This is a genomic window from [Chlorobium] sp. 445 (assembly GCA_002763895.1).
GTDB lineage: Bacteria > Bacteroidota > Chlorobiia > Chlorobiales > Thermochlorobacteraceae > Thermochlorobacter.
In genome coordinates, this window is record NSLH01000001.1 from 1 (window position 1) to 57,671 (window position 57,671).

Below are 57,671 nucleotides of genomic sequence, written 5' to 3' on the forward strand. Positions count from 1 at the left end.
AGCAAATTTGCTTCAATGCCATAAAGTTCAAATCGCTGCTTAGCCAGTGCAATGCTCTCTTCAGTAAGGTCAATGCCAGTTACATGTGCACCATGGCGCGCAAATTGCAAGAGATCAGTGCCCAGTCCGCAGCCAACTTCTAAGAGTGTTTTACCTCTAAATGCCTTGAATTTACACAGCGCTTCCATAAATGGCTGCGTTTCATAGCGGTAGCGCTCAACTTCATCGTAGAAGGCTTTGCTGCCCGGCTCAGCATCGGTGAATTTCGTGCCGCATGGATGAGCATTCCAGTAATCGTGTACGCCCGATTTGAGAACTTCTGCGGATGATGTTGATGTTAGGTTATCCATCAAAATTGTGTTTTTCTGCATCGCTGATTGGCTTCACACTTTTTTTGCACGTTGCAGCGATTCCAGTTCTAAGTACGTTTTCAGCACAATGAATGCGCTGGCAATGATTTCTACTAACAGTTTCCAGATATCGACAAAGATAAAGCGCAAAAGTGAATAATTTTCACGCTTGCCTGACTCGTCAAGAATGGCTGCCCGACTCTTGCCTGAAAGAAATAAAAACAGTTTTAGCATGAGCCGATAGCGTTGCAAGTGCAAGACCTTTGTGCCAAAGAAAATCCGTCCTTTTGTCTGCAGAAAACGCTTGCGTACCATCAAAGGTTGCGTGAGTTCTCTTTCAGAGAAGGGCTGCACAATGGTGTCTTCTGGTAAAGCGTGAGCCGTGAGAATCGTTTTAGCATCACCAGAGAGCAAAAAAAGCGTTGTGTGCATGAATTACTTGTGTTGAAGTTTGAGACGACGCTGTCGGAGTACCTCATACAGCATAATACCCGTTGCAACACTGGCGTTGAGCGATTCAGTTTTGCCGACGATGGGCAGACGCACCACATCATCGCAACTTTCACCTACCAAGCGGCGCATACCCTTAGCTTCTGAGCCAATCACAATAGCCACATTCAGGGTGTAATCAAACTCGGTGTAATCTTTTGTTGCCCGCACATCTGTGCCAACGACCCACACATTGTGTTCTTTAAGCATGCGAATCGTTTGTGCAAGGTTTGTTACGCGTGCAATAGGCGCATGTGAAACCGCACCTGCAGAAGTTTTGTGCACCGTAGAGTTAATTGGTGCTGTGTTGTCCTTGGGCAAAATAATCAAATCAACACCGACGGCTTCCGCGGTGCGAATGATAGCGCCTAAGTTTTGCGGGTCTTCAATCGAGTCTAAAATGAGAAAAAGAAAAGGTGTTTCACGAGGTGTATTGAGAACATCTTCCAAATTTAAGAGTTGAATGTCGCTTGTAATGGCGACAACACCTTGATGCTTATTGGTATGCGCAAGGTCTGAGAGTTTCTGGTTGCTGGCTTTGCCGATAGAGATGCGGTTGCGCTTTGCAGTAAGCAAAATCTCGAGCAGCTTTTTATCACGCGCATTGATTTGAAAATAGACCTTAGCCACGCGGTCAGGCTGCGATTTTAAAAGTTCAGCTACAGCATGGCGACCGTACACCACGCCCGACTTATCGGCTGAAAACGCTGCTGCCTGAGAAGCCTGCTCATCTTGCATAAGCAATTGCTGCGATTAGTTTTCAGTTGGCGTCGAGAGCTTGAGTGTAACAGGGCGCGCTGTAGGCAAGTGCCCATCTTTGAGGAAGGGATTCGGGATAGCCACCATACTGAACTCTCGATGCTCATTGATGATCATCATCATATTGAGCGGAAAAATTTGCCACGATGTATCACGATAATCAAGAGGCTCGGAGGCAACGACAATCGCATCTGGAAACATTGGACTGCTCCGTGTATAGTAAAGTGTTGCGGATTTCTCTATTGTAGTGTATCGCGTAACGACGGTTGTCTTGCCATCTGTAAGTGCCATATTCAAGATAAGGTCGGAGCCATGTTTTTCGGCTAGGGTATTAAGTCGAGCAATGGTCTCGAGCATGGCTTCTGCCATCATGAGAGAAGGCTGTTCATCACGAATGGAAAGATAGAGATGAAAAATGTGCTCTGAATCGGTTGTGCCTAAGAGGTGTGAGTAGTAAGGGTCAGAGATTTGCTGGCGAATGGCGCGCATCATGGCTTTTTTGAAATCGCTAATGACCCCGTTATGCATAAAAATTTGATTTTTCCACTGAAAAGGATGCGAATTAGCTTGATGCACCAGCAGTCCCGGCGACGCAGCACGCACATGAACAAAAATGTTATCCGAGATAATCTTGTCAGAAATGCGTGCGATGTTGATGTCGTGCCAGAAGGGCTTTTCTGATGTAATCACCGCAGGTTCGGGATGCACTTCAAGGTTATACCAAGCCAAACCGTAGCCATCGACATTGATAGGTGTAATAATCATTTCCCGCGGTTGACGCGATTGCTCAACGAAATTGTGCGGCGGCTCAAAAATGAGCTTTTTCAGCGTAATAGGCTTACCACGATAAATTGCAAATCTGCACATCGCTTTGAGAATTTGATTCAAGGTTGAGTCTAGCTTTACAGATTAAAAGCATAAAAATACTTGAATTTGCGTGGAAAGTCCAAGCTGTTTTCATGGGCTTTGCTATGGCTGGAATCTTGTAGCATGGTGTGTGCGCTGCTGAAATTCAGAGCCGCGGGTTTAATCTTAAGAATGAGCCAGCGACTGTGCAAACGCTAATGCCTTCTCAACTTTCTCTTCGGAATCTGCTTCGCAATAAAGACGCACAATGGGCTCTGTGCCGCTGGGACGAATAAGTAGCCAGCCACCTTCAAAGAAATACTTATATCCATCAAGATTTTCAAATTTTACCACAGGCATGCCCGCAATGTGGCTAAACGTGCCAGCCGATGCTTGACGCATGAGCGTAGCTTTTTCAGCATCACTGAGCTTTGCATCAATGCGGTCATACGTAAAATAGCCATATTCTTGATAGAGTTCATCAACGAGTGCAGAGAGTTTTTTTTGGCGCAAAACCATAACTTCTGCCATGAGCAAGCCGATGTAAGTGCCATCGCGTTCAGGCAAGTGTGCTGTAACACCAATGCCACCCGACTCTTCGCCGCCGATGAGAATATCGCGTGTGGTCATCAGCTTGCCCACATGCTTGAAGCCAATAGGCAAGTTGTGCACCAAAAGTCCATGCTTTGCACAAATTTTATTGATGACTTCCGTGAGCGCATAGGTGCGCGCAACTTCACCGCGCATGCCTTTTTGCTCAACAAGATATTTGAGCAGAATGGAAAAATTTTGTGTGAATCTACATAGCGACCATGCTCATCGAGCATACCGATTCTATCAGCGTCGCCATCGGTGATGATGGCAATATCGCACCCCGATTGCTTGTAGAACGCCATAAAATCTTGAAGGTAGTTTGGTATCGGCTCAGGATTGATGCCGTCAAAAGTTGGGTTTATAGTGCAGTGATACGCTACGACATGGCTCTGTGACAAGAGTGCAGAGACTAAACCTTGACCAGCACCATACATCGCATTGTGTGCAATACGGAGCCCTGACTGCGCAATAGCTTGCAGGTTGAGTTCAGAAGCAAGATAGTTGCGGTAGTAGCCTGTAATGTCGGCAAGTTCAATGAGCGTACTGTTCGGCTGCCCACACGGAATGGTGGTGGCATGTTGCAAATGCGCTTCAATGACGGCAATAGTTTCAGGGTGTGCAGAACCGCCGTATTCAGCTTTTACTTTGAAGCCGTTGTACGCTGGCGGATTGTGCGAGGCAGTGATGACGATGCCCCCTGCAAGGTGCTTATCGCGCACAAAGAGCGAGACTGCTGGCGTGGGTGTAAAAGAATGAGCAAGAAAGACTTTTAGCTGCTGTGCTGAGAAAGTTTCAGCGACATATCGTGCAAATTGCTCCGATAAAAATCGTGTGTCATAGCCCACACACACACCGTTTGCGGCATTAGGATGACTTTTGAAGTAACGTGCTGCAGCTAGCGCCGCAGATTTCAAATTTGCAAAAGTGAAATCTTTGGCGATAATGCCGCGCCAGCCGTCGGTACCGAACTTAATAGGCATAAATTTTTTGTGATGGGATCGATGTTGATTGATGCGCTTCTGAGTAGCAAATCTACAAAACCCGTTTTGAATTGTACGACACAACATTATCATCAATCACCAACTTTAAACCTCAAAAAATCATGCTAATACAAGGCTTTGCAATTATTTTTCTTTTGCTGCTCTTCAGCGAGAGTGTGGTGCGTGTCCTGTCACTGCCGCTGCCCGGTAGTGTAATTGGTTTGCTCCTGCTGCTGCTTTGCTTACAGGTGGGTGTCATCAAACTGGATTGGATAAAATCGGCGTCAGATATTTTGCTCAAAAATCTCTCACTGTTTTTTGTGCCCCCGGGCGTTGGACTCATGCTCTATGTGGATGCGCTTCAATATCACGCTGTGGCGATGCTGGTGGCGTGGGTGCTCAGCACATTTGCTGTAATGGCAACAGTGGCGCTGGTGCAAGAGCGATTAGAAAACAATCGTTCCACACCTTGAACAGAAGGAGAAAGCTATGCAAGAACTCAGTTCGCTCTTTACATCAAGGATTTTCTTTATTGCGCTGACACTGTTGGTGTTTGTCGTGGCACAGTGGCTCTACGGTCGCACAAAGTTTTTGCTCTTCAACCCAGTGCTCATCTCCATTGCAGTGCTGATTGCATGGCTAAGTCTCTCAGGGGTAAGTTACGAGACCTACATGCGCGGCGGGGAATTCATTTCGTTTTTCTTAGCACCTGCAGTAGTGGCACTGGCTGTACCACTCTATGAGCGACTTTCCGACATCAAAGCACAAGGCAAAAGTATCCTGTTAGCCATTTTAGCTGGTAGTGCAGTGGGCATCTTGACAGCAGCGGGGCTTGCAGCGGGGCTTGGAGCAAGTCAAACTTTGGTGGTTACAATTGCCCCAAAATCAGCAACTGCGCCCATCGCTCTTGCGATTACAGAAAAACTGGGCGGATTTTCGGCGTTAGCGGCAGCGTTCTCTGTGGCAACGGGGGTACTTGGCGGTGCGATTGGCTTGCCATTTCTGAAATTGTTGCGTATTCAGAGCAGGCGCGCAATCGGCTTAGCCATGGGCGCAGCGGCGCACGGGATTGGTACAGCGCGCGCAATGGAAGAGGGTGATATCGAGGGTGCATTCGCTGGTCTTGCACTTTCTCTGTGCGGTATTTTTACAGCGCTGCTGACACCGCTTTTTATCAAAATTTTTCTTGCCTTATCTAAATGAAAACAGCTAAATGAAAACAGCGTGCAAGAAGTTGCAATCCTGCGCACTGCAAAGCTCTGACATGTACTCAACGCTAATGTTTTGGGCACGGATGCAGCGCTAACAAGTTCAGCTTAGAACAGCATGTCTTTCAGAGTTTGGCGAATGATACTCATCCCTTCACTCATCTCTTCCATAGAAAGATTCAATGGTGGGCGGAATCGTACGCTGCGTTCTCCACAGCCCAGCATAAGCAAACCATTTTGCTGCACACGCTTGATAAAAGCATCTCGCTCCGATTTAGTGCGCAAGTCAAAAGCACACATGAGCCCTTTCCCGCGTGGGTTTGTTACAATGCCTATGAAATCTTCTGCAAGCAATTGAATTTCACCTAAGAGTGCTGTACCAACGAGGCGAACATTCTCAAGCAGCCGTTCTTCTTCAATGATTTCAAGATACTTTTTGCATCGGAGCATATCGACCAAATTGCCGCCCCAAGTGGAATTGATGCGGCTCGGTACGCGAAAGACATTGTCTTCAATATCATCAATGCGAGAGCTTGCCATAAAACCGCATACCTGCGTTTTCTTGCCAAAGGCAATCATATCGGGCAAGCATAAATCTTCATGTACAGTGCACCCGCCTTCATTACGAAAGTTGCAGGTGATATTTTCGGGCAATTTGCAGGGCTCAGCGACAGGGTTCGCAAGCACTTGCTCGGCAGCCCACATTGTGCCTGTGAGACCAAGACCTGTTTGCACCTCATCAAAAATGAGCATGGCGTCGTTTTCAAGCGAAAGCACACGCAAGGCTTGGAAGAATTCGCGTCGGAAATGATTGTCGCCACCTTCACCTTGAATAGGCTCAATGATGACAGCCGCTATATCATCTTTGTGATCAAGGAAGGCTTGTTTCATCTGCTCAATCGCATCACGCTCCTTGCGTTCAAGTTCAGCAAGACGCTCATCCGTGAGCGGGAATGTTACTTTCGGATTTGCAATGCAGGTCCAAGCAAATTTTGGAAAGAGCTCGGTTTTCACAGGGTCGGTATTGGTAAGCGAAAGCGTATAGCCACTCCGACCATGGAATGCCTCTTTGAAGTAAATAACATGATGACCGCGTTCCGACTTATAGCCCTTGCGAAAATTCTTTTTGACTTTCCAGTCAAAAGCCGCTTTGAGAGCATTCTCGACAGCAAGAGCGCCACCTGCAATCCAGAACACATGCTTCATGCTGGCGGGCATCGCCAGTTGTCTGAAGGTCTCGACAAACTCCGCCATCTCGACAGAATAAATGTCAGAATTAGATGGATTGACAATGGCAGCGTAAAGAAGTTTGTTTAGGAAGGCTTTATCGTTCCAAATCTTGGGATGATTTGCCCCAACAGGTGCAGACGCGACAAAGGTGAAAAAATCCAACAGATAGCGTTTGCTGCGCGCATCATACAAGCGTGAGCCCTGGCTTTGTTCTAAGTCTAGGACGACATCAAGACCATCAATAATCATAGTTTGCGCTAGTGTGTGATGCACGGTTTCAGGCGAAACACTTACACGCGAGAGAACCTGCATAGACATGATTTTGCCTCCTCTGAGTTGGGTTAAAACGCGAGTAAAGAAAGAAAAGAGTTTTAGGGCAATAAAACAAACCCAGTTGGTGCGTAAATCAAAGCAAATAAGAAGGCGTGGCGTATGAAAAAATTAGCGTAAGAGGGAGATGCTCTTTGCTAATTCTGGACACGACTTTAGGAAAAAACAGAGGTGGGGGATGCTGCATGCGATGATGCGGACAGTCTTAGCACTCTGAATTTCCATTTGCTTTATGGCGTGCTCACACCATTTGAGCCATTTGCGGTGAACTTGCGTGACGCCAAGAATTCATACAGGTGATAGCGTGTTTTGGCATCATGCTCGGCTTCAGCAAAAAGCCGTGCAGCTTCTTCTGGATGTGTTTTTCCAGAACTTTGAAGCGATTCTCCAACTGCAAAAATTCTTTGACTGAAATTTTCGGCGCTTTGCTGTCGAGTTTGAGCGGATTTTCGCCTTTAGCGATGAGTTCAGGATTGTAGCGATAAAGCAGCCACTCACCAGAATCAACCATCGCACGCTGATGTGTGAGTGCCTCTGACATCTCAATGCCATGTGCAATGCAATGCGAGTAAGCGATGATGAGAGAGACGCCATCAAACGCTTCAGCTTCCAAAAAGGCGCGTAGCGTTTGTTCATCTCTTGCTCCCATGGCGACGCTGGCAACATAGACGTTTTCGTACGTCATGGCAATCAGTCCCAAATCTTTCTTGCGAGAGGGCTTCCCGCCTGAGGCAAATTTTGCGACGGCACCGCGCGGTGTAGCTTTCGAGGCTTGTCCGCCCGTGTTAGAATACACTTCTGTGTCTAAAACAAGGATATTGACATTCCTGCCACTTGCCAGCACATGATCTAAACCGCCATAGCCGATGTCATACGCCCAACCATCGCCGCCGACAATCCACACGGATTTTTTCACCAGCATATCTGCAACGGAGAGTAAGGCACGGGCTTCGGGCAGGTTTAGCTCACGCAACTTTGTTTTGAGATGAGCGATGCGCTCGCGTTGGTCGTAAATATCCGCTTCGGTTTTCTGCGACGCATTCAGAATTTGACTGACAAGATCATCACCGAGATGCGAAGCCAGTTGTTTAAGCAGTTCAGCGGCATACTCACGCTGCTTATCAATAGAGATGCGGAAGCCAAGCCCAAATTCTGCATTATCTTCAAAGAGTGAATTCGCCCAAGCTGTGCCATAGCCGTCTTTGTTGTGCGACCAAGGTGTGGTCGGCAAATTGCCACCAAAGATAGACGAGCAGCCTGTGGCATTAGCAACCAGCGCACGATCACCGAAGAGTTGCGTGAGCAATTTCAAGTAAGGTGTCTCGCCGCAGCCAGCGCATGCACCAGAAAACTCAAAGAGCGGTTCTTGAAGTTGTTGCTGCTTGATTGCAGTTACATTGATTCTGCGCCGATCATACTCTGGAATTGAGAGGAAAAACTCCCAGTTTGCTTTTTCTTGCTCACGTAGCGGCTCTTGCGGTTTCATGTCAAGCGCTTTGTGTGTCGGGTCGGTCTTGCTGCGAGCAGGGCAAATTTCGGCGCAGAGTGTGCACCCAGTGCAATCTTCAGGTGCAACTTGAATCGTGTAGTTCAACCCTTGCCATGAGCGGTCTTTGCCTTGTGTTGACTTAAAAGTTGGTGGCGCGTTTTCTAAAATTTCTGGCGCATAGGCTTTAATGCGAATAGCCGCATGCGGGCAAATCATTGCGCACTTGCCGCATTGAATGCATAGGTCAAAATCCCACACCGGAATCTCTTGAGCAAGATTGCGCTTTTCATAGCGCGCTGAACCGACAGGATAGGTTCCGTCAGCCGGTAACTGGCTAACCGGCAACGAATCACCTTCGCCTAAAATGATTTTTCCGAGCACCTCAGCAACAAACCTTGGGGCATCAGGCGTAACGGGCGGACGCATCTCAATCGTGCTGGTTGCTTTTTCAGGTAATGGAATTTCATACAGATGCGCCAGTGTATCGTCGATAGCAGCGATATTTTTCTCGACCACTTCAGCGCCTTTCTTACGGTAGCTCGTGCGTACCGCCGCTTTGATTTGTTCAATGGCTTCCTCTTTTGGCAAGACCCCTGAAATCGCAAAGAAGCAGGTTTGCATCACGGTGTTGATACGTCCAGCCATACCATTTTCACGCGCGACCTTGTAGGCATCAATCACATAGAATCTGACTTCTTTTTCAATCAATTCTTCTTGCACCTTACGCGGCAATTTGTCCCATACCTTATCTTTGGGATAAGGTGCGTTGAGCAAGAATACACCGCCTTTAACCAGCAGTTTCAGCATGTCGTACCGCTCCAAAAATGTCCATTGATGACAGGCAAGAAAATTGGCGCGGCTAATAAGGTAAGACGAACGAATCGGCTTTTCACCGAAACGTAGATGCGAGACGGTCATAGACCCAGATTTCTTTGAATCATAGACGAAATAGCCTTGTGCGTAGTGCGACGTATTTTCGCCGATAATTTTAATGGTATTCTTGTTTGCACTCACGGTGCCATCTGAACCAAGCCCGTAGAAGACGGCGCGCACAACTGAATCAGGTTCGATAGAGAAGTTTTCATCGTAGCTGAGGCTCGTGTGCGTCACATCATCGTTAATGCCAACCGTGAAATGATTTTTAGGATGCTCGCTTTTCAGATTTTCAAACACCGCTTTTACCATAGCAGGTGTAAATTCCTTAGAAGAAAGACCGTAGCGCCCGCCAACGACTCTTGGCATGGCGCGCAGCCAGTTCTCGGCTTGATTCAACCCTTCATAGAGGGCGCTAACCACATCGAGATAGAGCGGCTCGCCAGAGGCGCCAGCTTCTTTGGTGCGGTCAAGCACAGCAATAGATTGAACGGTGGTGGGCAGTGCCGCAATAAAATCTTTCACGCTAAATGGACGATAAAGATGTACCGCTATCATGCCATACTTTTCACCACGCGCATTGAGATAATCAATCGTCTCTTGCACGGTCTCCACACTTGAGCCCATTGTAACAATAACTTGTTCGGCATCGGGTGCGCCGTAGTATTCAAAGAGTTTGTATTGGCGACCGGTAAGCGCGGCGAATTTATCCATAGCACGCTGCACGATGCTTGGGCAAGCTAAGTAAAACGGATTTGCGCTTTCTCGTGCTTGGAAATAGACATCAGGGTTTTGCGCAGTGCCACGAATGACAGGATGTTCAGGGGCAAGCCGGCGTGCACGATGTGCAGCAATAAGTTCATCATCTATCATGGCGCGCATCTCTTGCTCACTGAGCACCTGAATTTTTTCAACCTCATGCGAAGTGCGAAAGCCATCAAAGAAATGCAGAATAGGCACGCGCGATTCGAGTGTAGCGGCTTGAGCAATAAGCGCAAAATCATGTGCTTCTTGCACGGAGGCGGAACAGAGCATCGCAAACCCTGTGGCTCGTGCAGCCATAACATCGGAGTGATCGCCAAAGATAGAAAGGGCTTGCGTTGCAAGTGAGCGAGCCGCCACATGCAGCACAAATGGCGTCAGTTCACCTGCAATTTTATACATATTCGGAATCATGAGCAGCAGCCCTTGCGACGCCGTGAAGGTTGTTGAAAGTGCCCCTGTTTGCAGGGCACCATGAATGGTACCAGCTGCACCGCCTTCCGATTGCATTTCTACAACCGTCGGCACACTCCCCCAGATATTTTTGATGTGATGGCTTGCCCATTCATCTGAAAATTCACCCATCGGAGAAGCAGGTGTGATCGGATAAATTGCAATCACTTCATTTGTACGGTAAGCTACATACGCCACGGCTTCATTGCCATCCATGGTCTTGAAATGTGCTTGTGTAACTTGTTTGTCGAGAATTGGCTTGCTCGAGGATTCAATAAGTGCGGGCATAACTACACTCCTTACTACTTTACTTGACAAAAATTCTTTGTGCAGACTGCGCTGCATGCTTGAAGTCAAGGTATCAAAAGTCATTAGGGTTTGGGGAGAGTTTGTGTTGACCAAAAAGTCGATATGGTCGATTTTCTGTGTAAGTGAAGTATAAAACTTTGCAATAAAAAAGCCCGATACACTCATCGGGCTTTACAGAATAAGGGAGACTCAACAGGGCATTAGTTTGCAGCAGGCATTGGCTGCCCTTGCGTGTTAGACGATGCAGAGGGACGCAAGAACCACAGCAAGGCAACAATGATGGCCTGTGGCGTATGCACCAGCGCAAAGTTGGACCAGCTGATAATTTGCTGCGCGTTGAGCACCTCTACAGTTGAGGTGATGGCGCCAACGACTTGCTCCACGACGACAATCCACAGCATCTTTTCATACTTGACAACGTCGGTCGCAATGATGGCGTAAGCAACCGCCAGCACATATAGCAGCATTCCATATTGATGGAACACAATTGCCGACTGTGCGCTGTTGGCGTAGTCTTGCCAGCCATAGAGCGCAGCGCCCCAATTGAGAAAGATGGTTGAGCCCAGCGCGTTGAGAAATTCCCACGCCGCTAGCAACCACATCATCCCTGAAAGCACTTTGATTTTGGTGTCTCGATTCATACTACTTTATCCTCCATAAGTTTAGAATGTTGATGAAAACAAAAGAACAAGAAAAAACTCTCCTCTAATGCTCAAACACTGCGCTGAACGGGCGTCTCGTTTGCGACAATCGGTTTGCCCAACCAGCGATGCAGCTGCAGGGACTCAAACCAGTTCTTTAGACGCGATATACGTGCCACAAGCAACAAAGGGCAGAAGCAGACGCATGCACCGCGTTTGCCCAATATCATCACCGATGCGCCAACCGTGAGAAAAAACGCGGCTTGTAAAATGTGTGCGTTAAGATTCGTGTAATCAATGCCGAATGGCGCAATCAAGGACTGCATCGTCTCAGGACGTAGTAGCCAAGAGACAGGAGCCCAGAGCACGGCAACAATCAAGACAAAAGGGCGCCAAAAATTCGGATTAGCTTTCCAGCGTCGCTTCGCTAAGGGCTCTGCCCAATCTTGAGCTGCACCTAACCAGCACACCCAACTGCAGACAATTGGCCCATTCGTGATAGTAATGACGATTACCGCTAACCAGAACACACCACCAATCACCGTCCACACAAGGCTTGGCAGACGGCTATCAATCAGTATCAAGTTGAACGCCACAAATACAAATTGCACGGCACGACGCTGTCGACGCAAGGCTCTGGCTTCGGCTTCCGACACAACACTTCGTCTCATCTGTGGCACTCCATGGCTTCTTCGCCTATCGTATCAGTTTCATCTTGCACATGCGTTGAGTTCGGACGCAGCACATAAAACAAGCCGAATGTGAAGACTTGCACAGAGAAAACCGTGAGAAATTGCGGCAGTAAAATGGCGCCAAAGCCGAGCTCGACGCCGGCACTGAAAGCATTGATAACCTGCTGGGCTAAAATGAAGTCAATGATTTTGTAGTACGAGAGCGGATGATGCGCCGCCAGTGCTGTGATAAGTCCGATACTGAACAACATCAGACCTTGCTGATTGCGAACAACATGATTAGCTTGCATGGCTTGCAGCAAATTTTGTTCAGTTACACTATCGCTGCTAATGTTAGCAACACCGATTTCCCAGAGCACCGTAGAGCCAAATCCCCAGAGTATCCAAAGTCCGCCAGCTATAATGCATAGAAATTGCAGCGCACGCCAGCGCACAATTGGGGAAAGTGATAAGCCAAGCAGAGTTTGCGTACGCCACGGCTGTAACGCTTCGTGCCTACTAAGCAAAGGCAAGGAAGCAGGTGCAAGACGCCACAGCATGAGAGCTAATCCAACATTCAGGATGAGTGAAGGCAAGAACTGCCACAAAGAGAGTGCATCAAGCGTGTAAGCATAAATCCCTAATGCTGCCATGAGCAGGCGAGCCAGCGCAAGTACATGGATAAATGGCGCATAGCGAGCAGGCTCACTAATCAAAAATGCGGCAACAAGCGCCAACTGAACCACAAAAAACCATACTGACGAATGATAGAATGTGCATAAAGAAAACTGTCGCTGCCATCGATCAGTGTTGGAATAGGTGGCACAAAGTATGGCGCTGCTGCATAGTTGAAAAAGAAAACAGAGATGACAAACTCCGCAAAGTGCATCACAGCAGAAAGAAGCAGCACAACTTTGATGGGACGATGCAGTTCAAAGGAAATTGGAAAGACTTTTTGCAGGCGAGTAACTGCAGCTTTCGGCAATGTGGACAAGGCAATACTACTCATACAACTTCAAATGTTGAAAGGTTGAGTACTACTTACTACTACTTACTATTACTTTTCTTTGCTCTCTGCGGTGTTGCAGCGTGTCTTTTGCCTTGCTATGTGCCAAACATAAAACGCGTAGTGTAAAATTCCAAGTGTGCTGAAAAAAGTTGCGAAGAGATCAATCTACAGCAGAGCAAGCCGGAAGCGCAGCAGCACGGAGTTTTTAGCTGCGAAAAGCACGAGCAGTTACACCAAGTGTTTGCAGGAGCGATACTGCTTTTTGGACAATGTCAGCAGATGGCATCTGCGCTAAGCATTTGGGTTCGCCAAACTTGCACGTGGTCGAGATACACGGTGCGCAGTCCAAGCCTTGCACGCGAAAGCCAAAGGAGTTTTCACGATGGTAGGGCGATGTATTGCGCTCATCACCTGCGCCATAGAGCACCAGTGTAGGCGTGCCGACTGCATTGGCTAAATGTGCCGTGCCTGAATCTGTTGAAATAACTACATGCACCGCTGCCAGAACACCTGCAAGCATCTTGACGGTGGTTTTCCCTGCTAAGTTTATCACGCGCTTCGGCTCAGAGAGCATTGTGGTAAAAGTTTCAGCATACTGGCGCTCTTTTGGGGAACCTGTTAGCACGAGCATCGCATCTGGCACACAGCGAAGCAAGCCTTCTGCAATCTCTACACCCTTGCGCAGCGGCACAACTTTCGAGGGACTTTCTGAATTGAGATTTAAGACAATTTTCGAGCGCGATGCAAACGCAGTAAGCAAAGTATCAGGTGGCGGCGTTAATTGTACTGAAAGGGCGGTGGTAGGCTCTGTAAGAAAGGCTGAGAGCAACAAGGCATATTCTTCGCTACGATGCAGATGCTTGGGTTTGTGCAGGGCATCAGTGAGCAGCAGGTTGCGCCAGTCACCACGGAATCCAATGCGGCGTTTGGCTCTAGCAAAAAAGCCCATTGCTGCTGATGAAAAAGAATCGGGCAGCGAAAAATAAAGGTCAACTTCAGCAAAGCGTGAGGCAAAGCGATAAAGCCCAGCAAGACCACGGTAGGTTTTCTTAGAAAACGGATGAACACGTGAAAGCTGCGGCACGAGCTCCAAAAGGTCGGCAATCTCAGCTTTGGCAATCACCTCGATGGTGGCATCTGGAAAGGCATGGCGCAGTTTGTAGAAAAATCCAAGACTCATAACAAGATCGCCAAGCCAGTTCGGGGCGCGCACCAGTATGTTTTTGGCACTTGCTGCAAGTTTGTAAAAAGTAACAGCTAAATTCAACTAAAATAATCAGCGACAGCGTATTTTTTGTCTTTTACAACTTTACTGATTTCTATCAACAGACATGCCGATTGTTATCTTCGTTGCGCCGCTATGCAATGCCAGTACATTAGCGACACTGGATGCATTTACGAAGTTCCCGGATATTTCACTGGGGTTAATTAGTGCCTTTGCACAAGAGCAATTGCCAGTCCACATTCGCGCACACCTTGCAGCGCACTGGAAAACACACTCACTTGTTGATACAGATGAACTACTCTATGCAGCTGAAAAAATGCGTCTTTACTTCGGCAAGATTGACACCATTTTTTCCTCAAATGAACAAGCTCAGGAGCCACTGGCATGGATTCGCGAAAAGCTTGGTATTGCGGGCGTAGGCACACAGGTAGCACGCAATTTCCGCGATAAAGCCGAGATGAAGCGGTGCTTTCATGCCCATCAGATTCCTTGTGCACGATTTCGGCAGTTGCACTCAAGGCGTGAGGCATACGATTTTGCAGAGCAAGTAGGCTTCCCGCTCATTCTCAAGCCACTACGCGGTGCGGGCTCAGCCTCTACATTCCGCATAGAAACCTACGCTGAACTTGATGCAGCACTTGCACAACTCAACCCAAGTAAGCAAAATGAGGCCATTGCTGAAGAGTTCATCACAGGCCAAGAACACTCACTTGAAACGGTGATGCACCATGGCAAAGCCATCTGGCAATCTGTTTCGCGCTATTTGCCTAATGCCTTAGATGTGATGCAAAACCCATGGATTCAATGGCGCATTGTGGTGCCACGTGATGCCGAAAGCGAAAAGTATCACGACATTTGCCAAAGTGGTGCAGCAGCGCTGGCTTGCTTAGGACTCGGCACTGGAATTTCGCACTTGGAATGGTTTAGGCGCAGCAATGGCAGTGTGGCAATTTCTGAAGTCGGAGTGCGTCCGCCCGGTGCACAGATTCTGACACTTCACTCTCGGGCGTTTGACTGCAACCTCTATGAAGAGTGGGTGCGCCTGATGGTCTATGATCAATTCTCGGTGCCGACACAGCGATACGCCAGCGGCGTTGCTTTTCTACGTGGTCAGGGGTATGGCGTAGTAAAAACTGTCATTGGCTTAGACGACGTCATGCGTGAGTATGGAACGCTCATCACCGATATGCAAGTGCCACAGTTCAACGCAGTGCCCACTGGCACTTACGAAGGTGAAGGCTTTATCATCGTGCGTCATGAGCGCACAGATGCCGTTGAACAAGCCTTGCACTACATCATCAATACCGTACGCGTTATTCTGGGGTAAGTCTGTGCAGCAAGGCAAAACGAGATTTTCTTTTTCGCACGGCTTGGGGTTTATGTCTCACTCCAACCTTCTTTGCCGATAAGCGGCACAAAAGCAAAGTCATACAGATGCGTTTCGTAAATGGTATTGCCTTGACGGTGAAAGAGGCTCATTTTTTGTTTAGTTGCACTCCCGATAGGAATAATTAAGCGCCCATCATCAGCAAGTTGCTCCAAAAGCGAAGACGGTACATCAGGTGAGCCAGCTGTTACGAGAATAGCATCAAACGGAGCAGCTGAGGGCCAGCCCAAAGTTCCATCACCTAAGCGTGTCATTACCTTGAGACTTAAGGCTTCAAAAATGCGTTTGGCTCTCTCGTAGAGTTCAGAAATACGCTCAATGGTATAGACGCGATAACCAAGTTCATAGAGAATTGCAGCTTGATAACCTGACCCTGTGCCGATTTCCAAGACTTTCTTACCTGCAGGATAATGCTGCGCGATAAGTTGCGTCATGTATGCCACAGTGAAAGGCTGGGAGATGGTTTGACCTTGTCCAATCGGCAGTGGGGTATCGTCGTAGGCGCTATCCCAGAGTGCAGAATCCAAGAACAGATGGCGCTTGACTGCACGAAATGCATTGAGCACGCGCTCGTTTGTAATCCCTGCTTGTCGCAGCGATTCAACCATCGCTGCGCGCTTCTGGCGATACTTAAAATCTTGGTCGCTTTGCCACATAGTTCTTTCGTTCAATGAATCTACGCATTTTTTTAGCAATCAAAATGATTTGTAACTTGTGTTGCAAACTTCATGCTCAAATCTATGAGTCAGCCTACAAACGTCTCCCAAGCGACTTTGCAAAATGACAAGCATGAAATCTTTGGTTGGGCAATGTATGATTGGGCAAACAGTGCCTTCAGCGCTACTGTGGTTACCGTATTTCTTGGACCGTATCTAACTAACCTTGTCAAAGATGTGGCAGATGCAGATGGAATGATTTATTTCTTGGCAATTCCCATTAAATATGATTCTTTCTTTGCGTATTGTACGGCGGTGTCGGTCATCTTACAGGTGCTGTTTCTACCGCTCTTAGGTGCAATCGCTGATTATTCGTACTTGCGCAAATTTTTCTTGCAATTTTTCTGTACTCTCGGCGCGCTGGCAACAATACTGTTTTTCTTTCTTTCATCAGGATTGCACTGGTTGGGCGCAGGGCTTTACATTATTGCAAATCTGGCTTTTGGAGCAAGCATTGTGTTCTATAATGCCTATTTGCCCGACATTGCAAGTCCCGAAGAGCGCGATAGAGTCTCTTCATTTGGTTGGGGTTTAGGTTACTTAGGCGGTGGCGTGTTGCTCATGCTCAACCTTGCGCTCTTTACATTCCGAGAAGCACTGAACATTTCAACAGATTTAGCAGTGCGTCTTTGCTTAGCTTCAGCGGGCATCTGGTGGTTAGTCTTTGCGCAAATTACCTTTGCACGCTTGCGTGCCCGACGCGCACGACGCATGCTGCCTGACGGTGAAACATACCTCAGCGTGAGCCTCAAACAACTGCGCAAGACCCTGCGTGATATTCGCTCATTGCCTGAAACACTCAAATTCTTGCTGGCTTATCTTTTCTACAACGATGGTGTTCAAACTGTAATTGCCTTAGCCTCCGTCTTCGGTGCAGAAGAACTTAAATTGGAGTCCTCGACCTTGATTCAAGTCATCTTAATGGTCCAGTTCTTAGCCTTCATCGGCGCCATCGCTTTCGGACGCTTTGCAGGATGGATAGGTGCAAAAGCAAGTATCGTGATTACACTGGTAATATGGAGCAGCACAACAATTTACGCCTATGGCTTTTTGCAAACAGAAGTGCAGTTCTGGCTAATGGCTGCTGTGGTAGCTATCGTCTTGGGCGGCTCACAAGCCCTGAGTCGAAGTCTCTTCTCTCAGATGATTCCGTCTGGCAAAGAAGCAGAATTTTTTCATTCTACGAAATTTCGGAGCGGGGCACATCATGGATTGGATTTTTGGTGTTTGGCTTAGCCAATCAAATTTTTGGCGGCTTGCGCTTCGGGATCCTTTCTCTCATTGTGCTCTTTCTCATCGGCTTAGCTATGCTGCTGCGTGTAGATGTAAAACGCGCAATGCAAGAAGCTAACTTAGCTGCATCAGAGTAATACAACCCTGTAAGGCTAGTGCACCAATGCTGAGTCATCTATAATGAAGAGTTAGAAAAAACTTACTGCACAGACTTGACCATGCGCGCCTATGCTACGCCTGACTCTGTGTACATCTCGCGCACTTGAAAAAGTACATATAACCAGAGCAGACTAATTAGCGCACCTAGGATGCTGATACTGATAATGCTAACTATGATAGAGAGAAGTTCTGCATAATATAGCCATACCCATCCGTCGCGTCTTCTAGCAAAGATCCCAGGCAGGGCAAGCGCCATTATAACGACTTGAGCGATGGTGAGTAAGAGACTAAGTAAGATGGTGATACCTAGTGAAAGCGAGAAAATCACGAATACTCCAAGTCCAAGCAGCCCAATCAAAGCAAGTCCGCTGAAAACTAGACTGACAATTACAAAAATCGGCATGAATTTTATGAAAAATTCTTTGGCATTGGCAGGTAATGCGGGGAGTTGAGCCGCAACAGATTCAACTTGTTCTTCTAGGAGGGCCTTGTGCATATGATTCCTTTCAGTCGACCGTCTTTCGGGCGACGCTGTGCGGTTTTGCAATTTTTAAAACAATTAAAGTAATGCATTTTATGCTAAATTTCCAAAACAGAAATTTGTACAGACAATTGTAGCGTGAGCAAAGTATTTTGCAAAGCAAAAACAAAACATTAAGTTTATATTTCATTCTTGAGACAGAGCGAAATCGGGCTTTTAGCTCAGTTGGTTAGAGCGACTGGTTTACACCCAGTAGGTCGGGGGTTCGAATCCCTCAGAGCCCACACAGTATCTTTCTTAGGTGTTGCCGAGCAATCCGATCCTCCCCACTAAAGAAGTCTTTGCTATAAATGGTCAAGCAAGTTTGGGCGCGTGTGCCTGCTTTCTTTGGTTCATTGCTCTTTGCCATATCTCTGTGGCTTTTTGTAGCGCTGTCGAAACAGTATGTTGCCACATTTAGCTTGCCTGTAAGTATCAAAATGGAAGGTGCGCTTCAGGCTGTAAGTTCGGGCTTGCCTAAGCAAGTAAATGTAAAGGTCTCAGGTGAAGGCTGGAAAATTCTTGCGTTTTATCTTACGCGCGCAGAGTGGACAATTGATCTAGCAAATGAATTGCAAAAATCTATGTTAGTAATTGAGACAACGCCGAGTGCAGCACAGTATATCAAGCCGCTGCCCGAAGCACTGACCGTATTAGAAGTGCAGCCCGCGCAACTGATGGTGAGCTTAGAGAAAAAAGTGATGAAAACAGTGCCGTTGCGTCTCGCTCAAACAATTGTACCAGCAAGTGGCTTTGTAATTACTGACTACACTTTGAAACCAGACAGCGTGATAGTCTCAGGTGCTGCCAGTCTAGTAGAGCCAATTGAGTTTTGGGAAGTCATTCCGCAGAGTACGGACTTGAAAGGGACTTTCACAACGCGGGCAATGCTAGCCGATAATCTATCGCCTTATCTTTCTGTCACCCCAAGTAGCGTGATGCTAAGCGGCACGGCTGACAGACTGGCTCAAATTGAACTGGTTGATGTCCCGATACAACTGGTCGGTGCGCCCGCAGTACAAACCGTTACATTGATTCCGAATAAACTCAAACTCACAATTGGTGGTGCCGTCAGCGACTTGGAAGCGCTACGACCAGAAGACATCATGGTGCAGGTCAATTACAACGACATTGTTGCAGATACGACTGGTGCACTTCAAGCGACAGTAACACTGCCGAAGCGTTTGCGACTGCTTCGGCAGTATCCTGAGCAACTGCAATACATCTTGCGACGGTAGCAGGAGCTACTTAATCAAGTCGCGCTCGACATCACTGGACGAGAGTTTGGGTAACTTGAGGTCCTCGTAAAGATGAGGTAATTTTTGGGCGGAATCGCTGATATCTTTGCGTAATTCTTTGCCTGACTTAGGTGCAAAGAGCAGTCCAATTGCGACCCCCGCAGCGAACGAGGCGACGCCGATGATAAAACTTTGTGTGCGTGTCATAGTCTAACTCCTTTCACAATTAGCGGTTTACGAGAGCCGTTACTTTTTTCAACGGCGAATCTCAAAGTTTGGTTGCAAGAGCGCTTGTACAGGACGAGGTTCCACTTTCAAGCTGCTAACCTGTGCAGCCCAAGGACCGATGCGTGCTTTTTCCAACAGCGCTTCAACCATCGCACTCTCACCTTGCAATTCCATCTCGACTCTACCATCTGGCAGATTACGCACATAGCCAGAAAGACCAAATTGTTCAGCGTGATGCTGAATAAACCAGCGATACCCGACGCCTTGTACTCTGCCTGAGGCAATTGCATAAATGCGTGTTTGCATTGTTATGTGTGCGTTGATGTTCTTAGCTAATGCTCAATTTTCATGCGCGCGCTTGGCTTTGAGTTTCTCAACAGCAGCTTCCAACGCGGCACGTTCCTCAACTGCCATCGTGTTGGTTGAAGACTCCACAACAACAGCAACCGTTTCGTCGGCAGCAGCAATTTGCGAAAGGTCTTTGTTGGTGTTCATATCGTCTAAATTGGGACGCTTGCCGAGAATATCTTCGATATCTTTGTAAGTGAGCACTTCGCGTTTCAAAAGCTCTTGTGCCATTCTCTCCAACTTATCGCGGTTATCCATAAGCAGTTTGCGTGTCGCCTCGTGCGCTTCATCGACAATGCGTTTGACTTCGGCATCAATCAAATGCGCGATTTCAGAGCCATAGCGTTTCTCAATGCCAATACCTTGTAAGAACGCATTACTGGTGTCGGCAAAAGAGAGATAGCCTAACTTTTCGCTCATGCCATAAACGGCGACCATGCTGTAGGCAATATCTGTTACGCGCTCTAAGTCGTTTTGAGCGCCTGTAGAGATTTCACCGAAGACAATTTCCTCTGACACACGTCCGCCAAGCAGACCACAGATGCGTGCAAAGAGTTCTTGCTTTGTCATCAGATAACGGTCTTCAAGCGGTGTGTTGAGCGTGTAGCCCAGCGCGCTGACACCACGTGGGACAATAGTAACTTTTTGCGGCGGATCGTTGCCCGGTAAGAGCCAACTGACAATCGCATGACCTGATTCATGATACGCCACAATTTTCTTCTCTTTCGGATTGATGACTTTGTTTTTCTTTTCTAAACCAGCAATCACACGCTCAATGGCATCCTGAAAATCAATCATTTCTACAGCTTCTTTACCACGACGCGAGGCCAGTAGCGCGGCTTCATTGCAGACATTGGCAATCTCAGCGCCAGCAAAACCAGGCGTCTGTGAAGCTAGTGTCCGAATATCCACATCTTTTCCGAGAGGAATATTTTTCGTATGCACTTTGAAGATATCGATCCGACCGTTAAGGTCAGGCTTATCTATGACGATTTGTCGGTCAAAGCGTCCAGGACGCAGCAAGGCAGGGTCGAGCACATCGGGACGGTTTGTGGCTGCCATGATAATGACCCCTTTATCGGTGGCAAAGCCATCCATTTCAACGAGCAGTTGGTTAAGTGTGTTTTCGCGCTCATCGTTTACACCCATCATCATGCCCTTGCCACGAGAGCGACCGACGGCATCGATTTCATCAATGAAGATGATACATGGCGCTTTTTCTTTTGCGGTGCGGAAAAGGTCGCGCACGCGTGCGGCACCTACACCAACGAACATCTCCACAAAATCCGAGCCAGAGAGCGAAAAGAACGGCACACCAGCTTCACCAGCAACGGCTTTTGCCATCAGTGTTTTGCCAGCACCGGGCGGACCGACGAGCAAGACGCCTTTGGGTAACTTGCCACCAAGTTTCGTAAACTTCTTTGGATCTTTCAGAAAATCAACGATTTCCATCACTTCTTCTTTAGCCTCTTCCAAGCCCGCCACATCTTTGAAGGTAATGCGGTTACCGTCGGTTGGCTCTTCGTAGAGTGCAGCTTTGTTCTTGCCGATATTCATCACTTGCGAATTGGGATTCATGCGGCGGAAGACAAACATCCAGATGCCCAGCAAGATCACAAAGGGGAAAATCCACTGCAGAATGTCTGTGAACCAATTGCCATCTTGCACAAACTGATACTTAACGCCTTTGTCCTCTAACTCTTTGACAAACTCGCTATTTGCAAGTATCATCGGTGCAATCGTATAGAAGTCTTTGGTTGCAGGGCGTGCGCGCATAAGAGAATTAGCAGGGCTATTGAACACCAATTCCTCTTTGGTATGCACCCAGATGCGCGATGGTGAAATCTTAACAGACTCTACGTTGCCGCGTTCCAATTCTTTGCGAAACTGACTATATGGCAATTCTGTCGTGGTATTCGACCAGAAAAAAGTAACCTGAATGCCAATCAAGATGAGAATAGCCATGACGTACCAGATTGCTGTCGGAAATTTTGGTTTTTCCTTACCGCGAGCTTTGTCGTTGTTATCGTCAAAATCAAAGAAGTTGTTTGCCATAAATTTTTCCTCTCTTTCTCACTTCTGTTTGTAGCGTTAAGTGCCGCTCTGTTTTTAGAATACAAAACTTTGAATTGAAACTAAACTTGAGTGAGCCGTCAGTGTCTGCTCTTAATGTGCATTAATTCGTAAGTGATATACAATTAGTTACCAATTAGTTGCCTTTCTTTTTCGTCTTTGCGTATCATACGCAATCTGGGCATTGAAAATGGAACAGGTTGGAACCTGCAGCGCAATTTGCCTCTATATCTTATATTGCCAAACTATTTGCTGTTTTGCAAACGCCGAGAGGCTCAATGCTCAGACAATTACAAGCTCTAACCATTTTCGCGCTTTTACTGTTCTCTTTTTTGGGTGAGGTATCTCTTGCGCAGAGTAATCACCACTCGAGTTTAAGGTTGCATGCCAGCGCTGATGTGCTTCAAGTCTGTTATGCGCCACGCGACACCGTGCCCAGCGAGCCGCTACTCCCACAAGGCAAGCCTTTGATTGATACATTAACAGGCGATGTGCGCTTACCGTCAAGTGATTCAACTGCTGCAGTGCCACCAAGTCTGCCAGCTAAAGCGCTGTCGCCGCAGGATTCACTCAAGCTGTTTTACAAATTCTACGAGACCCCTTCGCTTTTCTCAACACCATACTTCGTGCGTGATTCGGCGCGTGATATGCTGTATCACCGCTTCGTTGAAGATTTTTTTTCTGAACAAGCCCATTTTTATTTGCGTGACAAAAGTGAGTTCGGACAAATCAATGAATTGCTTTATGGTGGCTTGGGCATGCGTCATCAACACGTGCTGCTTGATGAGATGCTGCTTAACGATCCTGTCTCTCGCATTGCACCGTTCAATTTTCTTTCAAGCGAAGCCTTCTCACGACTCTCATTTTTTACAGGCTATAGATCGCTTGCGGAATCTTCTGCCCCACAGGTATTAGAATCGCATACGCAGCGTCTGACGGCACTCAAAGGCTATGTCAAAGCACGATACTTTCAATTTGCAGGCATAACGACCAAGTTTGACGCGACATTTTCTATCAATCTTTCCGACCGACTCAATTTTTACGCAGGCTATAAATACGAAGGTACAGATGGCAATTATTCCAATCTTAATGCATTTGGCATAGAACGCTTCGGTTCAAACAGTCTGGGCAATTACATTCGCGCGCGCTTGCGCTACCAATTCTCTGCACGCACCTTTGCGATGTTAGCACTCGAGAACCACACTGTCAATATGCTGCCGTTCGGTGGTATTGATCTCTCGCAAAGCCTTGGATTTATCGATCGCTTAGATTCGCGTAACGCAGTCATTGTCAATCAATTCACGCGCCGTGGTTTGTTTCTTAATCTCATCAAGGGTGAGTTTCAAACGGCGCTACCCTTTATGCAAGATTCTCTCAATCTCTTCAAGATTTGGGCGTATGTAGGACGCTTTGAGCGACAGTTTGTGAAAACCAAGCCGGATAGCGTGCAACAGCTCCCAGCCTTTTCCGACCTTGAAAATTCAACACGCTTTGCGCTTGGCGCTAAGCAATCGCTCCAGCTTTGGATTCTGTCTTTGCAAGGTAAAGCAAGTGTTTTGCTCGATAGGCTCAACACACAGAATACACTGCAAAATGCAGCGGGCGATACACTCTTTCTGCCAACAACAGCAACGCTCGAGCTCAATGCAGGTGGCAAAATTCGTATTGAGAATTTGCTCTTTGGTCAAGATTTGGAAATTGGAGGCGCACTAAGCTCGCAAACCTTCTCTGTTTCGAACACGAACAGCAATGACTTTATTGGTACAGCACTGAACAGCGGGTTCGGTGGCGAGATTGCCTTTCCTTTGCCGCTACCTAACTCCAGCATCGGCGGCTTTCTCAATGTCTCCTTTACAACACGCTTCCCGACATTGCAAGAAGTCTTCTCGCGCGACGACAAGCTACGCGGTTCTCTGCAGTGGCAAAGTGAACTGGTGCGGCAGTTTGAAGCCGGTAGCACACTCTTGCTCGATAGTCTGCTCAGTGTGCGTGTCTCGTTTCTGAATAATCAGGTCTTTTCGCCGCTCGTAGCTGTGCAAACACTGCAACGCATTGATACAGCGACGCTGGCTTACCGCGCACGATTTCGCTCACTGACCGACCTGACTTTGACCTATACAGGAGTAGGCATCAGTCTCAAAACTAAACTGTGGAAAATCGAGGGATATCTGGATGCAACAGCAGTACTCAACTACACGATTGTGCAAGCGCCAGATAATGACTACGAAGCTGCATTTATCTTTGAGCCCGTGCCCGATGAACGTGATGCAACGACGAGCCGCATTTTCTATGTGCCACGCCTGTATGGCAGTTTCGGTATTTTTTTTCACGACAAGCTCTTTCGCGGCGCACTGGATCTCAAAATTGGGTTTGCAGGTTTTGCCTTTTCGGATTTCTCAGCATCGCTGCGCAACAGTGAGCGTCAGACGCTATTTTATTTCAACTTATACGAGCGCTCTGGTACTGAACTTGTCGATAACAACTTGCAATTTGGTGTGCAGGGTGCCTTAGGGCGTGTAGACTTTCAGGTTTGGGCAAAAATTGGGAGCGCAACAGCATTTTTGATGTGGGAGAATTTGCCCGGAGTGTCTATAATTCGTGCACCAATTTTCCCATTGCAACAGCGCGGGATTCGCTTCGGCATCAGTTGGGAGATTTTGAATTAGCGCACCTAAAGCGATTCAGTGAGTTCATCTTTGGGCTCACGTGTCATAAGCTCATAGACGAGTTGAGTTGGATCCTTTTTGAGAAAGAGCATTTCATAGACAGCGGTTGTGATAGGCATCTCGACGCCAAGTTTTTGCGAGAGTTCATAGACAGCTTTCGTTGTAGGCACGCCTTCTGCAATCATGACCATTTCAGATTGAATTTGCTCTAAGGTTTTGCCTTTGCCGATTTGTTCACCGACATAGCGATTGCGACTATGTTTGCTTGAGCAGGTAACCACCAAATCGCCAATGCCAGCAAGACCGGAAAATGTCAGTGGTTTTGCGCCGAGACGCATCCCGAGCCGTGTAACTTCAGCCAGTCCGCGTGTAATAATCGCTGCTTTAGCGTTGTCGCCGTAGCCAATGCCATCAGCGATACCTGCGGCGATTGCCATGATGTTTTTGACTGAGCCAGCGATTTCTACGCCGACCAAATCGGAGTTGGCATAAACACGAAACATGGTAGTGCGGAATACGTCTTGCACTTTGCGTGCGGTGTCTTTACTGATGCTTGCGGCAACAACCGTGGTCGGCTGATGTCGGCTAACTTCTTCAGCGTGGCTTGGTCCATAGAGCGCTGCAATCTGCTCGAGAGGCACTTGCGGTAAGGTGCTCTGTGTTACTTCCGACATGCGCATGCCAGTGCCCAGCTCGATACCTTTGGAGACATTAACGAAAGTGACGTGGTTGAAAGGATAAGACTTCAGATGCGTAAGCGTCTCGCGCACCACTTGAGAGGGTGTGGCGACAACGATCATATCGGCGTCAGTGGCACGATGAATATCCGATGAAATCTCAATGGTATCAGGGATGCGCACACCTGCCAGGTAGCGTTTGTTTTCGTGTGTGGCGTTGAGCTCGTCAGCAAATTCCTTGCGATGTGCCCAAAGAAAAACCTGATGACCTTTTTCTGCAAGCAAAATCGCTAAAGTGGAGCCCCAACTACCTGCCCCAAGAACTGCAATGGAGATGCTCATAGCAAGAATGATGTTTTGTATTTTTGTAAATGCATTCTTATGAGCTAGAAACCGATGCTCCAAGTTATGCGTTACAGCATGCTACCGATCACTCTCTAGCTGACAGATGCTTTCTTGATTGAAGCAACCATGTTCAAAATTTTAACGAAATATGCTCTCATTACTCAAAACATCACCGTCGATTCATCTCAAGATCGAAGAAGTTTTAGCCAATATACCGAAAGAGACCGTAGATGACGGCGGAAAATGGCTGCATGATGTAATTCAAGCGCTGCGCCCCCAGCGTCAGGAAACGACATCAGAAGTAATCAAGCGCCTGGAAGTTTTGAAATATATGCTGCGCACCTCGCCTGAGACACTCCTCCAGACGCGAAATTATTTGCGCCGATTACTTGAGAAGCACAACTATGTGAGACTCTTTACCGAAGTTGGAGTTGCTGTACATGCAAGTTTTACCTCAGAAGTCTTCAAGCGAATTGGTGAAAAGCTTTTGCCGCCACTGCCCGACCCGAATGAAATGTTAGATCTCTTGGAAGAGTGTTTCCCGAACCGCGATGATTATCAGTGGATGAAAGTAATTCCTAGTTCGCTTTTGGTAGAGTTGTGGCAGTTGCTGGATGCTGATGGTGCAATCACATCCTCTGGTACGCTGTCTTCTGCAATCGCAGAATCGGTCTTGATACTCTCGCACCGTATTGTAGCAATGGGGCTGGAGCCCGAAGTGCTTGCGCGTGTGGCTGCGCTAGACGCAGGGCGTTCCCCGTTTATCTTTTTGGGACAAGAGGTGGGCAATTACATTGAACTATATCAAAAGTTTTTGATCTCGCCTACCAAAATTGAGGAGAAACAACTCACCGCGCAATATGAGCGCGCGTTGAGCTCAATTGTGGCATGTCATGAGCTGCTGGAAACCATGAGAGAAAATCAAGCGGCGAAAGGTGTGAGCATTCAGCAGGTCTATCTACTGTATCGAATCCGGCGTGCCATGAATCGCATGAGAAAACTCTTGCGTCTGATTTCTCCTTTTGAGCACACCAATCGTGCTATGCTAGCTGCAAATTTTTTCAAGGATCTGATTCGCGACATCAACCTTCAGCGCGACTTAGGTGAACACTTCCGAGAGAACACAAGTTTGCTGGCTTACAAAGTGGCTGAACATACGAGTCGGACAGGTGAGCATTACATTACAACGACGCGCAAGGAGTACAAAGAGTTTATCTTAGCGGCAATGGGCGGCGGGTTTGTCATCGCCTTCACGAACTGGGTTAAGTTTCTTATCGCCTACCTTGGCGCTGCACCATTGCTAAGTGGCTTGTTATACAGCATCAACTATGCAGGCAGTTTTATCACGATGCAAGTCTTTCACTTTTCTCTGGCAACTAAGCAGCCAGCGATGACCGCCTCGGCACTGGCGCGCTCGCTTGACTCTAAAGATACTGACACACTGAACCTTGAGACTGCAGCGGATCTGATTACCAAAATCTCACGCAGTCAGTTTGCTTCCTTCTTAGGCAATTTGATTGTGGTCATCCCATTAGCCTTTGCGCTCTCATGGCTCTGGTATTGGATTTCAGGTTCACATATTGCTAATGAAGAAAAAGCCTTGAGCACACTTGCTGCATTTCATCCGTTCAAATCCCTGACAGTGGTGTATGCGATGCTGACCGGCGCCATTCTCTATGCAGGTGGCTTTGTATCAGGCTATTTCGACAACTTTGTGGCGTATTCAAATTTAGGCTTGCGTGTGCAGCAACATCGTTTTTGGCGACGGTGGTTGCCAGCATCGTGGCTGACGCGCATCGGCGACTATCTTGAGCATAATTTAGGTGGATTGATGGGCAATCTCTTTTTAGGCTTTGCCTTAGGATTTGTACCGATTCTTGGGGTCATCACAGGCTTGCCATTGGATGTTCGTCATGTTACGATTGCTGCTGGCGGTTCAGCAATGGCAGCCGCACAACTGTGGGATCAATTGACTGCTTGGGATTTTGCGATGATTTCACTCAGTGTATTTCTTGTTGGTACAATGAACTTTCTGTTCAGTTTTGGGCTCTCACTCTCATTGGCGCTAAGTTCACGGCGAGCAAATTTCAAAGAGGGACGGGCACTTGCAGGTACAGTCTGGAAGCGATTCAAAGCCGCACCACTGCAGTTCTTTTTCCCGCCAAAACATACAGCGTGATAGACGCAGCAGGCAGTTGGTCAAAGACAGATTCATCAAGGCAAAGGGCGGCGCTGCCGATGTGCCTAAGCCATCATCAGTCGCCGCAACGCATAGCGCTTAAGCTATTTTTGCTTCGAGAAAAAGTTGACACGATTTTCTGTACCGAGCCGCAATCTCTGGATATTTGCACGATGCGTATAGACAATGCCAAGGGCAATCAGACTACCAATGACGATTAAGGTGATATCCAAACTATCGTGAATGAAGTGCGGTGACCCAAAAAGATTGACTTCGTAGTCAATGCCGTCAGCACCAACCAGATGCTTGCGCAAGGCAACAATGATAGGAAAGCAGATTGCAGCCAGCATAGAGGCTAACGAGACATAGCGCGAGACAAACATAATCACAAGAAAAAGCCCGACAGTGATAGCCATAGTTACAGGTGCAATGCCAAACATAATGCCCGCAGCGGTGCTGACACCTTTGCCACCCTTGAAATCCGCAAATACCGTGTAAATGTGTCCAATCACTGCAGCAGTGCCTGCCAAAAGTTGCAGCACGACTTTATTCATTTCAGGCAACTTATCGAGTTGGTTGTAAGTAAAAAAGCCAACTACCCACAGCACTACAACAATGCCTTTGAACATATCGACAAGCGTAACAAACAGACCTGCTTTCCAGCCCAAAACTCGAAACGCATTCGTGCCTCCTGCATTACCACTGCCATACTCACGAATGTCAATCCCTTTCAGCCACTTGCTCAAAATGATGCTCGTCGGAATGGATCCGATGAGATAGCTCACGATGAGAATTGTAGCGATAGATAGCATCGTTTTTTTGGCGAATTTTTGTTGATAAAACGCTACTAAAACGCTTAATTGCTCCTAAATCGTTGCAACGTCCGTAGATATCGAAAATTATTTCAAAAAATGGCTTTAGGCAAACTTATGCTAATCTTCTGATACCCTCGTAGGGGTGGGGCTTAGCAAGAATTGCTAATTTGATGTATCTTTTTTGTTTGCGTTGCAAAAAACCAACGAAACTTTACAAATATGGCTTGGGACTCCATTTTGTTCATTAGTGCCACTTTGGTGGTGATGCTTGTGCTTGCTCGCCTCGTTAATCAGTTCATCTTTAAGGCAAATATGACAGAGGTAATTAAGAAGGATGACAAAACGGCTATTGGAATTGCTTTATCGGGATTTTTATTTGGTGTGGTGCAAATCACGAGCGAAGTATTGTCGGGTGAGGGACATCAGAGTTTGCTAGTAGATGCAGGTCTTGTAGCACTCTGGGGCATAAGCGGAATTATACTGCTTACACTGCTCTCGCTTTTTGGCTTTAAGCTCTTTCACGGTGTGGATTATGTGCAAGAAGTGCAGAAAGGCAATGTCGCTGTAGGAATCGTGGCAGCTGCGCGTTTTATTGCAACTTCATCAGTAATTGCCGCTGCGGTGTCAGGCGAAAATACAGGGCAGAATGAAGTTGCTCTCTCCGAAGGCGGCGCAGCGCTGGCCTCACTCGTCTTCTTTCTTATCGGACAACTCACGCTGATTATTGTAACATGGCTCTTTCGATTTCTCACAGCGTACGATGACGCAAAAGAACTGGCAAGCGGCAACATTGCGGCAGCACTAAGTTACTCTGGCTTGATGATTGGCATAGGGATTGCCGTTCAGAAAGGTATCAAAGGTGAATTTATTGGCTATGTGCCAGGCTTACTGGCTTATGCAAAATCAATGATAGTAGTGGTAGCATTCTATCCGATTCGTCAATTTTTAGTGCAAGGCTTGCTGGTGGGCGGCAGTTTTGCACTCTACGGCGGCACACTCGATGAGGAAATTGGTCGAGACCGCAATATCGCCGCGGGGGCAATTGAAGCAGCAGCCTACATTGCTACTGCAATGCTCATTACGCGCTTGATTTGAAGAGAAGATTTCATGATGCTTTATCACAAAGATGATGACGACATCTAAGTTCGATGCCACACAGCTGCCTGCTACGCTTGTGCGTGGCACACCCGCTTATGGCAAGGCTTACCAAGCCTTTGCTGAAGTGCTCTATCGTACCAACATCCTAAGCGACCCATGGCTCTATGGCGAAGAGCGTTTTTTGCTTGAGCCAATTTTAATCTCAGAAACTCAACAACAGGCGCTTTATACTGCCGCAGAAGCAATCGGTAAAGTCTATGATGAACTAGCAGAACTGGTCTGGCGACAGCCCGACTATCTTGACACATTCTTTGGTCTGACGCCATACCAAAAATTAATGTGGCTCACATCTGGCGGGCGTTGGCACTTTATTGCGCGGCTTGATGTCTTTGAGGAACACGGTGGCGGCATCAAAATTTGCGAAATGAATAGCGACACGCCCAGCGGTGAAGCAGAAGCAGTCTTGCTCAACGACCTGTTGCACAAGCGCGTCCCGCATGCCCGTAACCCAAATGCTAATTTTGAAGACACCTTCATCACTGCCTTGCTGGCGGCGTATCATGCCGATGTCAGAGAGCCGAAAGAAAAACCTACAATCGGAATCATCTATCCAACAGATTTGCCTGAAGATCTCTCAATGATTTTGCTCTACAAAAGTTGGTTTGAACGGCGCGGCTTTACGGTGGTCTTGGGTTCGCCATTGAATTTACGCAAAACAAAGAACGCCCTGTGTCTTTTCTCTCAACCGATTGATATTGCGATACGCCACTACAAAACCGACTGGTGGGGCGAACGAGAACCAGTGTGGTTAGATGAAGAAGACTATCCCGATCCTTATCCGATGCATCGCGAACTTTTGGCGATGCTTGAAGCAGAAGAAGAAGGACGAGTATCCGTGCTCAATCCTTTCGGGGCGGTGCTGACACAGAACAAACTCACAATGGCATTTCTGTGGAAATATCGTGCGGCGTTTTCGCCTGAATCACAAGCTGCAATTCAAGCGTACATTCCTGAAACACATCGGCTGGTGGATATGGATATCGAGACCTTGCTGTGCGAACAAGAGAAATGGGTACTGAAATCTGACTACGGCTGCGAAGGCGCAGAAGTGATCATTGGAAAATTCACAACGCCAACTTCGTGGAAACTTTCCTTAGAGCAAGCCATAAAAGAGCGTTGGGTGGCGCAGCGTTTTTTTGAAGCAGAGTGTTTGAAAAGAGGTGGAATTGCAAATTTTGGTGTCTATCTTATTGGCGGTAAAGCCTGCGGATTTTATACACGCGTCTCTCATACGGCAACGGACTACACAACACCTTGCGCTGCTGTATTTATTGATTCAAGCATAAACTAGACGGAGTAAAGTGATGCAAAACGAACAGCATCCAGAGTTTGGCGCAGAGTGGTGGAGAGAAATGCTCTCACGGCGCGACGCCAACAAACGGCTTGTCAAACTGACCGCACTGTCAGCAATTCTATCTGCCAGTGGAATTTTTCAAGGATGCGACATCGATGATGAGCAAGAGGTGAGTATGGATACGACCGAATTGCAGCGCCAAGAAGGCTGGAATGTCGGCGCCCCAGATAAGCCCCTGGTGTTGAACGGCAAAACATCGCAAGACAGCCTGAACTCGCTGGGTTGGTCTGCCTACTTAGACCCTGAGACGCTGCTCAAAGCGTATGAGCCCTCACGTGCGGACTTAAAACCATTTGTAGTAACCACCTTAGTGCAATCGCTTTCGCAGCCGTCTCTGAGAGGTCAGATGTCGCCCATTTTCACACCGGCGATGCAAGTTGCGTATTCGCGGGGCTTAGGTATGAAAGAACTGCTCAAGCAGAGCAAAGACCCTGAGAACGTGGCGTTGGTAGTCGATATCGCAGGGGCAGAGGCTGTGGCGTTTGGAGCGGCACTGGCTGATGTTACACATCTTGTCATTTGCTTTGATAACTGGCCCCATCCGCTGGGGGTGGTGCCGTCACAAGAGACGCTAGGTGCAATGCTTTATTTTGCTGAAGAAGTCTCGCACAAAGCTAAAAACGCGTCCCGAAAAAGCTCCAGCAGTTTTTTTACTCGATAGCAATCGACTGGCGCCGTACAACGAAGCAACCGATGCCGAAACGAAGTTCGATAACCGCTATATGGCGAAAATCCCGTCTGCCGAGAACTTTGAAAAACTTGGCTTCAAGAGCGTGCTGTACTGCTCACCTGATGAAAGTCGTGAACAAGAATTAGATGACCTCAACGATGATTTTGCAAGTTACAGAGAAAAAGGCTTGGCGGTCTCTATGATCAAACTCTCGGACTTTAAGCCACTAACAAGTGATGTGAGCAGCCTCAATGGGGCAGAGTTGCCCAAAGCTGCTGTCGATTCAAGTTCATTAGCTGCAAATACTGCTCCGACAGAGCAGCGAGCGTCGATCTATCAGACTTATTACTACGGTGGATTCCCTGGATTTGCACCGTGGTTTTTCTTCTACTATCCGATGTTTTTGCCATCGCCCATTTTTTATCCGCGCTACAACTATGACTACTATCGCCGTCTGGCGGCACCGGGCACGATTTCGCGCCCAAATTATACGCCAGTTCGTCGTCCAACAATATTCTCAGGACGCACGACAGGCGCTGTTACAGGTGTCGGTCGCGTAAAGCCAACAGGGTTCGGTCGAGTCTCAACGCGCATCTCCTCTACAACAGGGCGCATTACAGGCATTCGTGCAGGGCGATTCGGCTCGTTTGGACGAAGTCGCAGCGGATTTTCTTCATAACTCAAAACTGTGTTACTGACTAATGACACGACGAGGATTTCTCTCCAGATTACTTGGTAAAAGACGACCGAAAGAAATGGCATTTTTTGCCGTTCAAGTGGCATTTAACTACTACGGCAAAGAAACACTCCGTGAAGAACTGCATCGTCTGATTGCTGAGAGTGTGGATGATGAAACGCCCGAACAAAAACGCCGCTTCTTCAAACGCCTAACATCAAAGTTGCAAGAAGCTATACCCTATTTTGAGTATGGCTTCTGGGATTTCATTACCGATGCCAGTGCTGCTGAGCGCGAGTTTAATCATTGGATCAACGACATTGAAGCCAATATCGCAACCGAAGAAGAAGAAGTTGGCGAAAGTGTCGATGAGATCATGCGCCTTAGCAGTTCAAAATACTACGTGGTCATCTCTCTGATTTTTCTTTTGGAAGCCTCACCCATGCTCGATGAACTTGCGGAACTAATTGATGAAATACCTGAAGAGGCCTACGCTGACCGTGAAACTTTTGCCAAGCTCATCGCTGCCATCAACTACTTTGATTTCGAATACTGCTTCGGTGATGCCGTCTATATTATGCCTGGCAACGAAAAAGATGGTATTTCCTATGAAGACCTTGCAGGCGAAGGCTGGGAATATCTACGCCTAATTAGCTAAGAACCATGCTGGGATTCAGCGCCCTTTCCACTGTGGTTTGCGCTTCTCAATAAAGGCTTGCATGCCTTCCTTTTTGTCTTCGGTATCGAAGAGCAGGTAGAAACTTTTGCGTTCAAAGGCTAAGCCCTCATCAAGTCCGCTGAGTGAAGCACGAATTGCTTCTTTGGCAGCACGAATTGCGACCGGCGATTTTGAGGCAATCTCACGCGCAAGTCTCTTGGCTTCTTCGAGATATTCTGCAACAGGTACAACCTTTGAGACCAGACGCAAGTCCAGAGCTTCTTTGGCATCAATCATGCGCCCAGTGAGAATGAGTTCCATAGCTTTGAATTTGCCGACAAGGCGCGTGAGGCGCTGCGTGGCGCCTGCACCGGGAATGACTCCGATGTTGACTTCAGGCTGTCCGAGCTTTGCGGTTTCAGAGGCAACGACAAGGTCGCACATCAGCATCACCTCACAGCCGCCACCTAAGGCAAATCCAGAGACCGCAGCAATCAGTGGCTTGGAGCATCGCTCAATACGATGCCACTTCTCAAGAGGATTTTGCACCAGCATCTGTGCTGAAGTGCGTGCGGCAAATTCTTTGATATCGGCGCCTGCAGCAAAGGCTTTTTCATTGCCCGTCAGCACTATTGCATGGACATCAGGGTCATGCTCAAGTGCTTCGAGCGCATTGAGCAATTCATCCATCAATTCGAAATTGAGCGCATTGAGTGCCTCTGGGCGATTAAACTGCACAACGGCAATATGACTGTCTGTTTCCTTTGAGACAAGGAGATATTTGTAGCTCATTGAGATTCAGTTAGTTTTTTTGAGAAACACAAGCAGCAAGTGCTGCAAAACTGCACGCGATGACTACTCTGCCAAGGCGGGTTTGGCTTGCTCCGAATGAAGTTGTGCACGCAACTGAGCAAACTTGGGTTTGATTACATTGAAGATAAGATCAACGCGTTCGTCGTATGAAATAAATGCGCTTTTCATAGCGTTGATAGAAAGTCGTTCTAAGTCATCAAGACCTAAGCCATAGACGTCATGCGCAATTTTATATTCTTGAGTCATGGTAGTTTGGCTCATCAAACGGTTGTCGCAATTGAGTGTAACGCGGAAACGATTTTTGTAGAAAATCCAAAAGGGATGTTCGGCAAAACTGCGTGCCGCACCTGTGTGGATGTTTGACGATAAGCAGATTTCCAGCGGAATGCGCTTATCGAGCACATATTGCGAGAGTGTGCCAAGTTTGATGACTTCATTGTTGAGCACAGCCATATCGTCAATAAGACGGGTAGCGTGTCCAATGCGATGAGCCCCGCACCATTGCAAGGCTTGCCAGATCGATTCTTTGCCAAAGGCTTCGCCAGCATGAATCGTAATGTTGAAGTTTTCGCGCTGGCAATAGTGAAAGGCTTCAACATGTTTTTAGCTGGATAGCCGCCTTCTTCGCCGGCAAGGTCAAAGCCGACGACGCCACGATCACGGAAATCGACCGCCAATTGAGCCATGTCCAATGAGTGTTGGCTATCTAAGTTTCGCATAGCGCAAATAATGAGCCGGGCTTTCACGCCAAATTGATGTTCGCCGCGCTCGAGACCTTTCAAAACTGCGCGCACAACATCTTCCCAATGCAAGCCCTTCTGCGTGTGAAAGACAGGTGCAAAGCGTGTTTCTATGTAGCAAACGCCATCGTTGTACATATCTTCTACCATTTCGAAGGCAACACGCTCTAAGGCATCAGGTGTTTGCATCACCGCACAAGTGTGTGCAAAGCCTGCAAGATATTCAGGCAAACTGCCTTTGTTTGCACCATGAAAAAACCACTTTGCAAGCTCACCTGCATCCGTAGTCGGCAATCCACGGTAGCCTTGCTCACGCGCAAGCTCAATTACTGTTTGCGGACGCAAGCCGCCATCAAGATGATCGTGCAGTGCAACTTTCGGCATCTGTCGTATGATTTCCGTCGTCAGCATTGCCAACAGGCTCCTTTCAAGTTCTGATTTCAATCTGATTTAAATATGAATGCTCAAGTTTCAACGACACACTTTCTCTCTCTTGCTTAGTCTTATGCTAAGGTCGCGTAAGTTTCTTGCGCCAATTTAGCAAGTTTTCATTAGGATAACGTTTCCTCGTTGTGCTCAACGGGCAGTTTAATGAGCACTTCTGTCCATTCGCCCGGTTTGCTCTCAATCGTGATCTCGCCACGATAACCTTTGATAATTTCGTGAGCGGCTGACAATCCTAAGCCTGTGTGCCTTGCGCTAGTGGGCTTTGTGGTGAAGAAAGGTAAAAAGACTTTTTCTTTGAGCTCTGGTGCAATACCGATGCCATTATCGCGCACGCAAATTTCCACCATCTTATTCTGAACACGGCTCACAACGCGCAGTTCTGGTTTGTAGTCAGCAGCAGCAAGTTTTTTTTGCTTCTCGTGCATGGCATCAAAGCTATTGTTGAAAAGGTTAAAAAGAACATAGCGAATTTCTTGTGAGGAAAGTTTAAGTGAGCCAAGTCTCTCACTGAGTTCTACTGAAAGCACAACTTCAAAATCGCTGTATTTGTCTTGCCACATTCGGTATGAGGCTTTAAGCGTGTCGGCAATGAGTGCATTGAGATTCGCATCTGTGGTTTCGCTAGCACGCAAGCTCGAGTATTCCAGCACACTTTTGATGAGTGCAGTTGCATGCGCACTGTGCTGCAAGGTCTCTTCTGCATGTTGCTCTAAGCGCTCAAGTGTGGCTTGCAAGTGTATCTTTCTCTCGTCAGTGATCTCTGTGGTCTGAATGTCGGTTTTCAGTGAAGCAAGGAGTTGTTTGGAAAACTCAGTAAGCCGATAGACAGAATGAAGCGGATGTTGGAGTTCATGTGCCATGCCTGTAGCAAGTTTTCCGACAGATGCAATTTTTTGAGCGGAGATAAGTTGTGCGCGTGTCTCACGCAGTTGTTTGAGTGCATGTTGCAAGCGTGTGTTTTGTTGCTGCTTGGCGCGATAGCTTGAGAACACAAGCAAGACAATAGCAAAGAACAAAACAGAGCCAGCAATAATCGAGTTGCGCAATAAAGTCTGTTGACTGCGTTCTAACTCCAAGGCTTTGATGCGCTGTGCTTTTTCTTCGACAGCAAGTTTAGTTTGAAGATTAGCGATGCTGCTTTGCACTTCCGATGAGAGCAAAAGGTCTTTCATTTCTACATACTTGCGGTAGAACATCAGTGCGCGGCGCGCATTGCCTTGTGCATCGTAAATATCAGCCAAAGTGCGTGCAGTTTCTTTAATGCCTTTCTGCATGCCAATCTCATCAGCAATCTCGTATGCTTTCTCAGCTTGTGCAATTGCAAGCTCATATCGACGTTGTGCGTAGTAACTTTCGGCAAGAAAACGGCGCGTGTTGACTTCGGCTTGCTTATCACCAAGTTTCTCAAACGCAGCTAATGCTTTTTTGTAGTAGTCAATGGCAATGTCATAATCTTGACGATTGTGATAGATTCTGCCAAGATAGCGGTTTGAGGTCGCCACGTCCCAAGCATCACCAAGTTCTTGCATAATCGCAAGGGCTTTTGCTGCATATTCAAGAGCTTGTGCACTATTGCCTTGTTTATCCAAGAGTTCACTCAAACTGCGCAACGTGATGGCTTTACTTAGTTCATCATCAAGTTCTTCAGCAACCTTCAAGGCTTTGCGGAAGTATTCCATGGCTGACTTTTCATTTTCTTGGTCGTTGTAGACAAAGCCGATGAAGCGCAGCATATCGCCTACGCTGCGTGTCTCCTCAAGCTTTTCATAGTTTTTGAGGGCTTGAAAGGCATACTCGAGCGCTTCGGCATATCGACCTTGTGTGCGCTGAATGAAGGCCATGCGTTTAGAAATTTCCGCCATGCCACTGAGATTGTTATCACTTTCGTAGAGCAAGCGTGCTTTATCGTAGTATTCCAAAGCGCCCTCAAAGCTGGCTTGCGCATAATGATAGTCGCCAAAGGCTCGCAGTGAGCGTGCTACACCGCTCTTTGAGCCAAGTTTGATAGCAACTTGCTGCGCTTGGTCAGCAAAGTAAAGCGCGCTGTCGTTCGGTGTCTCTTCGGAGAGTTTAATGTAAAGCTCGTAGCGCGCACTATCGCTTACGACAGGCAAAAGTTGTTTGAGGCTATCGAGATTGAGTTTTTGTGCATGAATGTCTGCAACGGTGCTCAGCATGAGCAGAGTAGCAAAAAGCAAACACTTGACTTGCATGTAACAGTGCATTGAAGGCTATTCAGAAAGGTTTAGCATATTGCGCGGTATAAAATACAATGCTTTTTCAGTCAAAAGATAAAGTGTCTCGCCAAGCCAAGCAGCATCGACCAGAGACTTTACTTCTGTGTTCGTAATTTGGCTAAAGCTCTGCGCAGTAATTTTCCCAAGAAACTTGAAGCCTGTTTCTTGCTCTGCGCGGAAAATGAGCAAAGCACTCTCATCGATGACAAACAGCCACTCTTGGAGTACTTTTTCACCGCCTATGGTTTCAGGGACAAGACCGATGCCTAACGCGCGCGGCGCATGGAGCATGCCTTTGCCAATTTGCATGACAAAGTTGCCAAACAAGTCGTAGACAAACACCGCTTGCGCACCTCTATCGCTGACGAAGACTTTTCCACTGCGACTGGTTTGCACGCACTGCGGGTCGATAAGATTACCTGCACCAGCATCAAATCCGCCAAATTGAAATTGTGTGGGGTTCTGACGTTGCTGGAGTTCAGAAGCAAAGGTCAGCGGATTGATACGAATGACTTGGCGCTGCGCTTCGTCGAGAATGTAGAGGTCACCTTGTCCAGAAAGCGACAAGCTAATAGGGCGCCAAAGCTGACCAGCAGATGTAGCTGGCTCACGTGCAAGTCCTAAGGAGGTGATAGGAGTGGGACGATGTTGCAAGAGCGTTACAAAATTGAGATTGCGATCGAATTGCGAGACGCGCTGATTGCCACGATCAGCTACGAAGACATTCAGTCCATCTGTCGTAAGGTCAAGTGGGTTATCGAAGGCTTCGCGGTCTATGCCGAACCCACCGACATGAGCGATCTTCTGACCGTTTTGGTCAAGTTTATAGAGGCGAGAGAGTGCGCCATCGAGCACGAAAATTTCGCCAAGCGTCGTAATGGCAAGTGCACGTGCCATCTGAAACTGTGCAACAGGCGCAAGGGTCTGCGGCGGCTCTTGTGCAAGTGCAGCATGAGCTAAGATAACTATGGCATAGAAGACAATCCATCGCTGCATGTCCATCAAATGTTGCTAGGGCGCAATTCGAAGTTGCTGCCCCACTTGAATTGTTTGACCATCCTTGAGTTTGTTGAGCAAGCGAATTTCATTGACCTCTAATCCGCATTGATTAGCGATGCTTTCTAGTGTATCGCCTTCGCGGACAATGTAAAAACCTTGCGCTGTGTTGGCTAGCTTTTCCTTATCCATTTTGTAGGCATAAGGTGCAAGCGGTGCATCTGTGGTATTGTCTTTGGGCAGTAGAATTGTAAAGACTTTTGTTTGTGCAGGTGGAGCATGAACAAAGCGACTGCGAATCCAAGGGTTAAGATATTTCACCATTTTGAGAGATGTGCCTTGCTGCTTTGCCCAGAGCCCAAGGTTAGCAATTTCTTTCTTGACCTCTACGGCTTTTGTCTCTATGGGCTTGTAGGGGATAACATCACCAAAGCCATAGCGCTCTTTATTCTCCATAATTTCTTTGATAGCCGCAATGCGGAAGATATATCGCGCTGTCTCACGATTGAGATAGAGTTTGAAGTAGTCTTTCTCGGCTTGATAGTCTTGTTCATCTTTTGCGCCAGACATACCCATATTGTATGATGCCGCTGCCATGATCCAATTGCCAAACTTTTTGTACGCCTCTTTGAGATAGCGAATGGCAACACTCGTAGCTTTCTCCAAGTTGTAGCGTTCATCAACAATGGAATTGACCACCAGACCGTAGCTTCGTGCAACATCGGGCATAATTTGCCAGATGCCAGCGGCGCCGGCAGGCGAGCGCAAATCCATCAGTCGGCTTTCGGCAACCGCTAAGTACTTAAAGTCATCGGGCAGTGAATCGGCTTTCAGGCGCGCTTCAATGTAAGGGAAAAATCGACCCGCACGTTTGATGTACATGATCATCTGAGCACGGTCGTTGATATTGTAGATGTATTCACGCTCGAAGCGCTCAAAGACTTCATCGTCTTCGAACGGCAATCTTTCGCCGAAGAGATAAACTGCACGGTCTTGCGGAAATTGCGCATAGGAGAACTGCGGCTGCTCTGTTACTGAAAACTTTTGCTGCTTAAGTGAATCCTGTGCTGGATGTTCGCTGGTCGAGGGCTGAGCTTGTGAAAAGCGGCAACTACTTAGAGATATCAACATTGCGCTGAGATACACTACTGACTGTATAACAACATATTTCACTTTCAGTTGCATATTGACCGTCGATTGATTGTGCTGAAGTCTTAGAAGTTCGTGCCTAACTTACAACAAGGTGCGGAAGCGCACAAAAATTGCAGCTTGGAGACAGACATAGAGCGCTATGTGGTGCTCAATTTGTACTGATTGATTTTTCGGTAAAGCGTACGCTCTGTGATACCGAGCGCTTCAGCCGTTTTGCGTTTATTGCCGCTGAAGCGTTTTTAGCGTCTCTTCAATGGCATACCGCTCCAAATCTTCCAGTGAGGGAATGCGACCATCTTGCGCAAGCGTGCGATAAAAAGAATTCAAGATATCGCGCAGGCTCTCATGGTTTGCCATCGCGCTAGCTTCATGCAATCTCTCGTGTGAGCCTTCTGGCAAGAGCAGCAGCTCTTTTTGTGACTGCGACCTTGAGAGCAGTTCCGAGAGCATGCCTTTAATTTCGGTCAAATCAGTTTGCAAACTCAAAAGCATGCGATAAATCATTTCTTGCTGCGCAAGTGCACTGGGTTCAGGCAAGGTTCGGTTTGCAGGAAACACGGCTGGTAACATCATCGGGGCTTTAGCTTCAGGCGGTGCTTGTTGCAAACGACGCATCAATTTTTCAGGTGTAACTTTGCCTTCTCTCTCTAAGACAATGAGCGACTCAATGATATTGCGCAGCTCACGCACATTGCCTGGATAGTGATATGACAGCAAAAGCTCTGTTGCTTCGGCAGTGAAGCCCACGAATTTCAAGCCGTGTTTACGCTCAAAATCGCGCACAAATTTTTCCGTAAGCAGAAGAATATCAGAGCGCCGTTCACGTAGCGGGGGAATATGCAGTTCTACTGTACGCAAGCGATAGTAAAGGTCTTCGCGGAATCGCTTTTTTGCAATTTCTTCTTCAAGCCGACGGTTAGTAGCAGCAATAACACGCGTGTCGCAGCGCAGCGTTTGTGAAGAGCCCACACGCTGAAATTCACCAGTCTCTAAGACACGCAGCAATTTAACTTGCACCTCGAGTGGAGTCTCGCCAATTTCATCGAGAAAAATTGTCCCGCCATCGGCGCTCTCAAAATAGCCTTTGCGCTGACGATCGGCACCTGTGAAGGCGCCTCGCTCATGCCCGAAGAGTTCTGACTCTAAAATGCTTTCAGGAATGGCGCCGCAGTTGATCGGAATGAACGTCTTATCTGCACGGCGACTGTGTTCATGAATGAATTTTGCAAACACTTCTTTGCCTGTACCACTTTCGCCGGTGATAAGCACAGTAACATCGGTTTGTGCGACCTGCTCTGCTAGAGCAACCAACCGCTTGATTTCAGGCGATTCGCCAATGATCTGAGTTTGACCGGGTTTCATCTTCATTCGTTACTTTCTTCTACGACGAAAAACTCGACCCCTAAGGATTGACCGAAGGCGCGGGCTTCATCACGATTCTTCAAGTATTCTGCCCACCGAACCTTAAACGATTTGCGACCGCTATCGTCTTCAAGCTCTAAAACCTTTGTTTTGACTTTTGGTTTCAATTCGTTGGCACGCAGTTCCGCCGACGCACGCGTGCTGAAGCTCCCAAACTGCAAGGTGTATCGCATCGTGGGTGTGCGAGCAGGCATAGCAGTAGAGACAGATTGGGTCTCAACTTTTGCAGGCTCAGGTTTTACTGATTCAGACGCAGATGCTGTAGGTGCAAGATTAGCCAAAGCTTTCGTGGCACTTTGATACTCAGCCAGACGCTGACGACAAAGCGTAACAAATCCAGAGTTGGGATAATCAGTCAGCAATTTCAAATAAAGTTCAGCGGCGCGCTTGCCCTGTGTGGTGGTTAGTGCCTCTAAAGCTAAGCGCTCATCATTAGCAAGCGGCAAGGCTTTGAGAGTTTCTAGATGCTCAAGGTCGCCAGCTTGAGCAAAGTGCAAAATGCTTTCTGTAAACTTGCCTTTTTCGCTCTGTGCAAAAACCACCGAGGTGTTCAGGGAAAGTGTAAGCAACAGCATCAGTTTGGACACATGTTTTACCATTGGATTGGCTCCTTTGTTAAGAATGACGCAATACCTTTTTGTAAATCACTGGTTTGACGTGAGAAAGCATTGAGATGCATAGCAAAGTTAATCGCATCATCAAGGCTCATTGTTTCAACGGACCAGAGCAGGCGCTTAGTGAGTTCGATCGACATTGGACTGGTTGTATGACACACGTCTTGGGCAAGTTGCTCTGTAAACGAAGTTATGTCGTGGCTTGGCACACTGTAATTGATTAAGCCTAAACGCAAGGCATCATCAGCTGAAAGGACATGAGCACGCAGGAGCATTTCGCGTACGCCAGCATGTCGTGAGCGGCGCAGAATAAGCGCTGCAACAATAGCAGGCACAAAACCAATTTTTGCTTCGCTGTAGGAGAACTTAGCATGGTCTCTATCAGCAATAACAACATCGGCAGCACATGCTAAACCACACCCACCAGCAAAAGCTGCGCCTTGCACTTTGCTGATTACAAACTTTCGGTGCGTGTATATCTCACGAAAAAGTGCGGCGAGCGTCTCTGAGTCGTAGAGATTATCCATCGCAGATTTTGCTGAAAGCGCTCTAAGCTCATCTAAATCGAGTCCTGCGCAAAAGGCTTTTCCTTCGGCTTGCAATACCACAACACGTACCCCGGCATCATCTTGTGCATGTTGAAATGCGTGACGCAGTTCCGTGATGAGCGTGGGCGTCAGCGCATTGCGTTTCTCGGGACGATTGAGCGTGATGTAGGCGACACGCTCACACACTTCATATCGCAGTTGTGTAAAACTCACGGATGTATTGTTAGTCCATTGTAAAGTTGCTTGAAGATAAAATTTTTCTGAAACTTCAAGTTTTTGCAGTGCTCGGCGCCCAGTAGGTAGAACGTTGCTTTGCACTGCAACTGTTCAAGAGTGCAAAGGCTTTAACTCCATTCCTATTTTGTAGAATATGAAAGCTATCTGGAAAGACACCGTGCTCGCCGAGAGTGAGCGTACGATTGTTGTGGAAGGTAACCACTACTTCCCGCCTGAGTCATTGAAAATGGAATTTTTTCAGCCCAGCACGACGCATACGACATGCAGTTGGAAAGGCGTGGCAAGTTATTACGATGTGAAGATAGACGGCGAAGTCAATAAAGATGCCGCATGGTATTATCCCGAACCAAAAGACGCAGCTAAACAAATCAAAGGATATGTCGCCTTTTGGCGTGGTGTCAAAGTAGTGCCGTGAGCGTAAGGTCAGATGAAGGTCAGAATCACCATAGCCAGCAAGACTCCAAGCAAATTGGCGACCATATCTTTGGTGCTGAAAATGTTGTTGTATTCGTGGTCATCTTTCACTTCGCGCATAAATCCAGCGAAGGTAGCGATGCCGCCAGCAAACGCGTTTGCTGCACTTTTTTGCATACCTAGAATGGAGGTTGCAGCAATTCGACTTGAAAAGGCAATGAAGAAACAGGCAGCAAAGTGCTGCACCTTATCTCTACTGAACCAAAAATCTTGTTTGAATGCCCATGCTTTAAGCGCAGCAGAAGAAATATACGTGCGCGCTTGCGGCTGTGTTTTGTTGGCAGAATCCGATTGTGTGTAGAACCAGTGCACTGGTTTATGTGGCTCATTGCGCTCTGCATGCGCCTGCTGGATTTGTAATGGTGCTAGGCTGGACTCAAGCGGCTTGACGTACATTGGCTTAAGTTGCGCCGCAGCTGAACCGACGCCAAGCACAGAAAAGAATGCCCACAGCAGACCGAGATAGCGATGCAGCACAGAGTAGAGACTAAAATGGCAAGTCGTCCTCTTTTCCTTCACCTGCGCTCTCAGTTTGGTCTTGTTTGGAACGAGGCGATGGCATAGGTGCTGTAATCTCTGCTGGCGGTGCTTCTGCAGAGGCAACATGTGGCGTAGGTGCTGTAATCTCTGCTGGCGGTGCTTCTGCAGAGGCAACATGTGGCATGTCACCGCCTTCGGCACGACTACCTAACATCTGTATATCTGAGCAAATAATCTCTGTGCGATAATTTTTTTGCTAGTTTCTTTGTCTTCCCAGTTGCGTGTTTGCAATCGCCCTTCGATATAGACTTGTTTGCCTTTCTTGAGATACTGTCGGCATACATCAGCTAATTTGCCATAGGCGACAATGTTATGCCATTCGGTACGCTCTTTGAGTTCACCGTTTTGATCTTTGTAATACTCATTTGTAGCAATGCTAAAATTTGCTACCGATGTGCCACTTGGCAACACACGTACTTCTGGGTCTGCACCTAAGTGCCCAATCAACATGACTTTGTTCAATCCACGAGACATAATCTATGCAATGAATGTTTAGTTAGGAAAACGTTTGAGAATAAAATTTTTGATTCAAACTGCCAATAACGATGTGCCTTGGTTTTGCGCGCAACAGCATATACTCCAATCCGTGCCATCAGTGTGGCGGACTTGGCTTGAAGACTATTTCTTTTTGAGCAGGTGTTTGTGCAAAAACTTTTCCATAGCGCGATAAAATTCAAACTGATTTTCCTCGTTGCGAAAGCCATGCCCTTCATTTTCTTTGACCAGATACGGCACATCAATGCCGCGTGCACGCAACGCATGAACAATTTGGTTGGATTCTTCGATATTGACCCTTGGGTCTTTTGCGCCTTGCGCAACAAAGAGTGGGGCTTTGATGCGATCGACATGAAACACAGGTGAAGCAGAGCGCATGAGGTCCTGATCCATGTCAGGATTGCCAACCATTTCGTACATCATCTCCAAATAAGGTTTCCAATACGGCGGCACAGTTTTCATAAATGTGAAGAGGTTCGAGACGCCGACGTAGTCGACGCCACAGGCATAGAGGTCGGGCGTGAAAGCCAAACCCGCCAGCACTGCGTAGCCACCATAACTGCCACCGTAAATGCCAATGCGTTTGGGGTCGGCAATGCCTTGCTCAATAAGCCATTTAACACCATCGCTGATATCATCTTGCATCTCTTTGCCCCACTTTTTGAAAGAAATTTCCCAGAATCTTCGCCCATAGCCTGTAGAACCTCGGAAGTTCATCTGCAAAACAGCGTAGCCACGATTTGCAAGGAATTGAACTTCAGGATTAAATCCCCACACGTCGCGCGCCCACGGTCCGCCATGAGGATTGACAATGACAGGCAACTGTTTAGGCTCAACATCTTTCGGCAGTGTAAGGTAGCCATGAATGGTAAGGCCGTCGCGCGAAGTGTAGGAAATCGGCTTCATTTCACAAAGTTCATCTTCTTTGAGCCAAGGACTGACATCTGCAAGTTTTGTCAGCGAATCTGTGGCAAGCTCATAGAGATAATACGCACCAAGTGAGCGGTCGCTATAGGTGCGTACGATGAAGACATCTTCATTTTTGGTTTCACTTGTCAGCGCGATTTCAACATCTGGGAGCTGGCGTTGCAGACTGCTGAAAATCTGCTCAGTAAGCTTGTCTAAGAAAACATGTTCTCGTTTCCAAGTGGTAAAAGAAATCGCCGTGAGCACTTTACGCTTGTGCGAATAGGAAAGGTCATAGACATCGACTTCGGGGTGCTGGAAGAGAAGTTCATCTTCTTTGCCAGTTTCAGGATTAAAGATGACAATAGCAGATTTATCACGTCCTAAATTCGAAGCAGCATAAATACGGGCATTGTCAAATGTGAAAAAGAGCGGCACGAGTGATTCTTTGAAGTTTGTAGTCAGAATCGGCTTGAAGGCATCGGCTTCAGTTTTGCGATAAAGCAATGTCGTATTGACGCCGTCTGTGGAAACGGCAAGACGAATTTTGCCATCATGATCCGTATTCCAGCTTGTGATATTACCCGGATTTTCAACCAGCAGCACAAGTTCACCGGTATGCACATTTAAGCGATAGGCATCAAAGACTTCGGGTGTACGAAAGTTAAGCGCAATAAGCACATGATCGTCTGAATCAATTAACTCATCGATAAGCATAGTGCGTGTGCCTGAAAACGGTGTCAGGTCGCGCACCTGCTTTTGAGGCATATTGACAGCAAAGAGATGAAAGTTTTCGTCGCCGCCGAAATCTCTCAGATAGAGCAAGGTATGGTTACCTTTCCAAAAAAAGCCAGCGATATCACGCTCAAGTTCATTTGTAAGGCGCACGGCACGTGTGCTGCCCAGACGCTGCACATAAATGTTTTGGCGACGTTTATAGGGTTTCAGAAATGCAATGTGTTTGCCATCGGGTGAAATTTGATAAGCCGTACGCTCGGGTTTCTTGAAAAAGTATTTGAGGGGAATTTTTCGGCGCTGTGAGGCTACAGTCGCATGGTGAGTACTTGTCATTGCTGCATAGAGTGTTTAGTTAAAGATAAAATTTACACAACTTGCGCTGAAAATTTGTCTGACTTGTATGTACGGCTTATTTTCATGAGAAAACATTGATTAGCGTTGTCAAAATTTGAGTTCTCGTCTATCACTTGGCTCTCTCCGCTTAGTGTTTTTCTGCGTTCAACCTTCTCTGCTTTACATCACCGTGACTACAGGCTGCTTTGGACTGGTGCATTTCTGTCGAACATCGGCACATGGATTCAGAAAGTCGGTCAACCGTGGCTGATTCTTAGCCTAAGTGGCTCTCCGCTGCTCTTAGGTCTGGATGGCTTTATGCAAGATATTCCGCTACTGTTACTTTTGCTGATTGGAGGCGCTATCTCAGATCGGTTTGATAAGCGCAAGATTCTGATTTTCTCACAAATCGTGCAAGGCTCAAGTGCACTTGCCATGGCTATACTTACGGCTACAGGACATATCACGGTTTGGATAGTCATTGCGCTTTCATTTATCGTAGGTTGTGTGCAATCGCTTTCTACACCTGCGTATCTTTCAGCGCTGCCCTCGCTTGTGAGCAAAGAGCACATCACCAACGCTATTGCACTCAATTCCATGCAGTTTAATCTCTCACGCTTTATTGGTCCAGCTATTGGTGGTGTGGTTATTGCGTCGCTCGGTGTGGCATGGTGTTTTGGCTTCAATGCACTATCGTATTTGGCGTTACTGATTGTCTTGCCGCTCATTCATTTTCCAAAAGCCGGAATATCAGAACATAAGGCACGCTCACTTAGCGAGAGCATCAAAGAAGGCATACAACAAGTAGGGCAGCGTCCTGAATTGCTCTCTATTGTGATTGTGGTGCTTTTTGTGAGTTTTTTTGCTGGACCTCTTCTGAATTTTGTACCTGTGATTGCCAAAGAAAATCTTAGAGCAGAAGCGGGTGGATTTAGTTTGATGCTTTCAGCATTTGGAGCGGGTGCAGTGATTGGTGCGCTGCGTGTTGCATCGCTCAAAGAGACGGTTAATCGGCACTATGTTGTAATGACGGCGTCGGGTGTGTTAGCAGCAGTGGTTATTGCAGTTGCGCTGTCGAAAATTTTTTTGCTTTCAATCGGGCTGATGTTTGTGGGCGGATTTGCTTTTGTAAGTTGCGGTTCAGTAGGCAATACGATTATGCAAACAGAAGTGTCAGAAAATTTGCGCGCCAGAGTCATCAGTATTTATGCAACCGCCTTTCGTGGTGGCTTGCCGCTGGGCAGTTTACTAACTGGCATGGTGTCGGAGCATGCCGGTGCACAAACCGCTCTAGTGCTCAATGGGCTTCTGCTGCTAAGCATCTTGTGGTCGTATGGCGAAAAATTTTCGCCAGCTTTTGCATCCGTGCACGATTAAGGTCGTTTTTTACAGCAAAGCAAGATAAGGCTCAGGAATAAGGTTGCCAATGTTGAGAATGAGGCGATCATCCAGGGCTTTTTTGACACGTGCCATTTCTTTGATACCGTCTTCGCCGAACATCATCACAAGATACTCAGATTTTAGCTTGCCGACACCGTGCTCAGCAGAGATTGTGCCGCCAAGTTCCAGAGTTTTTTGAATGAACTGTCGATAAAGCGCTTTTGCGCGCATGGCTTCTTCAGCATTTTTGGGGAGAATGTTCAGATGCAGGTGTGCATCACCGATATGTCCGAACAAGATGTAATCGAGCCTATTAGCAGCACATTCACTTTGGTAAGTCTTCATCAATTCAGGTAAGTGTTCATACGGCACTGCCATATCCGTGGAAATCTTTCGCTGCTTAAAGCGCGCATACCATTCATTGACCAAAACAGGCAAGGCATGCCGAAAGTCACGAATTTGCTGCTGCTCATCAGGGGTGAGTGCAATCCAACTTTGAGCCAAACATGCACCGTATTTTTCCAGAAGGCTATACCACTGGGTAAGTTGTTCGTCTTCAGTGTGTGAGGTTGTTTCTTGCTCAAAGAAAATTGCGCCTTTAGCCTGCGCGGGAATGTTCGGATACTTCTTGCGCAAAAAGTTCAGTGAATGCTCATCAAAATATTCTAATGCACGAGCTGAAATTAAAGTGTTTGAGTGTGAGAGCTGACGTGCATCACGAACAAAATCAAGCAAAGAGTGATTGTCAGCAAAATAGACAAGTGCACTGAAAATTTTTTCTGGCTTAGCAATGAGCTTCAAATCCGCTTCCAAGATAGCAGCCAGCGTGCCTTCTGAACCGATAAAAAGATCAATGATATCCATGTTAGGTTTAGCATAAAACCCTGCAACATGCTTAGAGGTGTTGGGCATCGTGTAGCTTGGAATTTTGAAGCAATAGCGTCGCCCACGTGGTGTGGTAAAATCAATCATACCAGTGCTGTCTGCAAAAATCTCTCCGCGTCGAATATCCATGATTTCACCGTCTGCGAACGCCAGTTTGAGCCGCTCCACATAAGGGCGAGTCGGTCCATACTTGAATGTGCGTGCACCAGAGGAATTGTTTGCGATTGTGGCGCCGATAAAGCAGTAGCGTTCGGTAGGGTCAGGTGTGTAGAACAGTCCGAGCGATTCTACTGCGCGTTGAAGGTCGTAGAGCAAAACCCCTGCTTGAACGGTGGCACGCCCTGTCCCATCGGGAAATTTTTCAATGTTGAGCATGGTGTTGAGGCGATGAAAAGCCAGCGTAACCCCACCGAAAGGAATGCGCCCACCTGTGGTACCTGTCCCGTTACCCGAAAACGTAACGCGCTTGTGCTGCGCATAGCACATCGTCAGGAGCTGTGCAACTTCTTCGTAACTTTCGGGCAAATAGACACCTTCAGTATATCCACCTTGTAAGACACTGGTATCTTCAAGAAACGATTGAATTTCGGTGTGGTCGGTCTTAAAAATCATACTTCGGTGCGTGTCCGTTATGTGCGTGTGGATTCCATCAAGGTGTTGGCTTGCAAAGAACGAAACCCTGTGTAGCCCCAATGCCGTTCCGCAAGTTCCAAGACGGTGAAAGCCATACTGTGTTTCATTTCTGGTTTCGTGAAAATTTGCCGCAGGGCGGAGCCGGGCTCACCGGTAATTTCGCCAGCAAACTCAATACCTTTTCTTTCTAATGCAGCGATACTTTTTTCAATATCATTGACATTGACGGCGATGTGATGCAGAATTTCATCACCGAAGGTTTCGACCCATTTGGGAATAACACAGCCTGCGCCACGCTCATCTTCAAAGGCTTGGTCGATAAACACAGCAGGCAAGCCCGGATAGCGATACACTTTTGCCCACCAATTCTCATACTCCACGATGCCTAAGTTGATATCTTCAATAAAACCCAGTGATAAAAACTCTTCAGCGCGCCGTTCTACATCCGTAGTGCGAATCGTAATGTGGTCAATGAGCGGACGCAAACCGATGCCAACTTCTTCAAGCAGTGAGTTCAATGTGGCTGCAGCGCGGTTGTTTGCAAGATATTCTTCCACATAGCGCGCAACATGTGCTTCAGCGCGTTTGAAGGTGTGATACATCATATCGCAAATAAATTAAGTTGATAAGAAAATGCCCTATAAGGCAAAAGTATATCATTACTACAATTTTACTGCACAGACAAATTACTTTGCAGACGATGCAGTTTTGAAAGATGAGCGTGATGACGCAGTGCCAAGAGCCGTATCAAAAATTTCGCCCTCGACTTTTTCTTTCACGGCCTCGCCGTGCACGGAAGTCAAAATCTCTTTGACATTGCGAGAAAGATTTTGTGCAATGTCGTCCGTTGGCAAATCATCTCTATCCGTACCAAATGGATTCTCGATATCTTCTGCAATCACTTCAATGCCGACCATCACATAGAAGATAAAGGGTACAATTACAACTGCTGCCCAACCGAAATCACGCATCAGACCAAATGGCAAAGAGAAGATGTATGCTGCAATAAATCGCTTGATGAGCATAGCATACGAAAAGGGTATAGGCGTTTTTTTGATGCGCTCCATGCCGCCCAGTGTATCAATCAGTTCATTGAGATTTTGTGAGAGCGCAAGAAATTGCTCCATCGAAATGTCGTTGTCAGTGCGCAGTTGCTGAACTTTATCTAAGAGCAGTTTCATCACAGCAAGTGGCATATGAGCGGCAGGTTGTATGCAGGCGCGTTCCGCATCGGACAGCATGGCTAAATCTTGCACCGTTAGAGTCTCGCGCAAATGCTTGGGAATAGCCAGAGCATAGGCTGAAATCAGTGCAACAAATTGCTGACGGCGTGCATAATCGGCTTGGGGTAGGTAGGCATCGAGTTTGAGGGCAAGATTGCGCGCTGCATTGACAAGTGCACCAAGAAGCCGACGCCCTTCCCACCATCGCTCGTATGCCGTATTGGTGCGAAAAACAAGTACCAAGCCTAAAACAACGCCTAAGAGCGTATGCACCGTCAGAGGCATTTCAAGTTTGTAATAGCCCTTGACCAAGTCGAAGTAGCACACAAGCGCTGTGAAAACTGCCATAAGCGCCATGCTTGGTAGAAGTCGCCGCAACTGCCCAGTATTGAACTTGAGGAGAAATGAGAACCAAATTCGGCTATCGTATTGAATCATGAACGCGCGTTTGTCAATTGGTTTGTCATTTATTCGTCCTTCGAAGAGACTGCTGTCAAAACTAAAAAGTTAGTCTTAGCTTTGACAATTGCCAAGCTCTTGCAAAAAAATAAAGTGCTGTGAAGAACAATGACAAAAAAGCAGCAAAAGAAGAGTGTAAAGCACAAAACGATTCACAGAGGGGTAATGTTTTGAGCGAAAAATTTACGAATAAATCTTCAACGAATGAGCACAAGAAAGAAGGTCGTGGTTGGCATGTCGGGCGGTGTAGATTCGTCTGTAGCGGCATGCCTGCTTGCAGAGCAAGGCTATGAAGTCATTGGGATTACAATGAAAACGTGGGATTATGACATGGCAGGTTTGGGCAAAAGTTCAAAGAAAGAAACAGGTTGCTGTTCTTTGGAGTCCATCAACGATGCGCGCAGTGTAGCTGTCGCCAAAGGGTTCTTGCACTATACACTTGATTTTCGTGAGGATTTCGGTGAAGCCGTTATTGAATATTTCAAAGAAGAGTATTTGCATGGTAGAACACCAAACCCGTGCGTGATGTGCAATACTAAAGTCAAGTGGGAATCACTGTTGCAACGCGCAGAACTTTTGGGCGCAGATTACATTGCCACAGGACACTATGCACGCGTGCGCTATGAAGATGGGCGCTACAAACTCTCCAAGGGCAAGGACCAAAACAAAGACCAAAGCTATGTGCTGTGGGGAATTTCGCAGCGGGCGCTCTCTAAAACACTTTTCCCGCTTGCTGAACTGACCAAACCCGAAGTGCGTGAACTTGCCCGCAAATTCGGCTTGAAGGTCGCCGAAAAAAGTGAAAGCTATGAGATTTGTTTCATTCCCGACAACGACTACGAGCGATTTCTCAAAGAATGGTGCCTGACTTAGAAGCGAAAGTGTCTGGCGGTAAAATTCTTGATGAGTCAGGCAAGGTCTTAGGGCAGCATCGTGGGTATCCGTTCTACACAATCGGGCAGCGCAAAGGTTTAGGCATCACAACACCAGAGCCAGTTTATGTTACCGAGATTCATTATGAGAACAACACCATTGTCGTAGGCAAAAGCGAAGCGCTGCTGCATCATGGACTTGTAGCATCGCAAGTAAATTGGATTGCTGTGGCAGAACTGAAAGAGCCAATGTGTGCCAGCGCAAAAATTCGCTACAAAGACCAACCTGAGCCATGCACGATTTCACCACTCGATAACGGTATGGTCGAAGTGCGCTTTGATAAACCGAAGCGTGCTATTACGCCTGGTCAAGCCGTCGTGTTCTATGATGGTGATGATGTTTTAGGTGGCGGATTCATTCACAGCGTGATAAAGTGATAAGCCAGTCTTTCTGTTCCTGTTCACTCATGGCTCTACAACAAGGAAGCGCCGCCAAGCCGAGAAGAGGGCCTCGCTGACGCCACGAATGTTTTTGAGTTCTTCAACACTTTCGAAACGCTTGTATTCTTGGCGATAGCGCAAAATGCGGTCGGCAAGCGTACGAGTCATACGTGGTAAGCGCATCAGGTCTTGAAACGTAGCCGTGTTTAGATTGATTTTCTCGCCTTCTTTGATAGGCGGCTTGAGCTCAAAAGCCTCATCAATAAGACGCTCAAAATCCTCTTGTGCACTTTCACTTGTGCCGCCGAAACGAACCGAGAGCGTAAGGTGATGCGAAAAGCCAAGTTCAGGGTGTGTAAGAAAAGCATAGTCCGCATCGACGAAGGCATAACGCACACCAATTCCGCCGGCAATGCGTTGCGGCTCGGTGCTGAATCCTGCACGCAGTGAGACATACGGCACAGCATCGAATTCCATACCCGATTTAAATGAAATTGGATAGCGCACATCTTTCTCTACATCAAAAAACGCACGTAGGTTTTTTAGCACTCGATACGACAATCCTGCCATGTAGACTTGTGCAATCTCTTCATTTGAGAGACCGATGGAAGGACGATTAAGATTGAGCGCTGATACACCAAGCGAGAGTTCAGGCGTAATAAGTGCTAAAATGCCGACATCAAGACTAATTACGCCAGCATTGCCATAGCCTTGAATTGAGAAAAGTTGATAGGAAAGTGTAGCGCCGAAAAAGAACCGCCGCTCAAACACGTTGGCATATCCCAAAGAGACTGCAGTTTCATTGTAAAGTTCGAAGCCGAAACGGCGCGCTGCTGCACCAAAGGCGCCAAATCCCGCTGGCAAGGTCTGTGGATCGGCAAATGCAATAGCAAAATCTGACAGTTCGCTAAGTCCAAAAGGTTGGGCATAGAAAAAACTAACTTCACGATGTGGCAGGAGCATCAGACCAGCAGGGTTATAGAACAGGGCAAAAGAAGAGTTTGCAAGACCTGTAAAGGCACCGCCAACACCAATGGCGCGCGCACCTTTGTCCAAACGCACCGCTTGGGCATGAAGCAGGGTATTGCATCCTATTGACATAATCAGCACAGCAAGACATGTCAGCGGTTTCACTAACATAGTACTCGTGTCCATGTTTTGGGTAAGGTTCTCACTGAATTTACAACGGATAGAGGGATTGCTAAAGTGTATCAGCTGGGGATGCCAATGATGATGAATCAAAGGCGATAAGCCCTACGAAAAGTCTAACATAACGCAAGGATGCTTCTACAAATGAAGTTTGCGGGCGATTTCGTAAAATGCAACGCAAAATTTTCTTCAACCTGGGCGTAACAATGCTCTAAAACCACACCACTATGCTTCAACCCGACGATACCGCACTTATCATCATCGATGTGCAAGGCAAACTTGCTACGTTGATGCATGAAAAAGAGAGACTGTTTCAAAACCTGACGCGTCTCATACGTGGCGCACAAATCTTAGAGATTCCAATTGTGCTCACGGAGCAATATCCACAAGGTCTTGGCGAGACGGTGCCTGAAATCAAAGCATTGATGCCTGATGTGCAGCCGATTATCAAAATGAGCTTCAGTTGCTGTGGTGAGGAAGCGTTTCTTGACGCCATAGAAGAGCTCGATCGTGAGCAGCTTTTGGTGGCAGGCATTGAGTCGCATGTCTGTGTCTATCAAACGGTTGCAGATTTGCTGGATGCAGGCTACAATGTGGAAGTCGTTGCCGATGCGGTCTCTTCACGCACGGCTGAAAACTACAAACTGGGTCTGTCGCGAATGGAGGATATGGGCGCATGGCTAACTAGCACGGAGATGGCACTCTTTGAGCTCTTGCGTGTGGCGGGCACACCAACCTTCAAAGAAATTTCAAAACTCGTAAAATGATGAATCTCAACCATTCCCACGCAAAGCCCGTGCGTGTGCTATTTGTGTGTTTAGGCAATATCTGTCGCTCGCCCTCAGCAGAAGGGGTGTTTCGCAAGCTGTTGCACGAAGCAAACTTAGCCGCTGCTTTTGAGATTGATTCAGCAGGCACAGCAAGCTACCATATTGGTGAACCTGCTGACTATCGTGCTGAAACTGCCGCCGCAGAGCGTGGCATCGATATCTCTGCACATCGTGCGCGGCAAGTGCACCGCAAAGATTTTGATACCTACGATTGGATTATCGCTATGGATAAAAGCAACTTGGAAAATCTACGGCGAATGTGTCCGCAAAAGCTGCAGCATAAGTTGAAGTTGATCATGAGCTTTGCCTCGCACCACACACTCGATGAAGTGCCGGATCCGTATTACGGCGATGAAAGAGATTTCAAGTATATGCTCGATCTGCTTCAAGATGCCTGCAAAGGCTTACTTGACTGGCTGGTGAGCATGCATAATCTTCAAACTGAAGCGCATCGCTAGGGTTTAGCGATGTGTGGGCTATATCGAAAAAGGCAGCATGGAAAAGTAAAGGGCGAGTGTAAGCTCGCCCTGTGCATATTGTCTTGTGCTTATGCGCGCTTACTGCGCAACAGCTTCTAGGGTTTCGGCGCCCATAAATTGAAGCACGCGCTTGCAGATGCTTTCTGGGTCTAAGCCCACTTCCTTATGCAGTTCAGCAGGCTGACCGTGGTCAATGAATCGATCAGGTAAGCCGATAACGAGCACTTTGTTGCTGTAGCCTTTTTCTTGCAAGTATTCCAAGACAGCGCTGCCGAATCCACCTTTGATAGTATTTTCTTCAATCGTTACAAGCCGTTCATGCTTAGCGCAAAGTTCATCAATGAGTGCGGTGTCGAGAGGTTTCACAAAGCGCATATTAGCCACGGCAGCTGAAATGCCTTGTGCAGCTAAAAGGTCAGCGGCTTTCATGGCATGATTGGTCATAACGCCGATACCGAGGAAGGCAATATCGTCACCTTTGCGTAGCAGTTCGCCTCTACCAATCGGAAGTTGGGTAAATTCTTTGCGCAGCGGCACACCTACGGCATTACCTCGCGGATAGCGTACGGCAATTGGACCATCATCATACTTGACGGCTGTATAGAGCATATCGCGCAGCTCTTGTTCGTTCATCGGTGCCATAATGACCATGTTGGGGATAAGCCGCAAGTAAGAGAGATCAAAAGCACCGTGATGTGTCGGGCCGTCGGCACCAGCCAGACCGCCTCTATCCATTGCAAAAATCACATTTAGATTTTGCAGAGCTACATCGTGAATAATTTGGTCATAGGCGCGCTGCAAGAATGTAGAGTAGATTGCTACAACAGGCTTCATGCCTTGCGTAGCCAAACCCGCCCCAAATGTTACGGCATGTTGCTCGGCAATACCTACATCAAAGAAGCGTTCGGGAATTGCTTTCTCCAGAATTTTAAGTGAGGTCCCCGATGGCATTGCAGCCGTAATACCGACAATGCGCTCATCCATTCGTGCCAGTTCTGTAATGGTATTGCCAAAGACATCTTGATAGAGCGGTGGCGCATTTGGATTCGGTGCTTTGAGTGATTTGCCGGTGATTTTGTCAAAGGCGGAGCTTTGTGCATGCCACTTTAATTGGTCTTCTTCGGCAAGTTTGTAGCCTTTGCCTTTGATGGTTACAATGTGCAAAAGTTTCGGGTGCGGCATCTCGCGCAGTTCGCGCAAAAGCGAAGCAAGATGCACCACATCATGACCATCAACAGGACCAAAGTAGCGGAAGCCCAAGGCTTCAAAGAATTGTCCGGGCGTGAGTGCAGCTTTCAGTCCTTGCTCAAGGCTGCGGATAAATTGACGAGCGCGCTCGCCAAGTTCATTATCCATGCGACTGAGAATGTCCCAGATGTCGCGCCGAATTTTGTTGTAAGTCGAGTTCGTGGTAATGTCAGTCAAATGTTCTTTCAAGCCACCGACATTGGGATCAATCGACATGCAGTTGTCGTTGAGCACGACAAGCACGTCGGTTTTAAGATGCCCTAAGTGATTAAGCCCTTCAAACGCCATGCCGCCCGTCATGGCACCATCACCAATGACAGCGACGATTTTGTAGTCTTCTTTGCGTAAATCACGCGCAACCGCCATCCCAGCTGCAGCTGAAATAGAGGTAGAAGCATGCCCGACACCAAAGGTGTCGTAGATGCTCTCGCTACGCTTTGGGAAACCCGATACACCTTTGTATTGGCGATTGGTATGAAAGATGCCGCGTCGCCCTGTCAGAATTTTATGTACATACGCTTGATGTCCTACGTCCCAGACAAGTTGATCTTTCGGGGTGTTGTAGATGTAGTGTAGAGCGACAGTGATGTCTGTGGCACCGAGGCTTGCACCAAAGTGCCCACCGTATTGAGAGACCAGATCAATAACGAACTCTCGGCACTCTTGCGCAATGGCCGGCAAGTCGGAGAGAGAAAACTTCTTGAGGTCATCAGGAGAATTGATGTGACGCAGATACTTGCCGTAGTTGACAAGGTCTTCTCGGGGCGCTATATGTTCAAGCATAGTTGTTCAGGTTTTCAGAATTGACTGTAAAGGTCTACTGTTTTTGAGATAATAAAAAAATTAAGTTAAGAATTTGCTTTGCATCGTAAAAATGCTGATGCTAAGTGCAATGCGCTCTTGTGCATTTGACCAAGCATTTAGCCATGTACCTCACTTGAAGAGTTTGGCAAGAAAACCAAAAAACCAGCGTTCATCGGCTTTGACGACTTTTTCAAGCACAGCATCAATATGCCTTGCAAAGTATTCCACATCTTTAACAACGCTCTGAAAATTCTGGTAATCTTCGCTGCGCTCTGGACTAACATGTTTCAACTCCGAAATGGCTCTAAGCAAGGGTTCAAGCTCGCGTTTGCGCCGCTCGCGTGCAATCATTTTGGTAACCTCAAAGATATTTTTCTCTGCGACAAAAAACTCCTTGCGTTCACCGGGCTTGTGTTCACGCTGGACAAGTCCCCAGTCGATAAGCTCTCGCAAAGTCATGTTGACGTTGCCGCGTGAGATGCCAAGCGTTTGCATGATATCATCGGCGCTCAGCGGTTCTACAGAGATCAGCAGCAGGGCGTGAATTTGCGCCATTGTGCGACTGATGCCCCAGTTTGAGCCCAGTGTTCCCCACGCCTGAATGAACTTTGCTTTTGCCTCGCTTAGCGTTAGCTTTTCCACAGTTGAAATTTAACTTTCAAAACTTTCAAAAAAAATTGAAAGTTTCTTTTGTAAAAAAATTTATCTGCCTCTCCCATTGGCTTCAGAATTAATGATGGCTTAACCTTCACAAAACTATCTTTGAGCGTCTTGCCGTATTGTCCCATAAACGCATCATCTTATGAAACACGTTTTCAAATCTTCACTTTTTGTTGCAAGCGCATTGATGATGTTGCTTGTACAGCATGCAGCAGCGCAACTTTCGCCCACAGTGCTCGGTTCTTGGGGCACGGGACTCTATCGTAGTTCTGATCCACGTTCTGCTGAAATTCTGGCTTATGATGCCCCATCACGTCGCTTGTTTGTGGTCAATAGTGTCAGCAATAATGTGCTTATTTTGGATTTCAGTAATCCAGCATTGCCACGCTTGATTGACTCCGTTCGTTTTACAACAGGTTCGCCCAACAGCATTGATATTCGTAATGGAGTTTTGGCTGTGGCTGTGGATTCCACGAATCGTCAGGCGCCGGGCAGAGTCTTTTTCTATCGTGCCGCAACAGCAGGTGCAACTGCAACAGCGTTAGCATCAGTGCAAGTAGGGGCACTGCCCGATATGCTCACCTTTACCGCCGATGGT

General features: G+C 47.3%; 48 protein-coding genes, 1 tRNA gene and 7 pseudogenes (1 of these 56 running past the window's edge). 19 read left to right on the plus strand and 37 right to left on the minus strand.

Annotation, left to right across the window (positions count from 1 at the left end; translation table 11 throughout):
* From CMR00_00005 to CMR00_00025, 5 genes and pseudogenes are all read right to left on the minus strand, one after another.
* Positions 1-371, minus strand: a 371-nt coding sequence (locus CMR00_00005; GenBank protein PIO49117.1) for a hypothetical protein, incomplete at its 3' end; no start/stop codon positions are given.
* A gap of 12 nt (positions 372-383) precedes the next feature.
* The gene (locus CMR00_00010) at positions 384-782 is read right to left on the minus strand and encodes a hypothetical protein (GenBank protein ID PIO49118.1); all 399 of its coding nucleotides are present in this window, start codon (positions 780-782) and stop codon (positions 384-386) included.
* 3 nt (positions 783-785) lie between these two features.
* Positions 786-1,577, minus strand: coding sequence for a 23S rRNA (guanosine(2251)-2'-O)-methyltransferase RlmB (locus tag CMR00_00015; GenBank protein PIO49119.1), 792 nt, complete (start codon positions 1,575-1,577; stop codon positions 786-788).
* 15 nt (positions 1,578-1,592) lie between these two features.
* Positions 1,593-2,486 carry a hypothetical protein gene (locus tag CMR00_00020; GenBank protein PIO49120.1) on the minus strand — a complete coding sequence of 298 codons (894 nt, stop codon included), beginning with the start codon at positions 2,484-2,486 and terminating at the stop codon, positions 1,593-1,595.
* A gap of 144 nt (positions 2,487-2,630) precedes the next feature.
* Positions 2,631-4,018, minus strand: a pseudogene (locus CMR00_00025) (phosphomannomutase).
* Positions 4,019-4,140: 122 nt separating this feature from the next.
* On the opposite strand from CMR00_00025, the gene CMR00_00030 reads away from it, so the two are divergent.
* Positions 4,141-4,491, plus strand: coding sequence for a murein hydrolase regulator LrgA (locus tag CMR00_00030; GenBank protein PIO49121.1), 351 nt, complete (start codon positions 4,141-4,143; stop codon positions 4,489-4,491).
* 16 nt (positions 4,492-4,507) lie between these two features.
* On the plus strand, positions 4,508-5,221 hold the full coding sequence (locus CMR00_00035) for a CidB/LrgB family autolysis modulator (protein PIO49122.1): 714 nt from the start codon (positions 4,508-4,510) through the stop codon (positions 5,219-5,221).
* A gap of 113 nt (positions 5,222-5,334) precedes the next feature.
* Here the strand turns inward: CMR00_00035 and CMR00_00040 are convergent, their stop codons facing one another.
* From CMR00_00040 to waaF, 7 genes and pseudogenes are all read right to left on the minus strand, one after another.
* A complete protein-coding gene (locus tag CMR00_00040; protein ID PIO49298.1) occupies positions 5,335-6,768 on the minus strand; it encodes an L-lysine 6-transaminase in 1,434 nt (477 codons plus the stop codon).
* 248 nt (positions 6,769-7,016) lie between these two features.
* A pseudogene (nifJ, locus tag CMR00_00045) lies at positions 7,017-10,651 on the minus strand (pyruvate:ferredoxin (flavodoxin) oxidoreductase).
* A gap of 221 nt (positions 10,652-10,872) precedes the next feature.
* Positions 10,873-11,313, minus strand: coding sequence for a hypothetical protein (locus tag CMR00_00050; protein ID PIO49123.1), 441 nt, complete (start codon positions 11,311-11,313; stop codon positions 10,873-10,875).
* Positions 11,314-11,384: 71 nt separating this feature from the next.
* Positions 11,385-11,984, minus strand: a complete 600-nt coding sequence (locus CMR00_00055; protein ID PIO49124.1) for a hypothetical protein — start codon at positions 11,982-11,984, stop codon at positions 11,385-11,387.
* Positions 11,981-12,730, minus strand: a complete 750-nt coding sequence (locus tag CMR00_00060; GenBank protein PIO49125.1) for a hypothetical protein — start codon at positions 12,728-12,730, stop codon at positions 11,981-11,983. The genes CMR00_00055 and CMR00_00060 overlap by 4 nt, the downstream gene beginning before the upstream one ends.
* Positions 12,697-12,993, minus strand: a complete 297-nt coding sequence (locus CMR00_00065; protein PIO49126.1) for a hypothetical protein — start codon at positions 12,991-12,993, stop codon at positions 12,697-12,699. The genes CMR00_00060 and CMR00_00065 overlap by 34 nt, the downstream gene beginning before the upstream one ends.
* A gap of 205 nt (positions 12,994-13,198) precedes the next feature.
* On the minus strand, positions 13,199-14,260 hold the full coding sequence (gene waaF, locus CMR00_00070; GenBank protein ID PIO49127.1) for a lipopolysaccharide heptosyltransferase II: 1,062 nt from the start codon (positions 14,258-14,260) through the stop codon (positions 13,199-13,201).
* A 64-nt stretch (positions 14,261-14,324) separates the two neighbouring features.
* Between waaF and CMR00_00075 the strand changes: the two genes are divergently transcribed.
* On the plus strand, positions 14,325-15,545 hold the full coding sequence (locus tag CMR00_00075; GenBank protein ID PIO49128.1) for a hypothetical protein: 1,221 nt from the start codon (positions 14,325-14,327) through the stop codon (positions 15,543-15,545).
* A gap of 50 nt (positions 15,546-15,595) precedes the next feature.
* Here the strand turns inward: CMR00_00075 and CMR00_00080 are convergent, their stop codons facing one another.
* Positions 15,596-16,261 (minus strand): protein-L-isoaspartate O-methyltransferase, encoded by a 666-nt coding sequence (locus CMR00_00080; protein ID PIO49129.1) that lies wholly within the window; start codon positions 16,259-16,261, stop codon positions 15,596-15,598.
* A gap of 72 nt (positions 16,262-16,333) precedes the next feature.
* Here CMR00_00080 and CMR00_00085 point away from each other — a divergent pair.
* Positions 16,334-17,691 (plus strand): annotated as a pseudogene (locus tag CMR00_00085) (MFS transporter).
* Between the two features lie 89 nt (positions 17,692-17,780).
* On the opposite strand, the gene CMR00_00090 reads toward CMR00_00085, so the two are convergent.
* Positions 17,781-18,209 carry a chromate transporter gene (locus CMR00_00090; GenBank protein PIO49130.1) on the minus strand — a complete coding sequence of 143 codons (429 nt, stop codon included), beginning with the start codon at positions 18,207-18,209 and terminating at the stop codon, positions 17,781-17,783.
* 195 nt (positions 18,210-18,404) lie between these two features.
* Between CMR00_00090 and CMR00_00095 the strand changes: the two genes are divergently transcribed.
* Both CMR00_00095 and CMR00_00100 read left to right on the plus strand, forming a co-directional pair.
* A tRNA-Val gene (locus CMR00_00095) sits at positions 18,405-18,478 on the plus strand.
* Between the two features lie 66 nt (positions 18,479-18,544).
* Entirely contained in the window at positions 18,545-19,471 is a 927-nt protein-coding gene (locus tag CMR00_00100; protein ID PIO49131.1) for a hypothetical protein, read from the plus strand.
* 6 nt (positions 19,472-19,477) lie between these two features.
* On the opposite strand, the gene CMR00_00105 is transcribed toward CMR00_00100, so the two are convergent.
* The 3 genes from CMR00_00105 to CMR00_00115 are packed head-to-tail and all read right to left on the minus strand — an operon-like array spanning position 19,478 to position 22,102.
* Positions 19,478-19,678, minus strand: a complete 201-nt coding sequence (locus tag CMR00_00105) for a hypothetical protein (protein PIO49132.1) — start codon at positions 19,676-19,678, stop codon at positions 19,478-19,480.
* A gap of 48 nt (positions 19,679-19,726) precedes the next feature.
* Positions 19,727-20,005 carry an acylphosphatase gene (locus CMR00_00110; protein ID PIO49133.1) on the minus strand — a complete coding sequence of 93 codons (279 nt, stop codon included), beginning with the start codon at positions 20,003-20,005 and terminating at the stop codon, positions 19,727-19,729.
* A 33-nt stretch (positions 20,006-20,038) separates the two neighbouring features.
* The gene (locus CMR00_00115) at positions 20,039-22,102 is read right to left on the minus strand and encodes an AAA family ATPase (protein PIO49134.1); all 2,064 of its coding nucleotides are present in this window, start codon (positions 22,100-22,102) and stop codon (positions 20,039-20,041) included.
* A gap of 218 nt (positions 22,103-22,320) precedes the next feature.
* Between CMR00_00115 and CMR00_00120 the strand changes: the two genes are divergently transcribed.
* On the plus strand, positions 22,321-24,786 hold the full coding sequence (locus tag CMR00_00120) for a hypothetical protein (GenBank protein ID PIO49135.1): 2,466 nt from the start codon (positions 22,321-22,323) through the stop codon (positions 24,784-24,786).
* Between the two features lie 5 nt (positions 24,787-24,791).
* Here the strand turns inward: CMR00_00120 and CMR00_00125 are convergent, their stop codons facing one another.
* Positions 24,792-25,799 carry an NAD(P)H-dependent glycerol-3-phosphate dehydrogenase gene (locus CMR00_00125; GenBank protein PIO49299.1) on the minus strand — a complete coding sequence of 336 codons (1,008 nt, stop codon included), beginning with the start codon at positions 25,797-25,799 and terminating at the stop codon, positions 24,792-24,794.
* 157 nt (positions 25,800-25,956) lie between these two features.
* Here CMR00_00125 and CMR00_00130 point away from each other — a divergent pair, with 157 nt between their 5' ends.
* Complete coding sequence (locus CMR00_00130) at positions 25,957-27,987, plus strand: hypothetical protein (GenBank protein PIO49136.1); 2,031 nt, start codon at positions 25,957-25,959, stop codon at positions 27,985-27,987.
* A gap of 104 nt (positions 27,988-28,091) precedes the next feature.
* Here the strand turns inward: CMR00_00130 and CMR00_00135 are convergent, their stop codons facing one another.
* On the minus strand, positions 28,092-28,799 hold the full coding sequence (locus tag CMR00_00135) for an acyl-phosphate glycerol 3-phosphate acyltransferase (GenBank protein ID PIO49137.1): 708 nt from the start codon (positions 28,797-28,799) through the stop codon (positions 28,092-28,094).
* A 222-nt stretch (positions 28,800-29,021) separates the two neighbouring features.
* On the opposite strand from CMR00_00135, the gene CMR00_00140 reads away from it, so the two are divergent.
* From CMR00_00140 to CMR00_00160, 5 genes are all read left to right on the plus strand, one after another.
* A complete protein-coding gene (locus tag CMR00_00140; GenBank protein ID PIO49138.1) occupies positions 29,022-29,897 on the plus strand; it encodes a hypothetical protein in 876 nt (291 codons plus the stop codon).
* A gap of 31 nt (positions 29,898-29,928) precedes the next feature.
* Complete coding sequence (locus tag CMR00_00145; protein PIO49139.1) at positions 29,929-31,251, plus strand: hypothetical protein; 1,323 nt, start codon at positions 29,929-29,931, stop codon at positions 31,249-31,251.
* Between the two features lie 13 nt (positions 31,252-31,264).
* Positions 31,265-31,975 (plus strand): hypothetical protein, encoded by a 711-nt coding sequence (locus CMR00_00150; GenBank protein PIO49140.1) that lies wholly within the window; start codon positions 31,265-31,267, stop codon positions 31,973-31,975.
* Between the two features lie 61 nt (positions 31,976-32,036).
* Positions 32,037-32,663 (plus strand): hypothetical protein, encoded by a 627-nt coding sequence (locus CMR00_00155; GenBank protein ID PIO49141.1) that lies wholly within the window; start codon positions 32,037-32,039, stop codon positions 32,661-32,663.
* A 22-nt stretch (positions 32,664-32,685) separates the two neighbouring features.
* A complete protein-coding gene (locus CMR00_00160) occupies positions 32,686-33,318 on the plus strand; it encodes a hypothetical protein (GenBank protein PIO49142.1) in 633 nt (210 codons plus the stop codon).
* A gap of 15 nt (positions 33,319-33,333) precedes the next feature.
* Here the strand turns inward: CMR00_00160 and CMR00_00165 are convergent, their stop codons facing one another.
* The 9 genes and pseudogenes from CMR00_00165 to CMR00_00205 form a co-directional block, all read right to left on the minus strand.
* A complete protein-coding gene (locus CMR00_00165) occupies positions 33,334-34,110 on the minus strand; it encodes an enoyl-CoA hydratase (GenBank protein PIO49143.1) in 777 nt (258 codons plus the stop codon).
* A gap of 63 nt (positions 34,111-34,173) precedes the next feature.
* Positions 34,174-35,291: pseudogene (locus CMR00_00170) on the minus strand (adenosine deaminase).
* A gap of 131 nt (positions 35,292-35,422) precedes the next feature.
* A complete protein-coding gene (locus tag CMR00_00175; protein PIO49144.1) occupies positions 35,423-37,543 on the minus strand; it encodes a hypothetical protein in 2,121 nt (706 codons plus the stop codon).
* Positions 37,544-37,549: 6 nt separating this feature from the next.
* Positions 37,550-38,557: a hypothetical protein gene (locus CMR00_00180; GenBank protein PIO49145.1), complete on the minus strand. Its 1,008-nt coding sequence runs from the start codon at positions 38,555-38,557 to the stop codon at positions 37,550-37,552.
* A gap of 9 nt (positions 38,558-38,566) precedes the next feature.
* Positions 38,567-39,736, minus strand: coding sequence for a murein transglycosylase (locus CMR00_00185; protein PIO49146.1), 1,170 nt, complete (start codon positions 39,734-39,736; stop codon positions 38,567-38,569).
* Between the two features lie 104 nt (positions 39,737-39,840).
* Positions 39,841-39,939 (minus strand): annotated as a pseudogene (locus CMR00_00190) (hypothetical protein).
* Positions 39,923-41,065, minus strand: coding sequence for a sigma-54-dependent Fis family transcriptional regulator (locus tag CMR00_00195; GenBank protein ID PIO49147.1), 1,143 nt, complete (start codon positions 41,063-41,065; stop codon positions 39,923-39,925). Before CMR00_00195 ends, CMR00_00190 begins: the two are co-directional and overlap by 17 nt.
* A gap of 2 nt (positions 41,066-41,067) precedes the next feature.
* Positions 41,068-41,724: a hypothetical protein gene (locus tag CMR00_00200; GenBank protein PIO49148.1), complete on the minus strand. Its 657-nt coding sequence runs from the start codon at positions 41,722-41,724 to the stop codon at positions 41,068-41,070.
* On the minus strand, positions 41,718-42,605 hold the full coding sequence (locus tag CMR00_00205; GenBank protein ID PIO49149.1) for a methylglutaconyl-CoA hydratase: 888 nt from the start codon (positions 42,603-42,605) through the stop codon (positions 41,718-41,720). Before CMR00_00205 ends, CMR00_00200 begins: the two co-directional genes overlap by 7 nt.
* 52 nt (positions 42,606-42,657) lie before the next feature.
* Here CMR00_00205 and CMR00_00210 point away from each other — a divergent pair, with 52 nt between their 5' ends.
* Entirely contained in the window at positions 42,658-42,939 is a 282-nt protein-coding gene (locus CMR00_00210) for a hypothetical protein (GenBank protein PIO49150.1), read from the plus strand.
* Between the two features lie 8 nt (positions 42,940-42,947).
* On the opposite strand, the gene CMR00_00215 is transcribed toward CMR00_00210, so the two are convergent.
* The 3 genes and pseudogenes from CMR00_00215 to CMR00_00225 form a co-directional block, all read right to left on the minus strand.
* Positions 42,948-43,475, minus strand: coding sequence for a hypothetical protein (locus tag CMR00_00215; protein PIO49151.1), 528 nt, complete (start codon positions 43,473-43,475; stop codon positions 42,948-42,950).
* A gap of 10 nt (positions 43,476-43,485) precedes the next feature.
* Positions 43,486-44,012: pseudogene (locus CMR00_00220) on the minus strand (single-stranded DNA-binding protein).
* 144 nt (positions 44,013-44,156) lie between these two features.
* Complete coding sequence (locus tag CMR00_00225; protein ID PIO49152.1) at positions 44,157-46,010, minus strand: S9 family peptidase; 1,854 nt, start codon at positions 46,008-46,010, stop codon at positions 44,157-44,159.
* 105 nt (positions 46,011-46,115) lie between these two features.
* Between CMR00_00225 and CMR00_00230 the strand changes: the two genes are divergently transcribed.
* The gene (locus CMR00_00230; protein PIO49153.1) at positions 46,116-47,387 is read left to right on the plus strand and encodes an MFS transporter; all 1,272 of its coding nucleotides are present in this window, start codon (positions 46,116-46,118) and stop codon (positions 47,385-47,387) included.
* Between the two features lie 9 nt (positions 47,388-47,396).
* On the opposite strand, the gene CMR00_00235 is transcribed toward CMR00_00230, so the two are convergent.
* The 3 genes from CMR00_00235 to CMR00_00245 all read right to left on the minus strand — a co-directional run bounded on the left by CMR00_00235 (position 47,397) and on the right by CMR00_00245 (position 50,569).
* Positions 47,397-48,887, minus strand: coding sequence for an FAD-linked oxidase (locus CMR00_00235; GenBank protein ID PIO49154.1), 1,491 nt, complete (start codon positions 48,885-48,887; stop codon positions 47,397-47,399).
* Between the two features lie 17 nt (positions 48,888-48,904).
* A complete protein-coding gene (locus CMR00_00240; protein ID PIO49155.1) occupies positions 48,905-49,513 on the minus strand; it encodes a hypothetical protein in 609 nt (202 codons plus the stop codon).
* 81 nt (positions 49,514-49,594) lie between these two features.
* On the minus strand, positions 49,595-50,569 hold the full coding sequence (locus CMR00_00245; GenBank protein PIO49156.1) for a hypothetical protein: 975 nt from the start codon (positions 50,567-50,569) through the stop codon (positions 49,595-49,597).
* 225 nt (positions 50,570-50,794) lie between these two features.
* Between CMR00_00245 and CMR00_00250 the strand changes: the two are divergent.
* Positions 50,795-51,900 (plus strand): annotated as a pseudogene (locus CMR00_00250) (tRNA 2-thiouridine(34) synthase MnmA).
* 27 nt (positions 51,901-51,927) lie between these two features.
* Here CMR00_00250 and CMR00_00255 read toward each other — a convergent pair.
* On the minus strand, positions 51,928-53,058 hold the full coding sequence (locus CMR00_00255) for a hypothetical protein (GenBank protein PIO49157.1): 1,131 nt from the start codon (positions 53,056-53,058) through the stop codon (positions 51,928-51,930).
* Between the two features lie 221 nt (positions 53,059-53,279).
* Here CMR00_00255 and CMR00_00260 point away from each other — a divergent pair, with 221 nt between their 5' ends.
* Positions 53,280-53,819, plus strand: a complete 540-nt coding sequence (locus CMR00_00260) for a hydrolase (protein PIO49158.1) — start codon at positions 53,280-53,282, stop codon at positions 53,817-53,819.
* Entirely contained in the window at positions 53,816-54,340 is a 525-nt protein-coding gene (locus CMR00_00265; GenBank protein PIO49159.1) for a phosphotyrosine protein phosphatase, read from the plus strand. Before CMR00_00260 ends, CMR00_00265 begins: the two co-directional genes overlap by 4 nt.
* A 99-nt stretch (positions 54,341-54,439) precedes the next feature.
* On the opposite strand, the gene dxs is transcribed toward CMR00_00265, so the two are convergent.
* Positions 54,440-56,392 (minus strand): 1-deoxy-D-xylulose-5-phosphate synthase, encoded by a 1,953-nt coding sequence (gene dxs, locus CMR00_00270; GenBank protein ID PIO49160.1) that lies wholly within the window; start codon positions 56,390-56,392, stop codon positions 54,440-54,442.
* Between the two features lie 150 nt (positions 56,393-56,542).
* Positions 56,543-56,968 (minus strand): transcriptional regulator, encoded by a 426-nt coding sequence (locus CMR00_00275; protein ID PIO49300.1) that lies wholly within the window; start codon positions 56,966-56,968, stop codon positions 56,543-56,545.
* A 247-nt stretch (positions 56,969-57,215) separates the two neighbouring features.
* On the opposite strand from CMR00_00275, the gene CMR00_00280 reads away from it, so the two are divergent.
* Positions 57,216-57,671 carry the start of an alkaline phosphatase gene (locus CMR00_00280; protein ID PIO49161.1) on the plus strand. 1,518 nt of this gene lie beyond the right edge of the window, so only the first 456 of its 1,974 coding nucleotides appear in the window; the start codon lies at positions 57,216-57,218; its stop codon lies beyond the right edge, outside the window.

Bases quoted from the DNA above. Each gene is read 5' to 3' on its own strand.
- CMR00_00010 (PIO49118.1), bottom strand. From the start codon at position 782: ATGCACACAACGCTTTTTTTGCTCTCTGGTGATGCTAAAACGATTCTC.
- CMR00_00015 (PIO49119.1), bottom strand. From the start codon at position 1,577: ATGCAAGATGAGCAGGCTTCTCAGGCAGCAGCGTTTTCAGCCGATAAG.
- CMR00_00030 (PIO49121.1), top strand. From the start codon at position 4,141: ATGCTAATACAAGGCTTTGCAATTATTTTTCTTTTGCTGCTCTTCAGC.
- CMR00_00035 (PIO49122.1), top strand. From the start codon at position 4,508: ATGCAAGAACTCAGTTCGCTCTTTACATCAAGGATTTTCTTTATTGCG.
- CMR00_00040 (PIO49298.1), bottom strand. From the start codon at position 6,768: ATGCAGGTTCTCTCGCGTGTAAGTGTTTCGCCTGAAACCGTGCATCAC.
- CMR00_00050 (PIO49123.1), bottom strand. From the start codon at position 11,313: ATGAATCGAGACACCAAAATCAAAGTGCTTTCAGGGATGATGTGGTTG.
- CMR00_00055 (PIO49124.1), bottom strand. From the start codon at position 11,984: ATGAGACGAAGTGTTGTGTCGGAAGCCGAAGCCAGAGCCTTGCGTCGA.
- CMR00_00065 (PIO49126.1), bottom strand. From the start codon at position 12,993: ATGAGTAGTATTGCCTTGTCCACATTGCCGAAAGCTGCAGTTACTCGC.
- CMR00_00075 (PIO49128.1), top strand. From the start codon at position 14,325: ATGCCGATTGTTATCTTCGTTGCGCCGCTATGCAATGCCAGTACATTA.
- CMR00_00080 (PIO49129.1), bottom strand. From the start codon at position 16,261: ATGTGGCAAAGCGACCAAGATTTTAAGTATCGCCAGAAGCGCGCAGCG.
- CMR00_00090 (PIO49130.1), bottom strand. From the start codon at position 18,209: ATGCACAAGGCCCTCCTAGAAGAACAAGTTGAATCTGTTGCGGCTCAA.
- CMR00_00100 (PIO49131.1), top strand. From the start codon at position 18,545: ATGGTCAAGCAAGTTTGGGCGCGTGTGCCTGCTTTCTTTGGTTCATTG.
- CMR00_00105 (PIO49132.1), bottom strand. From the start codon at position 19,678: ATGACACGCACACAAAGTTTTATCATCGGCGTCGCCTCGTTCGCTGCG.
- CMR00_00110 (PIO49133.1), bottom strand. From the start codon at position 20,005: ATGCAAACACGCATTTATGCAATTGCCTCAGGCAGAGTACAAGGCGTC.
- CMR00_00115 (PIO49134.1), bottom strand. From the start codon at position 22,102: ATGGCAAACAACTTCTTTGATTTTGACGATAACAACGACAAAGCTCGC.
- CMR00_00130 (PIO49136.1), top strand. From the start codon at position 25,957: ATGCTCTCATTACTCAAAACATCACCGTCGATTCATCTCAAGATCGAA.
- CMR00_00135 (PIO49137.1), bottom strand. From the start codon at position 28,799: ATGCTATCTATCGCTACAATTCTCATCGTGAGCTATCTCATCGGATCC.
- CMR00_00140 (PIO49138.1), top strand. From the start codon at position 29,022: ATGGCTTGGGACTCCATTTTGTTCATTAGTGCCACTTTGGTGGTGATG.
- CMR00_00145 (PIO49139.1), top strand. From the start codon at position 29,929: ATGATGACGACATCTAAGTTCGATGCCACACAGCTGCCTGCTACGCTT.
- CMR00_00150 (PIO49140.1), top strand. From the start codon at position 31,265: ATGCAAAACGAACAGCATCCAGAGTTTGGCGCAGAGTGGTGGAGAGAA.
- CMR00_00155 (PIO49141.1), top strand. From the start codon at position 32,037: ATGGCGAAAATCCCGTCTGCCGAGAACTTTGAAAAACTTGGCTTCAAG.
- CMR00_00160 (PIO49142.1), top strand. From the start codon at position 32,686: ATGACACGACGAGGATTTCTCTCCAGATTACTTGGTAAAAGACGACCG.
- CMR00_00165 (PIO49143.1), bottom strand. From the start codon at position 34,110: ATGAGCTACAAATATCTCCTTGTCTCAAAGGAAACAGACAGTCATATT.
- CMR00_00175 (PIO49144.1), bottom strand. From the start codon at position 37,543: ATGCACTGTTACATGCAAGTCAAGTGTTTGCTTTTTGCTACTCTGCTC.
- CMR00_00180 (PIO49145.1), bottom strand. From the start codon at position 38,557: ATGGACATGCAGCGATGGATTGTCTTCTATGCCATAGTTATCTTAGCT.
- CMR00_00185 (PIO49146.1), bottom strand. From the start codon at position 39,736: ATGCAACTGAAAGTGAAATATGTTGTTATACAGTCAGTAGTGTATCTC.
- CMR00_00195 (PIO49147.1), bottom strand. From the start codon at position 41,065: ATGAAACCCGGTCAAACTCAGATCATTGGCGAATCGCCTGAAATCAAG.
- CMR00_00200 (PIO49148.1), bottom strand. From the start codon at position 41,724: ATGGTAAAACATGTGTCCAAACTGATGCTGTTGCTTACACTTTCCCTG.
- CMR00_00210 (PIO49150.1), top strand. From the start codon at position 42,658: ATGAAAGCTATCTGGAAAGACACCGTGCTCGCCGAGAGTGAGCGTACG.
- CMR00_00225 (PIO49152.1), bottom strand. From the start codon at position 46,010: ATGACAAGTACTCACCATGCGACTGTAGCCTCACAGCGCCGAAAAATT.
- CMR00_00235 (PIO49154.1), bottom strand. From the start codon at position 48,887: ATGATTTTTAAGACCGACCACACCGAAATTCAATCGTTTCTTGAAGAT.
- CMR00_00240 (PIO49155.1), bottom strand. From the start codon at position 49,513: ATGATGTATCACACCTTCAAACGCGCTGAAGCACATGTTGCGCGCTAT.
- CMR00_00245 (PIO49156.1), bottom strand. From the start codon at position 50,569: ATGATTCAATACGATAGCCGAATTTGGTTCTCATTTCTCCTCAAGTTC.
- CMR00_00255 (PIO49157.1), bottom strand. From the start codon at position 53,058: ATGGACACGAGTACTATGTTAGTGAAACCGCTGACATGTCTTGCTGTG.
- CMR00_00260 (PIO49158.1), top strand. From the start codon at position 53,280: ATGCTTCAACCCGACGATACCGCACTTATCATCATCGATGTGCAAGGC.
- CMR00_00265 (PIO49159.1), top strand. From the start codon at position 53,816: ATGATGAATCTCAACCATTCCCACGCAAAGCCCGTGCGTGTGCTATTT.
- dxs (PIO49160.1), bottom strand. From the start codon at position 56,392: ATGCTTGAACATATAGCGCCCCGAGAAGACCTTGTCAACTACGGCAAG.
- CMR00_00275 (PIO49300.1), bottom strand. From the start codon at position 56,968: ATGGCGCAAATTCACGCCCTGCTGCTGATCTCTGTAGAACCGCTGAGC.